The organism is Undibacterium sp. Ji83W (assembly GCF_049340385.1).
In the GTDB taxonomy this organism is placed as follows: domain Bacteria; phylum Pseudomonadota; class Gammaproteobacteria; order Burkholderiales; family Burkholderiaceae_D; genus Undibacterium.
In genome coordinates this window covers 1-57671 of the sequence record NZ_JBMPOZ010000018.1, presented here as the reverse complement: position 1 = coordinate 57671, position 57671 = coordinate 1, and the positions used below count along the sequence as shown (strand labels likewise).

At 51.1% G+C, this 57671-nt stretch carries 53 protein-coding genes (1 of these 53 running past the window's edge); 29 read left to right on the top strand and 24 right to left on the bottom strand.

The window, feature by feature from the left end:
* Window positions 1–298, top strand: partial view of an AraC family transcriptional regulator gene (locus ACO0LD_RS23650; RefSeq protein WP_423010632.1) — the end only. Its footprint begins 626 nt before the window's first position; 298 of the gene's 924 nt are visible here — the last part of the coding sequence; its start codon lies beyond the left edge, outside the window; the stop codon is at window positions 296–298.
* Between the two features lie 167 nt (window positions 299–465).
* Here ACO0LD_RS23650 and ACO0LD_RS23645 read toward each other — a convergent pair whose 3' ends face one another.
* Window positions 466–1329, bottom strand: a complete 864-nt coding sequence (locus ACO0LD_RS23645; protein WP_423010631.1) for a hypothetical protein — start codon at window positions 1327–1329, stop codon at window positions 466–468.
* Between the two features lie 326 nt (window positions 1330–1655).
* Here ACO0LD_RS23645 and ACO0LD_RS23640 point away from each other — a divergent pair, with 326 nt between their 5' ends.
* Both ACO0LD_RS23640 and ACO0LD_RS23635 read left to right on the top strand, forming a co-directional pair.
* Window positions 1656–2213, top strand: coding sequence for a hypothetical protein (locus ACO0LD_RS23640; RefSeq protein ID WP_423010630.1), 558 nt, complete (start codon window positions 1656–1658; stop codon window positions 2211–2213).
* Between the two features lie 59 nt (window positions 2214–2272).
* Window positions 2273–2707, top strand: a complete 435-nt coding sequence (locus ACO0LD_RS23635) for an EamA family transporter (protein WP_423010629.1) — start codon at window positions 2273–2275, stop codon at window positions 2705–2707.
* A gap of 258 nt (window positions 2708–2965) precedes the next feature.
* On the opposite strand, the gene ACO0LD_RS23630 is transcribed toward ACO0LD_RS23635, so the two are convergent.
* From ACO0LD_RS23630 to ACO0LD_RS23620, 3 genes are all read right to left on the bottom strand, one after another.
* Window positions 2966–3985 carry an alpha/beta hydrolase gene (locus tag ACO0LD_RS23630; protein ID WP_423010628.1) on the bottom strand — a complete coding sequence of 340 codons (1020 nt, stop codon included), beginning with the start codon at window positions 3983–3985 and terminating at the stop codon, window positions 2966–2968.
* 610 nt (window positions 3986–4595) lie between these two features.
* A complete protein-coding gene (locus ACO0LD_RS23625) occupies window positions 4596–5051 on the bottom strand; it encodes a MarR family winged helix-turn-helix transcriptional regulator (RefSeq protein ID WP_423010627.1) in 456 nt (151 codons plus the stop codon).
* 159 nt (window positions 5052–5210) lie between these two features.
* Window positions 5211–6851 (bottom strand): methyl-accepting chemotaxis protein, encoded by a 1641-nt coding sequence (locus tag ACO0LD_RS23620; protein ID WP_423010626.1) that lies wholly within the window; start codon window positions 6849–6851, stop codon window positions 5211–5213.
* Between the two features lie 485 nt (window positions 6852–7336).
* Here ACO0LD_RS23620 and ACO0LD_RS23615 point away from each other — a divergent pair, with 485 nt between their 5' ends.
* From ACO0LD_RS23615 to ACO0LD_RS23600, 4 genes are all read left to right on the top strand, one after another.
* Window positions 7337–7738, top strand: a complete 402-nt coding sequence (locus ACO0LD_RS23615) for a PRC-barrel domain-containing protein (RefSeq protein ID WP_423010625.1) — start codon at window positions 7337–7339, stop codon at window positions 7736–7738.
* 122 nt (window positions 7739–7860) lie between these two features.
* Window positions 7861–8253: a PRC-barrel domain-containing protein gene (locus ACO0LD_RS23610; protein WP_423010624.1), complete on the top strand. Its 393-nt coding sequence runs from the start codon at window positions 7861–7863 to the stop codon at window positions 8251–8253.
* A gap of 344 nt (window positions 8254–8597) precedes the next feature.
* Window positions 8598–9002 carry a PRC-barrel domain-containing protein gene (locus tag ACO0LD_RS23605; RefSeq protein ID WP_423010623.1) on the top strand — a complete coding sequence of 135 codons (405 nt, stop codon included), beginning with the start codon at window positions 8598–8600 and terminating at the stop codon, window positions 9000–9002.
* 140 nt (window positions 9003–9142) lie between these two features.
* Complete coding sequence (locus ACO0LD_RS23600) at window positions 9143–9337, top strand: hypothetical protein (protein ID WP_423010622.1); 195 nt, start codon at window positions 9143–9145, stop codon at window positions 9335–9337.
* 71 nt (window positions 9338–9408) lie between these two features.
* Here ACO0LD_RS23600 and ACO0LD_RS23595 read toward each other — a convergent pair whose 3' ends face one another.
* Complete coding sequence (locus ACO0LD_RS23595; RefSeq protein ID WP_423010621.1) at window positions 9409–11514, bottom strand: AsmA family protein; 2106 nt, start codon at window positions 11512–11514, stop codon at window positions 9409–9411.
* 176 nt (window positions 11515–11690) lie between these two features.
* On the opposite strand from ACO0LD_RS23595, the gene ACO0LD_RS23590 reads away from it, so the two are divergent.
* Together ACO0LD_RS23590 and ACO0LD_RS23585 are read left to right on the top strand one after the other, a co-directional pair.
* Window positions 11691–12227: a ferritin-like domain-containing protein gene (locus ACO0LD_RS23590; RefSeq protein WP_423010620.1), complete on the top strand. Its 537-nt coding sequence runs from the start codon at window positions 11691–11693 to the stop codon at window positions 12225–12227.
* Between the two features lie 111 nt (window positions 12228–12338).
* Window positions 12339–12641: a DUF883 family protein gene (locus ACO0LD_RS23585; protein WP_423010619.1), complete on the top strand. Its 303-nt coding sequence runs from the start codon at window positions 12339–12341 to the stop codon at window positions 12639–12641.
* Between the two features lie 115 nt (window positions 12642–12756).
* Here the strand turns inward: ACO0LD_RS23585 and ACO0LD_RS23580 are convergent, their stop codons facing one another.
* The 4 genes from ACO0LD_RS23580 to ACO0LD_RS23565 are packed head-to-tail and all read right to left on the bottom strand — an operon-like array spanning window position 12757 to window position 16425.
* Window positions 12757–13434 carry an ABC-type transport auxiliary lipoprotein family protein gene (locus ACO0LD_RS23580; RefSeq protein ID WP_423010618.1) on the bottom strand — a complete coding sequence of 226 codons (678 nt, stop codon included), beginning with the start codon at window positions 13432–13434 and terminating at the stop codon, window positions 12757–12759.
* A complete protein-coding gene (locus tag ACO0LD_RS23575) occupies window positions 13431–14375 on the bottom strand; it encodes an MlaD family protein (protein WP_423010617.1) in 945 nt (314 codons plus the stop codon). The genes ACO0LD_RS23580 and ACO0LD_RS23575 overlap by 4 nt, the downstream gene beginning before the upstream one ends.
* Entirely contained in the window at window positions 14360–15232 is an 873-nt protein-coding gene (locus ACO0LD_RS23570; protein WP_423010616.1) for an ABC transporter ATP-binding protein, read from the bottom strand. The genes ACO0LD_RS23575 and ACO0LD_RS23570 overlap by 16 nt, the downstream gene beginning before the upstream one ends.
* Entirely contained in the window at window positions 15232–16425 is a 1194-nt protein-coding gene (locus ACO0LD_RS23565) for an MlaE family lipid ABC transporter permease subunit (RefSeq protein ID WP_423010615.1), read from the bottom strand. Before ACO0LD_RS23565 ends, ACO0LD_RS23570 begins: the two co-directional genes overlap by 1 nt.
* Window positions 16426–17007: 582 nt before the next feature.
* Between ACO0LD_RS23565 and ACO0LD_RS23560 the strand changes: the two genes are divergently transcribed.
* A complete protein-coding gene (locus ACO0LD_RS23560) occupies window positions 17008–17154 on the top strand; it encodes a lmo0937 family membrane protein (RefSeq protein WP_423010614.1) in 147 nt (48 codons plus the stop codon).
* A 71-nt stretch (window positions 17155–17225) separates the two neighbouring features.
* Window positions 17226–18074 carry a YihY/virulence factor BrkB family protein gene (locus ACO0LD_RS23555; RefSeq protein WP_423010711.1) on the top strand — a complete coding sequence of 283 codons (849 nt, stop codon included), beginning with the start codon at window positions 17226–17228 and terminating at the stop codon, window positions 18072–18074.
* Between the two features lie 20 nt (window positions 18075–18094).
* Here the strand turns inward: ACO0LD_RS23555 and ACO0LD_RS23550 are convergent, their stop codons facing one another.
* Complete coding sequence (locus ACO0LD_RS23550; protein ID WP_423010613.1) at window positions 18095–19450, bottom strand: PQQ-dependent sugar dehydrogenase; 1356 nt, start codon at window positions 19448–19450, stop codon at window positions 18095–18097.
* Window positions 19451–19954: 504 nt separating this feature from the next.
* On the opposite strand from ACO0LD_RS23550, the gene ACO0LD_RS23545 reads away from it, so the two are divergent.
* The 4 genes from ACO0LD_RS23545 (at window position 19955) to ACO0LD_RS23530 (ending at window position 27324) form a co-directional block, all read left to right on the top strand.
* The gene (locus tag ACO0LD_RS23545; RefSeq protein WP_423010612.1) at window positions 19955–20617 is read left to right on the top strand and encodes a hypothetical protein; all 663 of its coding nucleotides are present in this window, start codon (window positions 19955–19957) and stop codon (window positions 20615–20617) included.
* A 354-nt stretch (window positions 20618–20971) separates the two neighbouring features.
* Window positions 20972–24460: an EAL domain-containing protein gene (locus tag ACO0LD_RS23540; RefSeq protein WP_423010611.1), complete on the top strand. Its 3489-nt coding sequence runs from the start codon at window positions 20972–20974 to the stop codon at window positions 24458–24460.
* A 144-nt stretch (window positions 24461–24604) separates the two neighbouring features.
* A complete protein-coding gene (locus ACO0LD_RS23535) occupies window positions 24605–26347 on the top strand; it encodes a redoxin domain-containing protein (RefSeq protein ID WP_423010610.1) in 1743 nt (580 codons plus the stop codon).
* Between the two features lie 197 nt (window positions 26348–26544).
* The gene (locus tag ACO0LD_RS23530) at window positions 26545–27324 is read left to right on the top strand and encodes a substrate-binding periplasmic protein (protein WP_423010609.1); all 780 of its coding nucleotides are present in this window, start codon (window positions 26545–26547) and stop codon (window positions 27322–27324) included.
* Window positions 27325–27327: 3 nt separating this feature from the next.
* Here the strand turns inward: ACO0LD_RS23530 and ACO0LD_RS23525 are convergent, their stop codons facing one another.
* A complete protein-coding gene (locus ACO0LD_RS23525) occupies window positions 27328–28158 on the bottom strand; it encodes a M50 family metallopeptidase (RefSeq protein WP_423010608.1) in 831 nt (276 codons plus the stop codon).
* A gap of 178 nt (window positions 28159–28336) precedes the next feature.
* On the opposite strand from ACO0LD_RS23525, the gene ACO0LD_RS23520 reads away from it, so the two are divergent.
* Window positions 28337–28750 carry a hypothetical protein gene (locus tag ACO0LD_RS23520; RefSeq protein WP_423010607.1) on the top strand — a complete coding sequence of 138 codons (414 nt, stop codon included), beginning with the start codon at window positions 28337–28339 and terminating at the stop codon, window positions 28748–28750.
* A gap of 191 nt (window positions 28751–28941) precedes the next feature.
* Window positions 28942–29472, top strand: a complete 531-nt coding sequence (locus ACO0LD_RS23515) for an REP-associated tyrosine transposase (RefSeq protein ID WP_423010606.1) — start codon at window positions 28942–28944, stop codon at window positions 29470–29472.
* Between the two features lie 522 nt (window positions 29473–29994).
* On the opposite strand, the gene ACO0LD_RS23510 is transcribed toward ACO0LD_RS23515, so the two are convergent.
* Together ACO0LD_RS23510 and ACO0LD_RS23505 are read right to left on the bottom strand one after the other, a co-directional pair.
* Window positions 29995–31494: an SEL1-like repeat protein gene (locus ACO0LD_RS23510; RefSeq protein ID WP_423010605.1), complete on the bottom strand. Its 1500-nt coding sequence runs from the start codon at window positions 31492–31494 to the stop codon at window positions 29995–29997.
* Window positions 31495–31952: 458 nt separating this feature from the next.
* Window positions 31953–35732, bottom strand: a complete 3780-nt coding sequence (locus ACO0LD_RS23505; RefSeq protein WP_423010604.1) for a TonB-dependent receptor — start codon at window positions 35730–35732, stop codon at window positions 31953–31955.
* 258 nt (window positions 35733–35990) lie between these two features.
* Between ACO0LD_RS23505 and ACO0LD_RS23500 the strand changes: the two genes are divergently transcribed.
* Window positions 35991–36557: an NIF family HAD-type phosphatase gene (locus ACO0LD_RS23500; protein ID WP_423010603.1), complete on the top strand. Its 567-nt coding sequence runs from the start codon at window positions 35991–35993 to the stop codon at window positions 36555–36557.
* A 180-nt stretch (window positions 36558–36737) separates the two neighbouring features.
* Here ACO0LD_RS23500 and ACO0LD_RS23495 read toward each other — a convergent pair whose 3' ends face one another.
* Both ACO0LD_RS23495 and ACO0LD_RS23490 read right to left on the bottom strand, forming a co-directional pair.
* Entirely contained in the window at window positions 36738–37820 is a 1083-nt protein-coding gene (locus ACO0LD_RS23495; RefSeq protein ID WP_423010602.1) for a calcium:proton antiporter, read from the bottom strand.
* A 22-nt stretch (window positions 37821–37842) separates the two neighbouring features.
* Window positions 37843–38340: a phosphoglycerate mutase family protein gene (locus ACO0LD_RS23490; RefSeq protein WP_423010601.1), complete on the bottom strand. Its 498-nt coding sequence runs from the start codon at window positions 38338–38340 to the stop codon at window positions 37843–37845.
* Window positions 38341–38503: 163 nt separating this feature from the next.
* Between ACO0LD_RS23490 and ACO0LD_RS23485 the strand changes: the two genes are divergently transcribed.
* The 8 genes from ACO0LD_RS23485 (at window position 38504) to ACO0LD_RS23450 (ending at window position 48256) form a co-directional block, all read left to right on the top strand.
* Window positions 38504–39082 carry a TIGR01244 family sulfur transferase gene (locus tag ACO0LD_RS23485; RefSeq protein ID WP_423010600.1) on the top strand — a complete coding sequence of 193 codons (579 nt, stop codon included), beginning with the start codon at window positions 38504–38506 and terminating at the stop codon, window positions 39080–39082.
* Complete coding sequence (locus ACO0LD_RS23480) at window positions 39079–39255, top strand: hypothetical protein (protein ID WP_423010599.1); 177 nt, start codon at window positions 39079–39081, stop codon at window positions 39253–39255. Before ACO0LD_RS23485 ends, ACO0LD_RS23480 begins: the two co-directional genes overlap by 4 nt.
* 163 nt (window positions 39256–39418) lie before the next feature.
* Complete coding sequence (locus tag ACO0LD_RS23475; protein ID WP_423010598.1) at window positions 39419–41350, top strand: ATP-dependent Clp protease proteolytic subunit; 1932 nt, start codon at window positions 39419–39421, stop codon at window positions 41348–41350.
* A 125-nt stretch (window positions 41351–41475) separates the two neighbouring features.
* A complete protein-coding gene (gene fumC / locus ACO0LD_RS23470; RefSeq protein ID WP_423010597.1) occupies window positions 41476–42873 on the top strand; it encodes a class II fumarate hydratase in 1398 nt (465 codons plus the stop codon).
* 142 nt (window positions 42874–43015) lie between these two features.
* Entirely contained in the window at window positions 43016–43315 is a 300-nt protein-coding gene (locus ACO0LD_RS23465) for a putative quinol monooxygenase (protein WP_423010596.1), read from the top strand.
* A 98-nt stretch (window positions 43316–43413) separates the two neighbouring features.
* Window positions 43414–44655 carry an ectonucleotide pyrophosphatase/phosphodiesterase gene (locus ACO0LD_RS23460; protein WP_423010595.1) on the top strand — a complete coding sequence of 414 codons (1242 nt, stop codon included), beginning with the start codon at window positions 43414–43416 and terminating at the stop codon, window positions 44653–44655.
* 702 nt (window positions 44656–45357) lie between these two features.
* A complete protein-coding gene (locus ACO0LD_RS23455; protein WP_423010594.1) occupies window positions 45358–46362 on the top strand; it encodes a ferritin-like domain-containing protein in 1005 nt (334 codons plus the stop codon).
* A gap of 16 nt (window positions 46363–46378) precedes the next feature.
* Window positions 46379–48256 carry a hypothetical protein gene (locus ACO0LD_RS23450; protein WP_423010593.1) on the top strand — a complete coding sequence of 626 codons (1878 nt, stop codon included), beginning with the start codon at window positions 46379–46381 and terminating at the stop codon, window positions 48254–48256.
* Window positions 48257–48330: 74 nt separating this feature from the next.
* Here ACO0LD_RS23450 and ACO0LD_RS23445 read toward each other — a convergent pair whose 3' ends face one another.
* Together ACO0LD_RS23445 and ACO0LD_RS23440 are read right to left on the bottom strand one after the other, a co-directional pair.
* Window positions 48331–48822: a DUF3060 domain-containing protein gene (locus tag ACO0LD_RS23445; protein ID WP_423010592.1), complete on the bottom strand. Its 492-nt coding sequence runs from the start codon at window positions 48820–48822 to the stop codon at window positions 48331–48333.
* 227 nt (window positions 48823–49049) lie between these two features.
* Entirely contained in the window at window positions 49050–49547 is a 498-nt protein-coding gene (locus ACO0LD_RS23440; RefSeq protein ID WP_423010591.1) for a GNAT family N-acetyltransferase, read from the bottom strand.
* Between the two features lie 90 nt (window positions 49548–49637).
* On the opposite strand from ACO0LD_RS23440, the gene ACO0LD_RS23435 reads away from it, so the two are divergent.
* The gene (locus ACO0LD_RS23435) at window positions 49638–50558 is read left to right on the top strand and encodes a LysR family transcriptional regulator (protein ID WP_423010710.1); all 921 of its coding nucleotides are present in this window, start codon (window positions 49638–49640) and stop codon (window positions 50556–50558) included.
* Window positions 50559–51371: 813 nt separating this feature from the next.
* Here ACO0LD_RS23435 and aroQ read toward each other — a convergent pair.
* The 4 genes from aroQ to ACO0LD_RS23415 all read right to left on the bottom strand — a co-directional run bounded on the left by aroQ (window position 51372) and on the right by ACO0LD_RS23415 (window position 53797).
* Entirely contained in the window at window positions 51372–52004 is a 633-nt protein-coding gene (gene aroQ, locus ACO0LD_RS23430; RefSeq protein ID WP_423010590.1) for a gamma subclass chorismate mutase AroQ, read from the bottom strand.
* Between the two features lie 210 nt (window positions 52005–52214).
* The gene (locus tag ACO0LD_RS23425) at window positions 52215–52805 is read right to left on the bottom strand and encodes a DUF2812 domain-containing protein (protein ID WP_423010589.1); all 591 of its coding nucleotides are present in this window, start codon (window positions 52803–52805) and stop codon (window positions 52215–52217) included.
* Between the two features lie 57 nt (window positions 52806–52862).
* Window positions 52863–53459 carry a DUF2812 domain-containing protein gene (locus ACO0LD_RS23420; protein WP_423010588.1) on the bottom strand — a complete coding sequence of 199 codons (597 nt, stop codon included), beginning with the start codon at window positions 53457–53459 and terminating at the stop codon, window positions 52863–52865.
* The gene (locus ACO0LD_RS23415; RefSeq protein WP_423010587.1) at window positions 53456–53797 is read right to left on the bottom strand and encodes a PadR family transcriptional regulator; all 342 of its coding nucleotides are present in this window, start codon (window positions 53795–53797) and stop codon (window positions 53456–53458) included. The genes ACO0LD_RS23420 and ACO0LD_RS23415 overlap by 4 nt, the downstream gene beginning before the upstream one ends.
* A gap of 432 nt (window positions 53798–54229) precedes the next feature.
* On the opposite strand from ACO0LD_RS23415, the gene ACO0LD_RS23410 reads away from it, so the two are divergent.
* Together ACO0LD_RS23410 and ACO0LD_RS23405 are read left to right on the top strand one after the other, a co-directional pair.
* Window positions 54230–54904: a hypothetical protein gene (locus ACO0LD_RS23410; RefSeq protein WP_423010586.1), complete on the top strand. Its 675-nt coding sequence runs from the start codon at window positions 54230–54232 to the stop codon at window positions 54902–54904.
* Window positions 54901–55464: a hypothetical protein gene (locus tag ACO0LD_RS23405; protein WP_423010585.1), complete on the top strand. Its 564-nt coding sequence runs from the start codon at window positions 54901–54903 to the stop codon at window positions 55462–55464. The genes ACO0LD_RS23410 and ACO0LD_RS23405 overlap by 4 nt, the downstream gene beginning before the upstream one ends.
* 128 nt (window positions 55465–55592) lie before the next feature.
* Here ACO0LD_RS23405 and ACO0LD_RS23400 read toward each other — a convergent pair whose 3' ends face one another.
* From ACO0LD_RS23400 to ACO0LD_RS23390, 3 genes are all read right to left on the bottom strand, one after another.
* Complete coding sequence (locus ACO0LD_RS23400) at window positions 55593–55931, bottom strand: hypothetical protein (protein WP_423010584.1); 339 nt, start codon at window positions 55929–55931, stop codon at window positions 55593–55595.
* A gap of 720 nt (window positions 55932–56651) precedes the next feature.
* Window positions 56652–56861 (bottom strand): hypothetical protein, encoded by a 210-nt coding sequence (locus ACO0LD_RS23395; RefSeq protein WP_423010583.1) that lies wholly within the window; start codon window positions 56859–56861, stop codon window positions 56652–56654.
* On the bottom strand, window positions 56861–57671 hold an 811-nt coding region (locus ACO0LD_RS23390; protein WP_423010582.1), incomplete at its 5' end, for an RHS repeat domain-containing protein. The genes ACO0LD_RS23390 and ACO0LD_RS23395, both read right to left, overlap by 1 nt.

Sequence of the window (57671 nt, the reverse complement as noted above, 5' to 3'; positions counted from 1 at the left end):
CGACAAGCTTGATGTCGATAGCCTGGCGCGTGAATCGGGTATGAGCCTGCCTTCCTTTCATCTGCATTTCAAGCAGGTGACCAGCACCACCCCTATCCAGTACATCAAGGCCATGCGCCTGCACAAGGCGCGCTTGCTGATGATACGTTCAGGCATGAATGCCTATACCGCATCAAACACCGTGGGATATGAAAGCAGCTCGCAATTCAGCCGCGAATTCAAACGCCTGTTTGGCCGCAGCCCCCTGGAAGAAGTCAGGCAAATGCGCACGGCTTTGTATATGCATGGGAGCGCCTAGCTGGGGGCGCCTAGCCGGGGGCGCCTAGCCGTGAGCACCTAGCCGGGGGGCCTGGCCAGGCGCACCCAGCCGGAAACGCCAGTGTGCATCAAGACTGCCCACATCTGTGCGCAAATGTCTAGGGCCACACTGCGCGACCGCAGACATCTTTTTTTCCTGATCAGGCACTACCAGGAACGTAAAGTCATGTTTTGCACATAGCAGTAATTGTCACCATAGTAGACAGGTGCAGACACCGTGTCATTGAGCCCACGCCGGTTGATCCGGCAGGCGCTCGCTTCCGGATTGGCGAACTGGATAAACGTGTTGGTGAATGTCACTTCGACGGCTGGCCTCAGGCCATACGACTCTATCATGAAAATATTGCGATTCTGCGATTGACCATGCAAGTCTATGTCATAGCTAACAGATTTTCCTGTCCGTACATTCTGGATGTATTGAGTCCATATCGTGCCGCGCAAATACATCCATATGTTCAATTGATCGCCGACATCGACTGCCATCGTTGAGCCACCCTGGCAACCTGTAAAGTTCGTCGCTTGCCCCACCGTGTTAACGTATTGTGCCGATATCCACCAGCTTGAATACGACACTGGCTGGTTTCCTGGCGCGCATGAACGACCCCAGGTGAGCACAGGCTGCAAAACGCCATTGTCGATAGGCATGTAGTTGGCTCCGCCTGGCTGCAGTCCGGGCCAGAGAAACAGTGTGCCTGTGGCTGGTGGCTTCGGCGGAACCGTCATTGAAGTGGACAAGTATACGACCCGGTTACTTGCACTGACATCGAGTTCGACAAAGCCGGTACCTAGCACCGTTTCGCGAGCAGTCGCCACAGCAGAACCAGCATTGGGTGGCGCAGGTGTATTGAGACTGGATGTACTGCCAGCCCCACCTCCACCACCGCAGGCGCTGAGCGCAAACAGGAGCGCCGAGCTTGCAAGATATCTATTTGAGCATTTTGCCAATTGCGCCACCAGATGCGCAACACTTGCTACGACTGCGTTTTTCTTCAACACTGTATGGTCCTTCATGTCTTCCTCCACAATTATGCTTATATTTTTTGATGTCAATTATTTCAAGCTTTACCGAAGATCTGTCGTATCGGTCTGCCGCAACTGACAAGTCGGCAGAGGATTACCTTAACAACGATGAAAAGGAGCGGTCTAGATGCATTTCAAGAGTGACCAATAGAAAATCGGCATAGTTAAATATTTGTAAATATGGGGGCAGTCCCTGGCGATGGAGACTGGCCAGTAAATCTCTCTCCCTTCAAGGGGAAGAAGCCAGTTCGCCTTGAATAATTTACAATGTAGAATAAAGCTTCCCCAGCCTGCCCATCTTCAGCAAGGAGTTTCCCATGACCATCACTGTCGTCAACAATACTGGCTACGAAGCTTTTTTTACCATCAGCAAAGGTGATCTCGTCATTGCCCACTGGACACGTCTGGGTGGAAACGGCAAGCTGGAAATCCAGACCGATATGATAGGTACCATCATCGCCAGGGCAAATTTTCTGAATACAGAATACGCCTCTGACAGGATGCAATTGAATGACACTGCTGCCTATGTCGCGCAGATAGACCAGGACCTGGAAAACAAATCCTATGTCTTGCGCCTGGTGGAAACAGGTAGCAGCAAACCGCCCTTCATGCAGCTATACAAGACCTGCACTCCGCCGGTCAGCTTTATCATACAAATGCATGGCTTGTTCGAGCAGGAAATCACCCAGGAGCGCGGCTTTACTGCATTGAATTTGCGAACCGGCCCCGGCTATACCGTGCAGGCTGTCATCAATGGCATCACCCTGGAACCAGTCGCATTCAGCGATGAGAGTACGACGATTACCGCGGCAACCGTGCAAAATGATCCGGTGGCTGGTTTTTATAAACTGGATGTTGTTGAATCAAAGACTTGATTGGCTTGATTGGCTTGATTGGAATGATTGTTGGCAAGAACAAAAACCAAGGATAATAAATGACGACATCAAACGCCTGGTTTTATTGGGCTGCACTGTCAGCCGTGTTTGCCGCCATGACGGCGATTTTTGCCAAGATAGGCATACAGGGGGTCGACTCTGACCTGGCCACGCTGATCCGTACTGCCATCATCATCGTGGTCCTGGCCTTGTTTGTAGCCTACACCGGCAAGTGGGCCAACCCGCTGGCGTTATCTGGCAAGACCTGGCTGTTTCTGACTTTATCTGGCCTGGCGACAGGGGCATCGTGGGTATGTTATTTTCGCGCCTTGAAGCTGGGGGATGCGTCCAAGGTCGCGCCTGTCGATAAATTCAGCCTGGTGCTGGTGGCGGTGTTTGCTTTTGCGTTTTTGGACGAACGGCCATCCTTGCGAGAATGGGCGGGCATAGGAATGGTGGCAGGCGGGGTTTTGTTGTTGGCGTTTAAGCGGTGATTAAGCGGTGATTAAGCGGTGAGTTTGTTGGTGTTTTTAAGAAAACCAAAAATCTCACCACAGAGGCACAGAGACACAGAGGAATCACCGAGGTTTTAAGGGGACGCTAGCAGCTTGTAGGTTGGGCTACGGGTTATCAGCCCAACACTGGGCCTATGATAAACGTATACGTTAGTCAACCGCCCAGTGTTGGACTGGTGAAGCGTAGCCTGGCGAGGCCCGGCCCAACCTACAGAATTACCGACGTTCAAATATCCCTTACTTCAAACTCGCCTTCAACTCCCCACCGGCCTGCGACATCGCCGAGCGCACTGCTGGTACCTTCGCCAGCACATTCAATAAACCAAAATCATGGATCATGCCCTTGTAGCGTACGGTCGTCACTTTAACGCCTGCGGCATCAAGTTTGCGGCCATAGGCTTCGCCTTCGTCGCGCAGGACGTCGAACTCTGCGGTTTGTATCAGGGTTGCTGGCAAGCCTGTCAGTTGCCCGGTCGTGGCGCGCAGAGGGGATGCGTAGATCTCCTGGCGTTTGGCAGCGTCTGTCGTGTAATTATCCCAGAACCATTTCATCATATTGCGGGTCAGGAAGTGGCCGTCGGCAAATTGCTGGTAGGAGTCATTATTGAAATCCGCATCCGTCACTGGCCACAGCAGGATTTGTGAACGCAGTTTGGGGCCGCCCTTGTCCTTGGCCATCAGGCTGACCACTGCAGCCATATTGCCGCCTACGCTATTACCTGCAACCGCCAGGCGGCTGCCATCGACCTGGATTTCCTTGCCGTGTTCGGCCACCCATTTAGTCGCGGCGTAAGCTTGTTTGATGGCGACGCCGTAGCCAGCTTCTGGTGATGGTGTGTAGTTGACGAAGATGGCGACAGCACCGGATTCTGCCACCAGGTCACGTACCAGTCTTTCATGCGTAGGATAGTCACCCAGCACCCAGCCACCACCATGGAAGAACATAAAACCCGGCAAAGTTTTTTTGACACCAGCGGGACGTACGATAGTCAGCTTGATGTCACCACCATCGACCTTGATGGTTTTTTCAGATACGTCGGCAGCAGGCAATATGAGCTTGACGCCAGCTTGCGCACCCACCAGTACGCTACGTGCATCGGCCACCGATAATTGTTCCAGCGGTTTGCCGCCACCGGCTTCCAGCGCCTGCAAGAAGGCTTGCGTAGTGGGTTCGACACCGGGGCTGCCTGCCGCAAAAGCATTGCTGACGGACAGGCTGATGGCAGTTGTAGCGAGGAGCGATTTCAAGTGTGACATGGTCATTTCCTTTTCATGTGATGGCAGCGTGATTACTGCCTTTAGGGGTGCTACAAAACAGGTTTTACTTCTGATCGCCGGATGGTTTTCTCCTGGCCGCTTATTGCATTTAAATATCTAACAATTAAATAGTGCGCTATATATTTACGACATTTCCTGAACGCAAAACGATGCACTGGACTAGTGTATGCTGTCTGTCTCCGCAGTTCATATGTAAATCCTTTTACGGCTTTACTTACCTTGGATTGCAAGATGAAGCATGGCCTGCGCCTGGTAGGGTGCGCCATGCGCACCATTTTCCGATGCATGTACCTGCTGCTATGTACGAAGCCTTTATCTCTTGAGCGCTTTAGAAAATCAGGGAGGTGCGCACAGTGCACCCTACCATTTTTAACGAAAATAAATACACCATTAAATAGCGCACTATATATTTCACAAAACTAAAAATACTAAAACTGCTCTCCTGCATGAATACACTTATACCAATTCCGACCTGGAATTTATGCCAGCCTGAGCTCGTAAGCTGCAGAGCAAAATTCATTACTCAAGACATATTGCTTAAGACATATTGTTCAAGAAAATAAGTAACTTAAGCACTCAGTCGTTCATCTCAAACATTCTTCATCAAAGCTGCACGCAGGGCCAATATCTCTTGCTTCAGATCGCGTGCCTCGTCGGCAGAACACTCTGTCGCACACAATACCGAAGTAGGCAAAGTCGCTGCCTGCTTGCGTAAATCACTACCAGTTTTGGTCAGCGAAATAATCACCTGGCGTTCATCTGCTGCTGACCTGATCCTGGTGACCAACTCCTGTGCCTCCATGCGTTTGAGCAAAGGCGTCAGTGTGGCCGAGTCGAGTATCAGGCGCTCGCCTATGTCGTTGACGGTCTGTTCATCCTGCTCCCACAAGACCATCAGCACCAGATACTGTGAATAGGTAATCCCCATTTGCTTGAGCAACTTGCGGTACAGCTTGTTCATCGCCAGTGAAGTCGAATACAGGGCAAAACAAAGCTGGTCACCCAGTTGCGGCGTTGGTGCAGTTTTATTGGTTGCGGTCTTCATGCTTTGCATTTTAAATAGCGCACTATTTATTTGCAAGCTATTTTTAAAATTAATTAATAACGCAGTAGGGTGCGTCGCGCGCACCGTCTCGCGTTTTCAGGGACATATACGTTTTGACACGATGGTGCGCACGGCGCACCCTACAGATTGTATCTAGAGTTACGGACGCACAAGACGCAAGTTGGGACGTTTGGGTAGCGCATTCTCAGGTGCAACTTTGCCGACAACTTGCAATTGCGTCTGCGGCCTATGTGTAGTACCCAGTTTGAAGCCACTACCGATTTGCGCCAGATGAGTTGCCTGCTGTTCCAGCAACTTGGTGGCGGTGGTGGCTACCCCCAGCAGGACTGCATCTTTACGGTTTGCATAGTCCATGTCACTGACGGCATGCTTGATTTGCCTGATGCTGGCTTCCTGTTTTTTGGCGGAGGTATTAATTTCTTCCATCAAGCTGTTGATGTCCTGCATGGCAGCGAGCATTTGCTCGGTGCCCACATTGCTCTGGCTGATCAGCTTGCTGCCGTCATCCAGTTTTTCACGAGATTCATTGAGCAGTTTTTTTACTTCCTTGACTGCACAGGCAACGCATAGTGCCAGGTCGCGCACTTCGGGTGCAATTGCGGTAAAGCGCTGCCCTGCATCAGATGCATTCGCGTCTTCTAACGTGGCCTTCAAGGTCAGGGTATCGATCTGGAAGACCAGCTCATCAATCACATGGATGTTGTCGAAAATTTTATCCGATGCCTGCCGGATTTGCGTCATGGCTGTCACTGCCCCACTGGCTGCCTGCCCGCTCTTTACGGCAAAGTCGCTGGCATCATCAACATGCTGCATGGCCTGACGTGCTTGCTCACCATTGTGACGCATCGCTGATGTCAGCTCTTTGGTGGCTAGCGTTATTTGTTTGTGCAAGCCAGTCTGCTGCTGTATGCGTGAAGACAAAACTATATTGTTACTCAGTATCTGGCCAGATGTCCTGGCGATGTTGCCGCTGTTCAGGCGCATGTCCTTGACGGCTTTTATCAGTCCGGTTTGCAGTTGCTGCAGGGAGGCTAGCAGACTGGCTTCTTCATGCACCACTGGCGTGATGCTGACATCGAGATCACCGTCAGCAATTTGCATGGCTAGCTGTGCCGCATAAGCTGGCTCGCCACCCAGTTGACGATACATGATATGGACAAGAAAATAAGCCAGCGCTGCCGCCAGTACAAGACCCAGGGCGATAGCTGCCAACATCAGATTACGCAATGCAGCATATCCGGCTTGAGCACTTTCATACTCTTTTTTTGCCAGGTCCAATTGCATGGAGCGCAAGCTATTCATGGCGCTGATGACGGGGTCTTTGAGCTGTTCTGCCAGCAGGCTGATTTCTTTGGCTTTTCTTGTGTCAGCGTCATGTAGAGCCTGGATGGCAGGCAGGGTCACGGCATGATCAAAACTGGCACGCAAATGTGTCAATTCATCCGCTTTTTTTCTCGTTTCTGTAGACATGGGCATAGCCACAAATTCTGTCCACAATTGATCTATCGCACGTTTGTCACGCTCTATCTCGTCTGCGCTTATCTGCAATTTCGCTGGTATGGGATCAGCTAATGCGGCCAGAATAGCGTAGCGATTGCTCGACAATAATTTGTCTATGCTGGTGATTTTTTCCAGGCCCTGAGTGTGCTCTTCATGGTGGTTTTTAAAACTCTGCTGTGAGGCCCTCATCGCATACAGCCCTGTCAGGCCGACCAATATCATGAATGCGCTCATGATGCCCATTACGAGCATGAATTTGGTTTTCAGCATTGTCTTCATCGCCCTGCCCCAATCATCAATCTTTGCAAATTAGGACTTACTCAAAACCGCCCCAGCTGCGTTGCAGCTCCTAGCCGTACTTAAAGTACTGTCTTCGTCGCTGCGCCTTGCTGGGACAATTTTGCGTAACTCCTATAAATAAATAAAATAGCAAAAACGCATCAGGACACAACACCTGCCGCGTTTCTTTCGCCTTGATAGATATGAAGGTATAGGATAATTGCCGGATGGAAAACCAAATTTAGCAATGTTTGACGGTCAGTAATATGAATTCACATTCATATTGAAATGACATTGGCTTGCTAAGTAACTCAAACGCGTAACTCAAACGCGTGGCGCAAACGGCAGGCGCAATCTCCCCGGACAGGCAAGCTGCTTTCATATGCGCGCTATCTTCTAAAAATTTCTTGCTATGTGTGTTATCTAACTGTTCAGGTCAAGTTGAACGCGCATGCTATATCCTCCATTCACTCTGAGGATGCATCATGATTGATAATACTTACGACACTTACGTCCCTGATCCTTCCAATAATCATCACAAAGGCCCCGGTCCTGATTTGATAGGCGCAAGCACTCTTACTGGTGACCAGCTTGTCAACCATGCTGGTGAGCATCTTGGCAACATCAAAGAAATCATGTTGAACACGCGCACAGGCAGTATTGCCTATGCCGTTGTCGCGCATGGCGGCGTTCTGGGTATAGGCGAAAAACTGTTTGCCGTACCATGGTCATTATTGAGCCTGGACACAGTAAACAAATGCCTTGTTCTAGGCATAGCAAAATCATATTTTGAAAATGCCCCGGGTTTTGACAGCGAAAATTGGCCGGATATGGCAGATCAGGCATGGAGAGATTCCGTACACAGTTATTACACAAAAAACCTGTGAATACCGTGAATGCGTGGGAAAAATGATGGCAAAAATAAATCCTTGTTATGTGTGTTATCGAACTGTTCATATCAGTTTGAGCGCGCATGCTCAGGCCTCCACTCACCCAGAAGGACAAGATTATGTTAGATACTACTTATATCCCTATTGAACCAGGCAATGGTCACAAAGGCCCAGGCCCTGAACTGATGGGTGCCAACACTCTCACTGGCGACAGTGTTGTCAACCAGGCTGATGAAAGTCTGGGTGACATCAAAGAAATCATGCTTGACATGCGCACAGGTCGCGTTGCCTATGCTGTCGTGGCGTTTGGCGGCATCCTGACCATAGGTGAAAAACTGTTTGCAGTACCATGGTCAGCACTGACGCTGGATACTACTAACAAACGCTTTGTGTTGAATATAGAAAAAAGCCGTTTTGAAAATGCTCCCGGCTTTGACGCTGATCAATGGCCAGATATGGCAAACCAGGCCTGGGCAGATTCCATACACAGCTACTACGGTCTGACAGTATGAAGGCATGACGAAGCGCTGCAACAGCAGATTACGAGCGTCAGGATGACGACCCTGATCTATGAACAGCAGCATTTCGTTTTTGTAGATGATGAGTAGAACACATTGGCGTTGCAAGCTCAGTCTTTCGCAGCGCCATTTTTTTGAAAAATTAAGACCTGCATTACTTCATCACAAGAGATAACAACTGGGATAAATATCCTCCCCTCCAGTTCCCACCAGAACCCTATGTTCTGTTCTCTACCCCATTCCAGCCCGTGCGAAGTTTACTTCATGTGTACGCTATCGAACTGATCAGCTTGATTACGGCGCACATACTGAAGCCTCCAACTCTATTGAAGGAAAAGATGATGATTGATATTAATTCCAACATTTATGATACGGGCCCGGGCAACAATGCTCACCAGGGGCCAGGCCCTGAGGTGATGGGTGCACGCACTCTGACGGGTGACAATGTCGTCAACCATCTGGATGAACACTTGGGTGAAATCAAGGAAATCATGCTCGACATGGGCACAGGAAAAATAGCCTATGCGGTTGTTGCTCATGGTGGATTGTTGAGCATAGGCGAAAAATTATTTGCCATACCCTGGTCAGCCCTGACGCTGGATACAGTCAATAAACGTTTCATCCTGAATATAGAGAAAAGCCATTTTGAAAGTGCCCCGGGCTTTGATCCTGATCAATGGCCAGACATGGCAGATGAAATCTGGGTAGATTCTGTACTTACCCATTACGGCACAAAAACATGAACAACTGTGGCCAAGAATTAATGGACTGCAAATAGACAGTATCATTTTAAAAAATTAATCGGCGCTGCAAAAACACATACACGGTGCCAGTTTCAAAGCAAGATTTCAGACAATATTTACAGAGAGCAAGGAGAAATATCATGGACTACACAGAAATGCAATTTGCCTTCAAGGTATATGAAAAGGCCCTCAACAAACGCAGCCGTCATTTGTTCCGCACACCAGAACCAGTACGTGAAGCGGAAGAAGCAAAGTACACGCTGCAAATGGCAGTCAATGAAGTGCTTGCCGAGACACGTGAAGTAGCGACCATGATCAGGACCAGTCGATATTGATGGCAATACCTGTCATCAAAAATATCAGGAAATTTCAGGAATATCAAAAATAGCAGTCTTTAAAAAGGCTGCTATTTTTTTCCGGCTTTCAACAAGTTGCCACAACCACTAGGTTGATCAGGCCCGGTATTCACCAATGGCAGCAAAGCCGCGAATGGGCTCAGCAGTGCCAGGCCTATCGCACCACCGGCACGCAAGGCCATCACGCCTTTATCGATTGATATCTGGGGATGTAAGAATGTCCCGCGCACATACAGTGGCGCACGCAAGGACAGTACGCGCAAGCCTTTGCTATTGGGCTTGATGGTCAGGTTCAAATCTTCCTTCTGCATATTGATACTGCCTGTGATGTCTATCAGCGCTTCGTCAGTATCAATCAAAAAACTGCGTGCATTCATTTGCCCGTTGGTAACCGCAAAATCTGCCAGCATGCAATTCAGTTTGACCTGTTTATCGCCGGACAAACGGGTCAGGATGACATTGCCGATATTCAGTCCCATTTCTTCCAGCAAGAGCTTGCTGACTGAACCATGGTCTATCATGCTGCTCAATTCACCATTGGATGAACCCAGCAGGACAGCCACAGAATTACCGGTAGCGGTGAGGTTTGCATCTGCATTGATCTCGCCCACGGTCAACTTTGATGCGGCAAGTGTGGGTATGAATTTTTGCAATTGTACATGTCTTGCAGTAACCCGCATTTTTGCATGGATGGCTTGTGCCTGGACTGCATCACTATCTTTATCCTTGCTGTTATCCTTGTCTTTATCCTTGCTACTGCCTCCACCATTACCATCCAGTGTGATATGTGCCTGCAGTTGACCACCAGCCAGCTCGAAACTCAATGGCAACATGGTGATCACGCCATCTTTCAAAATCAGCCTGGTTTGCAGCTTATGTATGGGCAGTACTTTTTCACGTATCAGTTTGGCGGCACTTAAATTCACGTCTGCATCGATGCTGCGCCAGCGCTCGGTACGAAAGGCTTCTACTGGCAAGAGTTTGTCACCTGGTTGTACCGCAGTTGTACCGCGTTTGAGTTTGTTGGCATTGGAATCGGCACCGACCAGCGGGGCCAGATCGGCAGATTGCAATACTTCAGAACTCATATTGCCTTGCAACAGAGGGCGCAACTTGTCCGCTTTTCTGGTTTTATAATCCAGGCTGCCAGACAGGTCGCTGGAGCCGACCTTGCCGGTAAATTTTTCATACTTCCAGTGATTGTCTATCTTGCCGAGAGTGGCACTAAGATGGCCTGCGGTGCTAAAGGCGGGCGTTTCAGGCAAGACTATGCCGGTTAAGGGATACAGCCGCGCCATGCTGTTACCTGATATTTGCAAACGCATGTCTACTGCAGCCAGCTCGCTGGGCTTGGTGACACTGCCTTCAACGCTCACTTTGGTTTGCCCCATTTGCAATTGCGCCATGATGGGGAAAGGCTGGATCTGGTTTTGCAAGCTCAGGATGGCTCCGGCCTTGCCGCTGCCAGTAATGGCTTCACCATGCAGTTTCCCCTTGAGCTTCCAGCTGATGCCGTAACTGGCTTCGGTAGTCAGGCTTTCTATATCTGCCGTGATGTCGGCATGCCGGATGGCGTCAATATAATGCACTTGCCCCTGGCTGAGTACCAATCTTCGCAATTCCAGCCGCCAGGGTGAAGACGAAGTGCTTTTCTTGAAGGTCCAGTTATTTGTGCCATCAGCAAAGCGCTGCAAAGACAGGCTGCTGTCCTGGAAACGCAACAAGGGTATCTCCAGCCTTTTTTCCAGCAGGGCCAGCGGGTTCAGCGAAAAAGACACTTCATTGATATGTGCCATGTCTTCTGGTGGTGTCACTGTCTGGACGGAGGCGGAAGCAGGTACAGAGGCAGGTTTTGTTTCTGGCATGCCCGCTGGCTGGCCGATATGGATATCCTGCGCCAGCAGATGTGGCCACGGAATTTGGCCGCGCCAGCCAGTTGCCGTTTCTGGACCACTGAGCGGTTTTTCCCAACTCAGCGCCAGATTGCCACGTATGCTGAATGGCCGCCCCAGGGCTTCGCTAGTGCGTTCGTTAAGCCAGGGCTTGGCGCGGTTCCAGTCCATATTGAGCAAGATCACCGCACAAATGGCTGTCAGGCTGATGATGCCAAGCACCAGCCAGAGACTGATGCGCAATATTTTATTGTTGGGTTTCATGAATATTGATTTGCTTTTTATTGCCAGCCTATAGCCTACTGCAAAACTATATTGCTCTATGTACGCCAGCGTACTGACGTCATTTTTGGCCAGGCATATAAAGGAGGCTGAGAAGCCTGGATGAATAAAATCGTCCTTCTGAATTCTCTCTATTTTAATTTAACCGGAATATCATCATGCATGAAGTCAATAGCAATCTCCGCAATGGCATGGACACTGCTGCCATCCGCGAAGCAGCCAAAAATCTTGATGACGGTGCTGTCACCGCAGGTTATCAAGGCAACCGCGAAGAAGTCATCGATATGCTGAACGGCGCCCTGGCCACCGAACTGGTCTGCGTCTTGCGCTACAAGCGTCATTATTACACAGTGTCTGGCGTGCACAACGGTCCTATCAAGGCAGAATTCCTGGAACATGCGATGGAAGAGCAGGCACATGCCGATTTGCTGGCAGAGCGCATCGTCCAGTTGAATGGCAAACCAGACTTCAACCCGGCTTCACTGACTGCGCGCAGCCATGCTGAATATGATGATGCAGAAGATGTACGTGCGATGCTGAAAGCCAATTTGATAGCTGAACGTGTGGCCATAGAATCGTACAGGCAGATGCTGGCAAAAATCGGCGACAGTGATCCGACCACACGGCATATGCTGGTGGGGATCATGGCGAAGGAAGAGGAACATGCGGATGATATGAGGGATTTGCTGGCTTAAGAACAAAGGCAACACCAACGCAGTAATCAGTTTCAAAAACAGTTCTAAATGCAGCTTCAAAAACAGCTTCAAAATTTGTAATACCCACCCCTACACTGAAAGGTAACGATCATGCTCGAATCTGATTTCAAATCTGTCAATAAAGACATCAAAGTATTACTCAAAGATGCGCAGGCATTGTTTAATGCAGCCGCTGCCCTCACTGGTGAAAAAGCCGATGACATGCGTGCCCGCGGGATGAAGATGGTCGACTCAGCCATGCAGATGACGCAGGATGCACAGGCATCAGTGGTCGCCACTGGCAAGCAGGTCGCAGAATCTACCGATGCTTATGTCAAGGATCATCCCTGGAGCACCCTGGGCGCTGCAGCAACTGTAGGCTTGCTGGTGGGCTTGTTGTGCTGCCGTAAATAAGTAAACTACCAAGCAAACTACGAAGCAAACCACGAAGAAAACGATGCAAACTATCGTAGTAAGCCATGAGGCTTGCTACGATAGGGATAGAAAGAAAACTGAAGCAGCCCTGATATCAGGGCTGCTTTTTTCTTGCCTGCGCTGCTAGTGTCACTTGCTCTACACAAAAAACCCGCAATTGCTGCAAGATCTGGGCCACTGCCTGGTTGCTGGCAAGAACGCCGCCATAGGCATCTTCACTGGTGGCAGGAATGCTGATGCTGAATTCGCGCCAGGCGATGATCTGCTGGTTTTGCCTGTCTGATAAATGGGCGCGCAGTTTGAAGTGAATACGGCTGGGGATGCTGCTGAAGTCTTGTTGCAGGCTGAGTATTTCCAGATCCAGCCTGTATGTAGTCAATACAGCGCTGGGAGCCTGCAAGACGACCTTGAAGACGCCACTGGATTCCAGTGCAGTGGCAACCAGGGGCATGAGCATGGCAGCGGGTGGTTTTTGCCACTGGCTTTGCTGGAATTCTTCAATCTGGTATGGCTGGCGCATGAAGAGCATGCGGCTGGTGTCAAAACCGGCAGCAGCACGGATATTGCCAACCAGGATGCTGGCCGTGGCAGTAGCAGGTGCTGGCGAACTGCCGGGTGCGACTGCATCCAGTCGGTAGACTGCCATTGGTGGCACATTGGCAGGTTGCAGGGCTGAACAGCCAGTGAGTGTTGTTGTAGTTGCAATTACCAGTGCGGATATCAAACTGGCCGCGCTCAGTTGCGTTGAAGACTGTTTCAATAACTGCTTCATGGTGTGACTCCTTTAGTTTCACCCGGCCCTGCCGGTGGGGTTTGTCGCCCTCTGATCAGGCTGCTGGGATTGTGCTCTGTCTGTTCTATGAGACGGGTCATGGAGGCTGACAAGGTCGTCAGTTCTGCCATCAGCCTTTGCAGTTCTGGCAGGGTATCACTGCTCAACTGGCGCACGCCGCCACCCAGTTCATCAGCAGTTTTTCTGGTGCTGTCACTGGCCTTTCCAGCCTTTTCTGCCATGCTTGCCACTGCGTCGGCGCTCTTGCCTATACGCTGGAATAAAACATCAATTTTGGCACTGGCCTGGGCAGTATTCGTAGTAGTGATCGCGGCATTGCTGATGGCCACGCGCATGGCATTTTTCTGCGAGGCCAGCGTGTCCATGACGGTGGAGGTGTCACGTAAAATCTTGCTGAAGGCGGCACGGTTTTCATCATTCAGGATGGCATTCACATTGGCGGCAGTACGATCGAGATTAGCCAGCACTGCGCTCAGCACATTTTCCAGCCTGGCACTTAAAGATGGTTTGGTCGGTATCTGTGGATAAGGCTGGCCTTCTGTCGCTTGCAAGAGTGGCGCGGTCGGTGACCCACCGCTTAACTCGACATAGGCGATGCCAGTCAGCCCCTGGGTTTTCAATACTGCCTGGGTATCAGTCTTGATGGGTGTGCCAGTGATAATGGAAAATACCAGCCGCACCTGTTGCGGATTGCTGGGGTCCAGACTGATGGTGCGGACCTTGCCGACATTCACCCCCTGGTATTTGACTGGCGCGTCCAGATTCAGGCCCGCCACGGATTCATTGACGACAGATTGATACAAAGTCGTTTGCTGGCGCTTGCCCAGACCGACTGACAGCCACAATACCGCAGCTACCAGCAACGCGCCCAAGGCCAGCACAAAGGCACCGACAGCAGCATAATTTACTTTGGTTTCCATGGATTTTCCTGTGTTGCTTTGATTTCATGTTTTTCATTTGCTTCATTTTCTTGATTTTGCCCGGCTTGTTGCTGCGCGGCCCTGCCGCGTGCACCATCAAAATAAGTACGGATGACGGGGTGCTGCAGCTTCGACAATTCTTCCATGCTACCCACCGCCAGCACCTTGCCCTCGCCCAGCACTGCCACCCTGTGGGTGACTTGCCATAACAAATCCAGGTCATGGGTGATCATCACGATGGTGGGCTGGTATAACGTATGCAGGTGACGCAACAAGGTATCCAGGCCGGTGGCACTGGCTGGATCAAGCCCGGCAGTCGGCTCATCAAGAAACAGGAGTTCCGGGTCCAGTGCCAGCGCTCTTGCCAGTGCAGCGCGTTTCAACATGCCGCCGCTTAACTCTGCCGGATACAACCCAGCTGATTCTGGCTTGAGGCCACTGAGCGACAATTTCCAGGCGGCGATGTCATTAATACTGGCTTCATCCAGGTCACTGTGCTCGCGTAATGGCAAGCCTATGTTTTCTGTTACTGTCAGCGTGCCAAACAAGCCGCCTTTTTGAAACATCACGCCGCAACGCTGCCGTAAGGAACTGGCCTGCTCATCGCTGATGCCTGCCAGATCACAACCGAGTACCTTGACCGTACCGGAATCCGGCGTATGCAACAAAATCATTTCGCGCAGCAAGGTCGATTTGCCAGAACCACTGCCGCCGACGATCGCAAAAATCTCGCCACGGCGTATCTGCAAGTCCAGCCCCTCATGCACCACCTTGTCGCCAAAGCGGGTGCAGACTTGCTGCATTTCGATAGCATAATCGTAGCTCGCAGCCTGTGGTGTGGACTGAGTTTCTGTCATTACAATCCCAGCAAATTGAAGATGACAGAGAACACCGCATCCAGCACGATCACGATAAATATCGCCTGCACTACACTGCGCGTGGTTTGGCGGCCTACACTGTCGGCATTGCCCTTGGTTCGAAAACCCTGGTAACAGCCGATGATGACAATCACAGCAGCAAACACCAGCGATTTACCCAAGCCTATAAGCAGGGTCTTGACAGGGATTTCTGTGGCAAAGCGAGTCATGAATTCATGTGTACCCACGTCCAACTGGCTACTGGCCATCAGCATGCCACCCGTGACACCAACCAGGTCAGCAAACAAAGTCAGTAGCGGCAGAGCCAGCATCAGCGCCACCAGTTTGGGCAGCACCAGCAATTCTATGGGCTTGATGCCTATGGTTTGCAGGGCATCGATTTCTTCTGTCACCACCATGGTGCCTATCTGTGCCGCATAGGCAGAACCGGAACGACCGGCGATGATGATGGCGGTGATCAGCGGTGCAAATTCGCGCAACATGGCATAGCCAACCAGTTCGACGACAAAGATGTTCGCGCCGTAATGCTTGAGCTGGTCTGCGCCCTGATAAGCGATCACGATACCCAGCAAGAATGAGGTGACACCGACGATGGGCAGCGCTTCAAAACCGGCCACCTGGATATTGTGCAAGATAGTGCGGCCACGCCAGCGGCGCGGATGTGTAAACAAACCCAGCAGACTGACGGCAGTTTCACCTATGAAGCTCAACAGCGCCAGATTGTCTTTGACTACGGCTACACTGGCCTTGCCGATTTTTTCCAGCATGCCCGGGGTTTTAATGAGCGGGGCCGCATCATGCGGCAATTCACCAAGTCCATCCAGCATTTGCTGATATTGCGCAGGCCAGCCTTGCATCTTCAGTTGCACACCGCTGTCACGCAATTTCTTCAGGCGCGACTGCAAGACCCAGGCGGTGATACTGTCAATCTTTTGTATTTGCTGGCCATCCAGTTCCACTGCAGCTGGATGCCGCATCAGCAGGGAATCCAGCTGACGCATGACATTGCCTAGCTGGCAGACTGTCCATGTACCTGAAAATTGTAATACACCCGGCGTAGTCTGTTTAATGCTGGCAGGCATGGGGGCTGCATCATTGGCAGCCTTGGGACTGGTAACTTTGCTTGCTACATGAGCGACAGGTTTGATGGGGCTGGCGGGGACGACGGGCATGATGATTTATTATTGGATGCACATGCTGACTAGCTTGCCGCTTTATTGGGGCTTGATCTGTACGCTGGCGTACCAAGTTTTGATGACACTGTCTGGTGCAAGCGCGGTTTCATGAGGCTGGTTCGAACTTGTCGAACAGGTATCAGTTTGTCCGTACATCGCATAGGCCGGGATTAAACAAAGCACTTACACAAAACCGCTCCAGCGACCCGGTACTGCATATTCATGCAAGTACCTTGTGGGCCACCGTATTGTGCCGGAGCGATTTTGCGTAAGTGCTCTGTTGTTGCGTAAAGTTACAGACAATTCCAGGGTAAAAATGTGCCAGTAAGATTTGGCTTACATTTATTTTGGCCGTTTTCCTGCCCGACTTCCGTGCGGTGGCGAACAGACGCTTATTTGCCGCTCCATCAGGATACAAGCGTACTTTAGATAAAGCGCATTTGTTGATACGGCTTACTGACCAAGGTAATAATTGCAAGACAATAATTGCAAGGTCATCAGAGTAAATCTGAGCTTGTCAGCATCTCTTAAACCCTGAGCGCAACTCTAATGATTGCGCATTTTAAAGAAAGAAAAATCATGCTCTATACCATCGCTGTAATCTTACTTGTCATGTGGCTGCTGGGTATGGTGTCGGCTTACACCATCGGTGGCTTTATTCATATCCTTTTGGTGATCGCTATCGTCATGATACTGGTCCGCGTGATACGCGGCGAACGACTCTGAAGCCTTTGCTGTCTACACTCGGGGCGCTGCTGAAACGTGGCATCGCCTTGCCTTTGCTGCTGCCGGAAATCATCCGCATTTTGCAGCGCACCCTGAGTGAATGGCTACGCCACCGTGCTGCCAGCAAGGGCGCGGCGCTGGCCTTTTACACACTGTTTTCCATGGCACCCATCCTGGTGCTGGTATTGGCTATCGCCGGTTTTTTTTATGGCAAGCAAGCCGCACAGGGACAGTTATTCCATCAATTGCAAAGTCTGGTCGGGCACACCAGTGCCGAGGCCATACAGGCCATGCTGGCGGGTGCGCGTAATGAAGATGAAGGCCGCCTGGCCACCATCATTGCCAGTGTGCTGTTACTGGTTGGTGCCACCAGTGTTTTTGCTGAACTCAAGGAAAGCCTGGACGAAATCTGGCAAGTGCCGCATCAGACCGATAGCAGCATCTGGCATTTGCTGCGCACCCGTCTTTTATCCTTTGGCCTGATCCTGGTGCTGGCATTTTTAATGCTGGTGTCACTGGTGATCAATGCCGTGCTGGCCGCACTGGAACATTACTGGAGCGGCAGCCAGCTTGCCGTTTCCCTGGTATTTCTGCCTTTGTCCGCCATGGTCGGCTTTGCGGTGATTGCTTGCCTGTTTGCCGTCATCTTCAAGATGCTGCCGAAAGTGCGGCTGTCATGGAATGATGTCTGGGTGGGCGCGCTGGGTACGGCCGGCCTGTTCCATGCCGGTAAATTTGCGATTGGTTTATATATAGGCAATAGCGGCGTGGCCAGCAGTTTTGGTGCGGCAGGATCAATGATCGCCATTTTGCTGTGGGTGTATTACTCAGCCCAGATATTTTTGCTGGGAGCAGAATTTACCCGTCAGTATGCTTATAGTCTGGGCAGCCTGCAAAATGAAAGCAGGATGCCACCTTGATTCCATGGTTGGTCGCCAGGCTATTTTGCCGTTACCCGCCAGATGATATTGCCTACATCATCTGCCACCAATACCGCACCAGCAGTATCTACTGCAACACCAACGGGACGCCCCCTGGCTTTACCGTCTGCAGTTAAAAATCCTGTCAATACATCTTGTGGCGCACCGCTGGGCTTGCCATTGGCAAACGGGACAAAGATGACTTTATAGCCGCTATGCGGTTGCCGGTTCCAGGAGCCGTGCTGTCCGATAAATGCGCCGCCAGCATAGCGCTCGGGCAGTAGTTTTGCGCTATAAAATGTCAGGCCCAGCGATGCCGTATGCGCACCCAATGCATAGTCGGGGGCGATGGCATTGGCGACCAGATCAGGTCTTTGTGGTTTGACGCGCACGTCCACATGCTGGCCAAAATAGCTATAGGGCCAGCCATAAAATGCACCATCCACGACTGAAGTCATGTAGTCGGGGACCAGGTCATTGCCGAGTTCATCCCTTTCATTGACTGCTGCCCACAAGGCACCGCTTTGTGGCTGCCAGGCCAGGCCATTGGCATTGCGCAAGCCGCTGGCAAATACGCGCATGCGGCCAGTGGCGATCTCTATCTCATGGATGGCGGCACGCCCCACTTCTTTATCCATGCCATTTTCACCGACATTACTGTTAGAGCCGACCGAGACATACAGACGCAAACCATCGGGGCTGGCGACCAGATCCTTGGTCCAGTGATGATTGATTTTACCGGCGGGCAAATCAACCAGCTTGATACCGGGCGCGGTGATCTGGGTTTGCCCGCGCTGGTAGGGGTAACGCATGATGGCATCGGTATTGGCGACATACAGATAATCACCTACCAGCGCCATGCCAAAGGGTGAATGCAAACCTTGCAGGAACACCGAGCGCGTTGTGGCCTTGCCCTGGCTATCCATGCCACGCAATAGCGTGATGCGGTCAGCACTTTTTACCTGGGCACCGGCAGATCCCTTGACCATGGACTCTACCCATTTCTTGACGCGCTTGATGCCACTGACGGTGTCATGCACCGCAGGTGCGTTGCTTTCTGCCACCAGCACATCGCCATTTGGCAAGACATTCAACATGCGCGGATGATCCAGACCTTGTACATAGGCAGAGATGGCCAGACCATCGGCGGCAACTGGTTTTTCCCCTTCGGCCCAGCCTATGGCCTTGGCGATATTCACGGTCGGCAATAGTTTTTTTTCTGGCTCAGGCAAAGCTGGCTGGCTGCCAAAGCCAGGTGTGCCTGTGGGTGGACTTGTCGGTGCGTCTGTAGGTGCGTCTGACAGCGCAGGTGCCAGCATGCAGGCCTGCAAACTTAAAAACATGCAGCCTTGGATGAGGTGTTTGCTGGCTTTCATTTTGCTGGCACCTCCATAAGGATATAAAGAGCGCCAGCGGCTGGTAATGCGTCAGCGTCCCGACTGTGCAATTCGGCAAGGTGGACTATGGTTTCAATTTCATCAGGTTTCATCTATCTCTCCTTGGCTGGACTATCAAAGCACTCACGGTGAATAGAGATACACCTGTCCAGGCAGAAAATATGTACGACAACCCACATTGATAACATTTTTACAAAATTTATTGAAAATTGCAGATGCGGAAAATTGATATGCGGCAAGCTTCTGGCAGTCCAAAAACCTATCTAAATAGCAATTGTTTTACACTAAATTCTAGGGTGGTACTGAATATCAGTACGCAAACTTATAACTAGTCTCATTCCGAAATATTTACTTACAAATGATCTTGCTCTATCACTTGATTGATATTGTTAAAAAATGTGAACTTGGTAATATTGCTGTTGGTTAATAGATTCACAGATGGTGACGCACCTGCATTGGTGTTGTCGTACCCATTCTTGGCAAATGAACACAGCATTTCTACAAGTAGTAAAAGACGCGGACCTGGCCAGAGATTTGAGCCGGATTGCGGATGATTTTGACATACTCGGATTTTTCCATCATTTTGGCAGCTCCTGTTTTGCCATGTCAGCCTTGCTGGCGCAGATACTGACGGCCAAAGGTTATAAAGCCAGGGTGCAAGGCTGTTATGCGGAGATAAGGCAAGGCAATGGGGTTTTCTATATAGGCTATCAAGGCTTTGCCCATCAAGGGCAAAAAGAAGGTCATGTGGTTTGCCTGGTAGAAGATAAATATCTCATCGATTTTGGCCTTGGCACACTCAAAAAACATTATGCCGCCGACTTCAAACCTGCGCTGGCCTGCCCGCTGGTCAGCAATGCTGATGGTACAGGTGTCATAGCCCACCTGCCACTCAATGATGGCATTGACATGGTCTGGCGTACTGACTGGATTTCGCCCATGGTGGAAGCAGAATTGCGTACCCAGACGCCGACCGTCCAGCGAGTTTTTGCTGTGTTTGACGATTTTCAAAAAAATCGCGTCGCCCACCTGGTGAAGAAACTGTTCACTGACCAACACACATCCAAAGCAGAAGATGCCTTGCTGGTCTTGCGTCAGCCTGCTGATCTCAATGAGTCGCAGACAGAACAACACAGGGCAGCTTAAAGCCCTCGCTGTATAGTCATAGCCAGCCAAGTTCATCTGTGAGTAATCACACGGGCCATACGCACCATACGCCAATAGCAAGCGCCCATTATCTTTCATGACAGCAATGCGAATCTTGCCAACGCAGGATTTGCTGCGTCGCATTCGCAGTTTACAGCTCGCAACCCACAGCCCGCACTCAAGCAACTGGTCAAATCAGGCAATGGCGATTAAAATTAACTGGATGCCAACACCACTCCATAAAGTTAAATCTTGCTGCAAGTCACCTTTTGAAAAGAATATACTTCCAGGAACATGTTAAATTATTGATCTCAAACGGTTTTTCATTCCGGCCCTGCACTGTGGGAAAGCAAGATGACAGAAACGCGTGAAGACTTATCGACATCAGCGCAGCCAGCGCCAGCGAGGTCTATACGCAGTTATTTGCTGATACTGGTTCTGGCAATATCGCTGCCACTGATGGCGGCTGTGGCATTTGGCATTTATTACGACTTCCAGCGATCTACCAACTACACCAAGACCACCCTCAAGACCATGACTAAGGTCATGATCAAAAACACCCATAGCAAACTGGATCAGGCACACAAGATCATGGTCGGTGTTGCCAGCTTGCCGCTGGTCAGGCAATTACAGTTACAGGATTGTCCTGAAAAAATGACTAACCTGGCCAGCCTTGATCCCGCCTATGCACGCCTGGCGATTACTGATTTACAAGGCAATATCCTGTGCAGTGCCCGCAATGGTTCTGCTGCAGTCAAGGACATGATCAATATCAGCGAGATTGCAGAAAGCGTGAAGACCGGACGTTTGACAATTTCGCCACCGCAGCGCATACAAGCCTCCGCCCCCTGGAGTACGATCATGAGCCTGCCGGTGCGTGATAAAGAAAACACTATCATTGCTGTGGTGGTGTTGTCGCTGGACGTGAATTTCTATGACCCTGCCATTCCTGCCGAGGTTTTGCCTGAATCCAGCCGTTTTGGGTATTTCCGCAACGATGGCATCATGGTGTGGCGCAATCTTGATCCCGACCATGTGATAGGCACGCGTCCCAATGCTGATGCTGCCAGGCGTATCGTCGCTACCAAAAAAGGTGAATTCGAAAGCCTGGCAGTGGATGGTGTAACCCGCTTCTTCTCTGTCATGCCCATGCCTGAATATGGCATGGTGGCCTTTGTCGGTGTTCCGGCAGACACTATTTTTGCCCAAGCCAGGAAACGTGCTGCCGAGGCCATCATCCTGGCATTGCTGATGATCACCATGATGTGGATAGTGGCACGCACAATTGGACTGCGCATCACCAGACCCATGACAGCACTGGAAAGCGTCGCCCGCTCAGTGCAAAAAGGGGACCTGGGTGCCAGAGCCAGGCTGGATGGGCCGGGTGAATTGCAAGCCGTGGCCAATGAATTCAACCGCATGCTGGCGGCACAGCAGCATAGCGATGAATTGTTCCGCGCATTTCTCGATAATAGCGCCATCGTCGCCTGGATCAAGGATGAAGATGGTCGTTACCAGTTTGTCAGTGATAATTTCTTGCGGCGTTTTTCTTTCCAGACTGACCAGGTCATAGGTAAAACTGACCATGATATTTTGCCAGCAGAGATTGCCGACAGCTATCGCAGCAGTGACCTGGCCTTGCTGGCAAGCGGTGAGCAAAACGAAGCCATCTGGCCATCTGACAACCCCGATGAAAGCGTCAACTGGTGGCTGGTCAACAAGTTTGTATTTACTGGTTCAGATGGCAAGCGCCAGCTTGGCGGCCTGGCAGTGGATATCACTGAACGCAAGCGCATGACCGATCTGGATGAACTGATCCTGCAAACCGCCATGGATGCTTTTTGGCTGGTGGACAAGACGGGTAATCTGCGTGCAGTCAATGAAACTGCCTGCAGTATGATGGGTTATAGCCGCGAAGAAATGCTGACCCTGAATATCGATGATGTCGATGTAATGGATGAGTACGACGGCAAACAGGTACAGGAAAGACTGGACAGCGTGCGTCAGGCCGGTGCCCAGCAGTTTGAAGCCAGGCACAAGCGTAAGGATGGACGTATCATCGATGTCGAAGTCTCGGTACGTTACCTGCCCGGCCAGGAATTGTTTCCAGCCTTTGTGCGTGATATCACGGCACGCAAACAGGCAGAACAAAGCCTGCATCTGGCAGCTACCGTGTTTGAATCGCATGAAGGCATGTTTGTGACAAGCGCCAACAAAATCATCCAGCAAGTTAACCGTGCCTTTACCGAAATCACTGGCTATAGCCGTGAAGATGCAATAGGGCAAAGCCCCAAGATCCTGAACTCTGGCCGGCATGACCAGGAATTTTTTGCTGATATGGATGTGCATCTGGGCATGAGTGGTTCATGGCAGGGTGAAATCTGGAACCGTCACAAGGATGGCCATATCAGCCCGCAGTGGCTGGCCATCACCGCCGTGTATGGCCGCAACAAGGAGTTGTTGCATTATGTCGGGACCCTGGTTGACATCTCCATGCGCAAGGCGGCAGAAGATGAAATCAAGACCCTGGCTTTTTTTGACCCATTGACCCGTCTGCCCAACCGCCGCCTGCTGACTGACCGTCTGCAGCAAGCTCTGCTGGCTTGTGCCCGCAGTGGCCGCAAGGGCGCGCTGATGTATATTGACCTCGACAATTTCAAGACCCTCAACGATACCCAGGGCCACTACAAAGGTGACCTGCTGTTGCAGCAAGTGTCAGAGCGCCTGACGCATTGCGTACGTGAAGGCGATACCGTGGCCCGCATAGGCGGTGATGAGTTTGTGCTCTTGCTGGAAAACCTCAGTGAATCTTCTCATGAAGCAGCCAGCCAGATAGAAATGGTGGGCAAGAAAATCCTTGCCGCACTGAACCAACCCTACGATCTTGAAGGCTATGAATGCCATAGCACCCCCAGCATAGGCGCAACCCTGATCGCTGACCATGATAGCGGCTATGAAGAGCTCATGAAACAGGCTGACCTGGCCATGTACGCAGCCAAGACTGCCGGTCGCAATACCCTGCGCTTTTTTGATCCAGCCATGCAAGCCGTGGTCAGCTCACGCGCGCAGATGGAAAAAGAATTGCGCGACGCCTTGCGTGAACAGCAATTACGCCTGTTTTACCAACCCCAGGTTGGCCGTGACGGTGAATTGCTGGGTGCCGAAGCACTGGTACGCTGGCTGCATCCGCAACGCGGGATGATCTCTCCTGCTGAATTCATCCCACTGGCAGAAGCCACTGGCCTGATCCTGCCTCTGGGGCAATGGGTCTTGCGTACTGCCTGCCAGCAATTGCTGAGCTGGGCTGGCGATGCGGTCAGTGCGCAGTTGACTATTGCGGTGAATGTCAGCGCACGCCAGTTCAGGCAACTGGACATCGTCGAACAGATACTGGGCATCTTGCAGGAAACCGGGGCTAATCCGCAATTACTGAAACTGGAATTGACAGAAAGCCTGCTGGTTGATGATGTAGAAGACACCATCATCAAGATGGAACAACTGAAGGCCGCTGGCCTGTGTTTTTCTCTTGATGATTTTGGTACCGGCTATTCGTCCCTGACTTACCTGAAACGCCTGCCGCTGGACCAGTTGAAGATAGACCAGTCCTTTGTACGCGATGTTTTGACTGACCCCAACGATGCCGCCATCGCCAGAACCATAGTCGCCCTCAGCCAGAGCATGGGCTTGTCCGTCATTGCTGAAGGCGTGGAAAGCGCCGAACAAAGAGATTACCTGGCCAGCCAGGGTTGCTTTGCCTACCAGGGCTACCACTTTGGCAAACCCGTACCTATCGCGGATTTTATTGCGGCACATCTGGCACCATCTGGCAGTACTATCAAATGAAACTCTTGCCTTGCTGACAAAACTTGAGAACTGCAGTAAATTAGCTGGCCGCAGTGCCATTGCACCTTGCTCATTCTCATTGAAAGCGTCACTTACAAAATGAAGCCTGGATTAAAAATCTCCTTCTCAGTTCTGTTTTTTCAAATGCTTTCTTATGCTGCCGTCAGCAATGTGGCTGTCGCTGCAAACACCCAGGCAAACACTGCAGTTATATATAGCTTTGGCCATCATGTAGGTGAGCGCCTGGTCGATGTCAAATTCAAGGACGTGGATGGTCGCGCAGGCAGCCTGGCGCAACTGGCTGGCAAGCGCGGTGCCATCATCGTCATGCGTGATGCAGAATGCCCGGTGTCGCAGCGCTATGCACCGCGTCTGGCGGAATTCGAAAAAGAATATACCGCGCAGGGTTTCAATTTCGTGTATATCGATGTCAACCCGCATACCGCTGCAGCTGCCAGACAGAGTGCATCCAGCAGCCAGTTGCAGGGTCGCGTAGTGCTGGACGCCGACCGCAGCCTCAGCAATGCGCTGCGGGCTACCTCGACCTCTGAAGTCTTTGTCGCCGACAGGCAAGGTACGCTGCTATATCGCGGTGCCATTGATGACCAATACGCGATCGGTGTACACAAGGACGCTGTCAGCAAACCCTGGCTGCACAAGGCCTTGAAAGAATACCTGACGGACAAGGACATCAGCACAGTGCAGACTACCGCAACTGGCTGCCTGTTGCCCGACCATGCAGGTGAAGTCGCGCAGAATCGCCCTGTCACCTATCACAACCGCATCAGCCGCCTGCTCGCACAGAAATGCGAAATGTGTCACCGCGATGGCGGCGTTGCACCCATGCCTTTGCAAACCTATCAGCAAGTCGCCGCCCGCAAGACCATCATCGCCCATATGACAGAAAACCGGCTGATGCCGCCCTGGGGCGCAGACCGTAGCGTCGGTCACTGGGCCAATGACAGGAGCCTGTCGGATCAGGAACTGGCTGATTTGTCAGCCTGGATAAAAACCGGCACACCCGCTGGCAATGCTACCGAAGCCCCTGCCCCACGCGCCTATGCGCCCGGCTGGGAAATGCTCAAACCAGATGCAGTCTTGCAAGTGGCAGAACCACATAAAGTGCCAGCCCAGGGTGTTATCGAATATCAGTACAGCTACCTGAAAACCAATTTTGACAGCGACAAGTGGGTCACGGCGATGGAAATACGCCCGACTGCACCCAAGGTGGTACACCATATACTGGTCTTCCTGGAAGAACCGGGGGCCAAGCGGCAGGCTGGTGGTATCGATGGTTTCTTTGCCGCGCTGGTGCCTGGTACGCCCCTGACCACCTTCCCTGAGGGGGCAGCCAAGAAAATTCCCAAGGGTGCCTGGCTGAAATTCCAGATTCATTACCAGCCCAATGGCAGCGAGCAAACTGATCAGGCTAAAATCGCCTTCCAGTTTGCTGAAGATGCCGCCAATACCGGCGGCAAGTTGAAGGAAGTCAAAAGTGAATCCGCCTTCAATGCCAAGTTTGAGATACCGCCAGGTGCAGCAAATCACCAGATCGAAGCCAGCTACCTGTTCCGCCGTCCCGGCCAACTGACAGCGCTGATGCCGCATGCCCACTTGCGCGGCAAAGCCTGGAAAATGGAACTGGTCGATGCCATGGGCAAGCGCACTTTATTGCTGAACATCCCCAAGTATGATTTCAGTTGGCAAAGCAGCTATCAACTGCAAGAGCCTGTCACCGTTACGCCAGGCATGCGCATTGCGGCCACTGCCTGGTATGACAATTCCAGCGCAAATCCTGCCAACCCCAACCCCAAGCTGGCCGTGCGTTTTGGTGAACAGACTTTTGAAGAAATGATGATAGGGTATTTTGACTGGATACCTGATTGAGCCAGGCAAGACATCAATATTGCAGGGCTTGCTGCTCTGCAGTGAAATTCGACCAAATCTGGCGCGTTTCCCCTTGTTGCAAATCCGCCTGTAAAACTTGCCTGCTGTGGCGATAAATCGCTATTATGAATATATAAGCTGCAGCAGCAGACTGTAGCCAGATCAGCTTGTGGGCAACACAGGCAAGGAGGCATACAATGAAAAGCGCTGGCGCATATGCCTGCTTTATGTTGGCACTATTCACACACGGGGCTGCATTTGCCCAGGCAAGCAATCCTGCGCAAAACATTGCAGCAAGTGTTGCAGCTACCGCCACACCAGCCCTGATTCTGAATTCTGAAGACTTCCCGCCTTTTAATTATCCAGATACCGATGGCAAAACAGCGAAAGGCCTGGCGACGGAAAAAATCATAGAACTCATGGCGCGTGCTGAAGAAAATTACAGTATCCATTTCTACCCCTGGGTGCGCTCTTTCCAGGCTGCCAGACAACACGCCAGTACTTGCATCTATGTGGTCACCCGCACACCTGAGCGTGAAGCCATGTTCCAGTGGGTGGGCCCGCTGGTAAAAAACACCTGGACCGTCTTTGCCCGCGCTGACGATGCTCGCCGTCCCATCAGCATGGATGAGCTGCGCCCCTATCTGCTGGGTGCTTACCGTCAGGGTGCAGTGTCTGAATATCTGCTGGCAAAAGGCTATCAGGCAGAACTGGCAAATGCCGACCGCGATAACCCCAAAAAATTACTGGCAAAACGTTTTGATTTCTGGATCACTGGCGAGCTGGTCGGCCATGCCTTTATCAAAGACCTGGGCCTGAAGGATAAGATCATCGCCATCCTGCCCCTGCAAACCAAGGAACTTTATCTGGCTTGCAACCATGGCGTCGCCAAAGAACGCATAGAACGCCTGAACATGATCTTGAAGAATATGGAAAACGATGGCACCAATGCCAGCATAGAGAAAAAATTTCGCTAGATGCTACTGTCCGCGCGGCTGACGCAAAGCACGCAGTACACCCAGGCCCAGCAAGGCAAAATTCAACACAGCGATCAAGGCAGCAAAAAATACGAATACCAGCCAGGGCAAGCCCTGCACGCTGAATGGTGAAAACAACGCTGCAAACTCCCGCGCATCTGAATACATGCCATTACGCAAAGCTTCATACTGGAAGATATAGCTGGTGTCACTAAATGCCGAATAACACATGACTATGCCCAGGCACTGCAATACCAGCCGCTGCCAGGCATCCGATGCCCGCATCACGAATATACTCGCCAATATCAGCGTCACCGGCAAGGCCAGGCCCAGCAAATGCGCAGCATGCCATTGCGCCAGCAAGGGATAAGTATTGCTGCTCATGAAGACGGGTTTGAGCATGTAATAGCCACCACAGGCAAAGAACAGCAGGAGGACCAGGTAGGCGAACAGCAATTTTTCTGCCCTGGTCGAGATCATCAGCAAGATACTGCCAAACACTGCTGGCCCCAGCAAACCACCCAGCAAGACCAGGCTTTGCCAGCCACCGCTGGTGATGGCCGCGCCACCGTTGGCATCCATCTGGAACCAGTAAAACGAGCCACCACTGATCAGGCTGGCGAGGCCATGTCCCATCTCATGCACAAACACGCCCAGATAACGCAGCGGCGCTGTCAGCCAGTACAGCAGGTAAGCCTGTGCAGGCAATAGCAAGGGCAAGACTATCCACAACAGGAAAAACACTGCCATCAGCGACAGCAACATGCGCCTGTGCCCCAGGCCACGGTTATTGGCGCTATATCCGGGATAAAACGGCGTCTGCTGGGTTGCCATGGACATTCCTGATGAAAATTATTGGCAATAGTGTAACCCAGGATGTAGATGATCCCTGCGCATCCCGGCAACGCCATGCATGGAGATGGCAGTTGCACAGGTCAGACATACTGCAAGGCAATAGAAAAAGCCGCTGAACATAGTAAAATTGCGTAATACATCTTCACTGGAAATTTGCATGTCCAAGAAAAACGAACTTACCCTGCTGATGGCAAAAGTTCTTTTAAAACTCACTTCCGAGTCCCCGCAAGCCTGGGACCAGTCGTATTGCCGTTTTTTAGCCCAGGATAAAACCCAACCCAGCTTTGAGTTCGTGATCCGCTGGGGCAGAACCATCTACGCCTTGCCAGTGCAGCCTGAATACACAGATTTGCTCGGCCCCCTGATGCAATCCCTGTTTGATGAAATGCAGGCAGAAACGACACACAGACCCGTCCTCGCCGTATTGACTGTAGATTCAGCAAAAGCTTATAAACTCAAGCTTGAGTACCACAATCCGCTAGCCCATGAGATCAGCCTGCTGGCACTCGGGACAGTCGCTTCGTATTTTGCGCATGATGAGATTGATGTGCCACCGCGCGCGCAGGCATAGCCCCCTTTGTTGAGCATCGCCGTAACGTAGGGCGCATTGCAATCCGCCGTATGAGGTTGTCGCATCCTGGGAAAATACCTGCGCCGTGCACCACACACGCATGCGGCGCATTACAATGCACCTCGTGTTACGGCTACGATTATCCTTTTACGACCATCGCGGTGAGACTTAAAATCTGCTAAATTATTGCCATGCCTAATTACCGACGCGCCTGGCATCCAGGCGGTACTTATTTTTTTACCGTCAATTTACTACGACGCGCCGGCAATGATTTGCTTGTTCGCCACATTTCAGAATTGCGTGAAGCTGTGCGTGTCATTCGTCTGCAATATCCATTTCACATCCATGCCTGGGTAGTTTTACCGGATCATCTTCATTGCGTGATTGAATTGCCTGAAGAGGATATTGATTTCGCATTACGCTGGCGTCTGATTAAAAGTTATTTTTCCAAATCCCTGCCCAAAACCGAATGGCTGACTGATATCCGCGCAAGCCGCAAAGAACGGGGCATCTGGCAAAGGCGCTATTGGGAACATTTGATACGTGATGAAGCGGACTTTGCAGCACATATGGATTATGTACACATCAATCCACAAAAACATGGCTTAGTTCGGAAAGTGTCCGACTGGCCGTATTCGACTTTTCATCAACTGGTAGAACAAGGCATATATCCGGCCAATTGGGCAGGTGGTGATGATGTATTTTTGGGTTATGAAGATTAATACCTTACGACTACCCTTTTACGACCATAGCGGTGCAATTCAAAACCTGCTAATTTGCTCTATGCCAAACTACCAAGACACCTTAATCATTGCCGTAATGTAGGGCGGATTGCAATCCGCCGTATGAGGTCGTGGCATTCCAGGGAAAATATCTGTGCCGTACACCACGCATTCATGCGGCGCATTACAATGCGCCCTACGATTACCCTTTTACAACCATCGCGGTGAAGTTAAAAACCTGCTAATTTTCTTCATATCAAATTACCGAAGTGCTTTAAGCATCGCCGTATGAGGTCATCGCATCCTCGGGGAAAATATCTGTGCCGTGAACCACGCACGCATGCGGCGCATTGCAATGCACCTCCCGTTACGGCTACGAGTATCCATTTGCCATCATCGCGGCATCTCAAACAATCCCACAAATAAAAAACGGCTTGTGTATCACAAGCCGTAGCAAGGAGGATATGGAGGGAGGAGGTCGCCATATCACCTAAAAATCAAACATATTGCGCATCGAATGGCTCAGATTTTAAGTATGCGTTTTGCCTGGGCTTTTTGTACGTCTGTCAAATGTGTTTCAAGCTTGTTTGCCGCTGTAGCTGCCTGCTCGCGGCCTAATCTGGCGGCCAGTTTTAGCCAGACATAAGCCTTGAGCTTATCTTCATCGGTATTCCTGCTCGCGCCTGCTTCAAGGCCTTCGCCATTCAAAAGCATGGCGGCAAAATTCACCATGGCATCTGGCTGGCTTTGCATGGCGGCGCTTTGAAACAGTTTGCGGGCAGTTGCCAGGTCTTTGCTGACTATCTGGCCAGTATAAAAATAGGTAGCCAAAGCGTTTTGCGCATCCGGGTGTCCGGCGACTGCGGCATCTTTGTAAAAGGCCAGGGCTTTTTGCGGATCAGCGGTAGTGCCCTGCCCCTGCTCAAGCATCATGGCCAGTGCATATTGCGCCTGTGGTTTCTTTTGTTTGGCGGCTTGCTGGAACCAGGCAAAAGCACGCGGAAAATCTTGCGAAATCTCAATGCCGTAGTAATACAAATCACCCAGCGAGAGTTGTGCAGGGGCATAGCCATATTCAGCCGCATTGGTATATAGCTTCAGCGCTTCCTTGATATCTTTGCTGCCTCCATAGCCGGTCTGGTTAAAGCGCGCGAGCACATAACGTGCAGGCACAAAATTCAGTTCTGCCGCCTGTTTATACCAATACCGTGCTTTGACGGGGTCTTTAGGTATTTGATACCCTGCCATGTAAATGCGGGCCAGACGCAATTGCGCCTGCACGCGCAAGGATGCACGTTCCGGGTCTCTGGCATCGAAGGGACTGTATTGTCCGGCGTTGAAGCGTGAATCAGCGAGTTTGTCATACCATTCCATGGCCAGGCGCACATCGCGCTGCACACCCTGCCCGTAGAAATACATATTACCCAGCATCAGCGCGGCTTCGTCATAGCCAATTTTTTTATACGATATTTTGAAAGTTTCCAGCGCCTTGGCATAATCGCCTGCATCATAGGCGGCAAATGCCTGATCCAGGGTTTTGTCCTTGCGGGCAAGATAATTGCGCCCGGCCGCAAAATTGCGGTCTGCCTGCGAGCAAGAGGCACTGGTTGATGCACTGTTTTCGGCAGGAGTTGGTAAACGCTCACCACCGGCTGCATTGCCGTAAGGGCTGCTATCGCGAAAACCTTCGCTACGATCGCCTAAGCCTTGCGGTCCTTCCAGACCCATATTGGTATTATCAGTGTCGCGCCCGCGACCTTCAAAATGGTCGAGGTAATCATTAATAATTTCATCCTGAAAAGAGGTGAAACTAAATGCACAGGAACTGGCCGAACTACGGTCCAGATACCTGACCGTGGCGGTAGGCCGTTTGGTCAGATTACCCGTGATGGTTACTGCCGCCGCAGTTGCCTCGCTTGCAGCAGGCGCAGCGGCAGCCTGCTGTGCCTGTGCGGGCAGCAAGGCTATGCCTGGCAAGCTCAGGGTAAGTGCGGTGAACAGCAAGGTGATTTTTGATTTCATATTATCTGGTAACCCCCACCTGACAAACAATTCTTGGATCAACGTTTTTAGTAATCGATAGTCACTCATTCCAACTTGTGAAATGAGTGACTATCCAAAGTTAAAAAGTGGGCAATGCAAGTTGACCGATTTCCTGCGCCGTCCTCGGCCAGACAGGGATTGCCCATAAAGCTGTGACCATAAAACTCATTTCATCAATAGGAGTGAGATGCGTTTGCCTCATAACGTGGGCTGGCAAGGCGGACGAGGCTGTCAATAGCGGTGCTATAGATAACGAGTCCAACGCAGTCCAGCATGCGTTATGAGGCAAACCCTCCGGGAACTGACGATTTGGGCGCATTGCTGCGTTGCGCCGCTTGCTAAGGCGGGAGCCTTAGCAGCGCAGGGTACACACCTTAGGCCTTGCACTGCATCCCAAATCGTCTTGTTCGCACTCACTCCTATTGATGAAACGAGTTCTAGTTACGCATATTGAGACCCACCATGATCCTGCGTCCGGCATAGGCATAATCATTCAGGCTGGGTATGCCATTGGCAAATGCGGCATATTGTCCCTGGCTGCTGCTGGTAGTTGCCAGACCCAGATTGCGGGCTTCAGCAAAAATCTCCAGGCCATTCTTGAAGCGATAGGCAATCTTGGCATCGATATAGGCAGTAGCATCCTTGAAGTTGGGCGCACCAGGGTTATAGGGCACACGGTAAAAACCGCCAGCATCATTCGGGTAAATATAAGTAGTGGCAATATTATTGCCGCAACCTGCGATACAGGTGAAGTAACTGGCACGCGCCTGATAGGCAATCCTTGCACTTAACGCGCCATCGTCATACCAGATCGAGGCATTGGTGGTATAGCTTGATTCCAGCGTTGGCGGCAGCGAGTCGCCAGTGATCAGGTCACGTACGGTCACAGAATCGGAAGATTTCAATTTTGAATAATTGAAATCAATACCGGTATATTTGAAGTACCAGGGCAAGAAAGTGAAGGCCATCTTGCCACCAATTTCTATACCTTTGCGTGTAGTAGCCGGTCCATTTTCCCAGGTTGAATAACCAAACTCAAAGTCAGACAATTTCTTGCCAGTGACGGGGTCTACATCATTAGAGCCAGCGAACAGGGCAACATTCGATTTTCCTACCGCAATGGCAGGCCCCACCTTGCCAGTCTGCCTGAAAGTACCTATGCTCAACATGGTGTCTTTATTGGGATACCATTCTGCACTCAGGTTTTGATTGATGCTGGATTGTGCCTTCAGGTTAGGGTTACCCATGGTGCCACTACACCCCATATCGACACTACTACCATCGGTATCCACCTGACCAACGCGGCGCTCATCATAGGTGCATGTACCAGATGGCAACAGGCGTGAGATAGGAGGCCGCGCAATCGTCTTGGCATGGCTGTAACGCAAGATGAATTTTTCAGGTATCACCCACAAACCGACATTGGAGATTGGCAAAATGTCCGTGGTATTGCTGTCCAGCGAAGTATTCTTCATCAAGGTGCTGCTTTGTACGCCGGCTGCAGCATTGGGGTTAAGGGGATCAAAAGCGGCGGTCTTGGTCGTCGATGTAAAGAACATCTGCCCGGTCGCATGTATTTCAGTGTTGACATAGCGCACACCGATATTGCCTGTCAGCTCCATACCGAAGGGCAGCTCATCCTTGTCAAACTCAACCATGAAATAACCAGCCTTGGTTTTCTCACTATTCAGACTGACGGGCTGGGCATACACTTTGCCATCACTGCCTACGCATGACTTCATACAGTTGAAATTCATGTTAGGAACACCCAGCAGGTCGAAGGCCTTGGCCACATCTATCTGGTTCCAGCCATTGATCAGATTAGCCGGACGATCAGGTAAGCCCGCCATGAATTGAGATGATGCTGGCATCATGGATTGTGCGATCACATTCTGGAACTGCGACTGGGTCAGTGTGGTGGTACCGAATTGAGTATTACTTAAATTGGTATTTGCTACATAGCCGTAATTACATGGCGCACCACCAGCACCCAGAGAACCCGGTGTATTTTCGCAACCCACAAAACTGCCACGTAAATTATTGGTTGGCAACACGACTGGCGGGATGTAACCGGCAGTACCAAAGGTACCGGACGCAGATTTAATTGTCGCCCCGCCAGCTCCCCATTGTGCTGCGTTGGCATCACGCAAATTAAAACCGGTCTTGAACAGGGTCAGCCAGGGCAATTTGTCTGTCAGGTTATAACTCAGGTCAAGCTTGGCTGTTTTTTCGCCGGTTTCAATCAACTTGGGCGAATACGAGATTTGTGGTGCCTGGGTCAACAGCGGTTGTTGGGCTATCGTATATGCTGGCGAAGCCGGATTATTGACACCTGCCGCGACCGCAGCACGGGCGCTAGTGGCTGCATTGACAGTAGAATACTGCGCAGGATTAGCCTGATCAAAGGTGGAATTAGCAGGAAAAGCATAGGTCCACAAACCATTTGGCAACACACTCAGGGTGGCCTCACCATATGGAGTAGACCAACTGGTGCGCTTGTCGGCACGAGAAAAATCAGACCTGCCATCGGCAATAAAAAACTCTGCTTTAAAACGATCTTTTTTGTAGGTACCACCGCCTTGCAGGTAAGTCGATTTTGTTTCCATCGTGTTCTGGATCTGGTCGGTACTTGCAGAACCATCTGTGATGGTGAACTTGGTCACATGGTGGTTTGCATCCATCACCACAGAGCCAGGTACCACATTGGCCGTCGCCCCCACGGCAGGGTCAAGCCCGGCACGGCTGCTGATATTGTCGTACACATAGTAACCAGAACCTGGCACGGCAGTACGCACGCCGGTGGCTGAGTCAACAAAGCTGGTTCCACGGAAAGTGGGTGAAATCACATCCGTGGAATTGATGCGTAGACCACCCAGGCCATAGGTCAGGAAATGGTCCTGCACCTTGCGTGAGTTGCCACTGCCTTTCACGTACATGGTGAGCTCATCGTTGACCTTGAAATCAAAACGCAGATCAAACGACTTGCGGTCTTCTTTCTGGCGCTTTTCTATAAAGCGTACCAGCGAAGGTGTGTAGTCATTCCATTGATTGAGACAGGTTTCCAGCTCGGAAGTGCGTTGTGAAATGGCAGCGTTTCTGGCTGTCGCACCATTCACGGCAGCCGACTGTACGCTGGTCAGTGCAGGGAAAGCCGCATAACAGTCTGCCTTGGTTTTGGCAGCAGCAGATTTGCTGACAAGGCTCATCGGTGTTTCTGAATTAAAGACCCCACCGGCTGTCAATGGCGATGCGACTATGGGCGCAGTTGCAGTGGGGTCGCTGGTGGATACTGTACTGGGGTTGAAGGTAAAGGTTTTATTAGGGGAATTATCAAAATCCAGAGAGCGTGCATAACCCGCCAGACCTGAAGTCGTCGGCTGGAAAGAATGGCCATCATTGGTAACCTTGCCCGCAGAGACATTCAGCAAGACACCCAGGCGATTATCCAGGAATTTATTCGCCAGCACCAGATTCATGTCCGGCGTCCATTCCTTGTTGATGGAATTTTGCGTCCCGGCCAGACGCAGGGAAATATAAGGTTTGGCAAAATCCAGGCCGGTGCGGGTAGTGATGATGATGCCGCCGCCCAGTGCCCCCTCGGTCATGTCTGCCGTCGAGCCTTTCACCACATCGACGCTCTTGATCAGGTCGGACGACAACTGCCGAAACTCTACCGCACGGCCAAAGCCGCCGCCATTCATGTCAGAACCACCGGCAGACTGTACGGACTGCCCGTCTATCTCTACCCTGGTCAGGTCTGGCCCATTACCGCGCACGGTGACGCTGACGCCCTCGCCGAAATCACCACGATCGAGTGAAATGCCGGATATACGGGAAATCGCTTCACCTATGTTCCTGTCGGGGAAAGCGCCGACGTCTTCTGCCACGATGGAATCCTTGGCAGTAGTCGCATGTTTTTTCCTGTCGATGGCAGATTGTTGTGAAGCCCGCGTACCGACCACCACGATGGTGGAAAGGTCTTCGTCCTTGCCCGCCGTTTTTGCTGCTGGCTTATCGGCTGCAGTTGATTCTGCGGGTTTGCTGGCAGGTTTGCCATCTTGCGCCATGGCGAAATCATGCGCCATCATGGATGTCAAAGCCAGTGCAATGGCATAGCTCAGGCGCTTGAGTTTCAAGCCTTCACTTGCTGCAATATTTATCTCGCCCAACTCGCGCGACAAGTCCTGCCCCCTATTATTTAGGCATCGTTTGTTCATGCTGTCTCCTGATTGGTTTTATTGCGGCCTTGCTGTGCAGGCCGCTTTTATTGCACTCAATGCTGAATGCTTATATTGATATTATTTGATTTGCAAATTTGATTTATATAGATTTTCTCGCTAAACGTATGTTGTTTTCATATAGCTTGCGTAGACAGGATTTGCCGGAACTTGGTCCGGCCAGCAGCACAATCGAGACGCGTTCATAGTGCATAATAGGATTACAAGCAGCTTGCTTTATCGATATTGACCGAAACCATGCATAAGAAATTACTGATACTGGATCTGGATGAAACCCTCATCTTTGCGACAGAAAAACAACTCCCGCATGAAGCCGATTTTTGCTTCTTTTCGTATCACGTCTACCTGCGCCCGCATGTCCGTGAATTTATTGCATTCTGTCTGGAACATTTCGATTGTGCCGTCTGGACATCCGCATCAGAGAGCTACGCCGCCATCATCGTCAAGCATCTGTTTGGTGAGGACCCGCCCTTGAAGTTTGTCTGGGCAAGACAACGCTGCACACGCGTATTCAATCCTGAATACCAGGATTTTGACTGGGTCAAGGACTTGAATAAGGTCAAGCGACGTGGCTACATGTTGGAGCACGTCATCATGCTGGACGACACGCCCAAGAAGCTGCGCCGTAATTATGGCAATCTGGTGCGCATGAACATGTTTGAAGGTGATACCAGCGACAAAGAGCTCAAGCTTGCCATGGCGTATCTGCAGGAATTGAAGCAGGCAGAGAATATCCGCGCAGTAGAAAAGCGCGGGTGGCGGACACGGTTTGTAGAAGGTGATGTGAATACCATCTCAGGATAGCAAAGGCAATCATCATCGCCGTGACGTAGGGCGGATTGTAATCCGCCGCATGAGATCATCACTATCCTTGGGAAAGCATCTGCGCCGTACACCACGCACACATGCGGCGCATTGCAATGCACCTCCCCTTACGGCTACGGCTATCTTCTTGCCATCATCACGGTAAATCGCAAGGCCAGTCTACGGCACTATCGTCGTAAACAAATACACCGCAAAGATCACGCAATGGATGGTTCCCTGCATGATGGTGGTGCGTCCAGTACCCAGGGACAAGGAAGTAATCATCAGCGACAACAACAGCAACACCGTCGATTTGGCATCTATACCCAGATTCAATGACCAGCCCGTCGTCAGCGAGATCACCGCCACCACCGGTATGGTCAAGCCTGTGCTGGCGAGGGCAGAACCCAGCGCCAGGTTGATACTGGTTTGCAGCCGGTTGGCGCGGGCAGCGCGAAAGGCAGCAACCCCTTCAGGCAACAAGACCACCATGGCAATAATAATGCCGACCAGAGCCTGTGGTGCCCCCGCAGCAGCGACGGCATTTTCCAGTGTTGGTGCCAGGGATTTGGCCAGCAACACTACTGCCCCCAGGCATAGCATGAGCAGGCCGGCGCTGGTCCAGGCTACGCCATTGCTGGGTGGTTCTGCATGGGCTTCTTCGTCACCAGTGGCCACTGCGGGCAAAAAATAATCCCGGTGACGCACGGTTTGCACCAGCACAAAGGTGCCATACAACACCAGTGAGACAATGGCGATAAAGGCCAGTTGGCTGGCGCTGTACACAGGCCCCTGTGCAGTCGAGGTGAAATTCGGCAAGACCAGGGTCAGTATCGCCAGGGCAGCCAGTGTCGCCAGCGAAGTACTGGCACCCCGCAGGCTGAAGCTTTGTTCTTTATGCAGGCTGGCTCCGGCCAACAGGCACAGGCCTATGATGCCATTTAAAATAATCATGATGGCGGCAAATACGGTGTCGCGCGCCAGGCCAGCCGTCACTTCGCCCCCGGCCAGCATCAGCGAGACGATCAGCGCCACTTCGATCAGGGTCACGGCCAATGCCAGCAAGAGCGTACCAAAGGGTTCGCCGATTTTATGTGCCACTACTTCAGCGTGATAAACCGCAGTCAACACACCACCAAACAAGGCAATGGTCAGCAAGATGGCATATAAGGGTGTACCGATCAGGATGCCACCACCGAGAATAATCCAGGCAACGAAGGGGATGATGATGGACCAGCGTGGCAAGGTGTTGGATATGGTCATGCTTTTCCCTTTGACGAATGATTTACTGGCAGTCTAACCCAGGTTTGACCGTATCTGCTTCGCCATAGCGCGATTGCACCAGGTACACACCTGCTCCTGTCTTGCTGGTAGGACGCAAGATCAGCATATGACTGAAACTGCTTTCACAAAATTCTTTCATGGCTGGTGCACCCAATGCAGTGGCAATAGCCGGGACAGTATTACCATGCCCCACCACCAGCACGGTGCCGCTACTGGCACGCACGGCATCGACCACTTCCTTGATATGCTCGGCACCACGCTTGGCAGACAAGGCCTGCGGCGTGATACCTCTGGCCTGCGCCAAGGGCTGCGCAGTTTCGCGTGTGCGTTTGAATTGCGTGGTGTAGATACTGCTGACCGCCGCATTTTGCAATGCCAGCGCCAATGCCTGCGCCCGCGCCCGGCCTGCTTCTGACAAACCGGGGTCTGCAGGATTGTCAGCCGCTTTTTCTGCATGGCGCACCAGGATGATAAGTTCAGGTTCAGCCTGGGCTAACATAGAGAATAGCATCGTGCAGCAGACAAAAACGGTAATAAGAGATTTAGGCATAGATGGCATCATGGATATAAGAGTTAAGGTCCGTGCAGGATTCAGCTAAAACATGGGAATTCTACTACGTCGCTATGGTATTCTTGCATATCGGTCTTGCAGGAGCATGTTCATGAAATTACCAGGAAACAAAACACTATTTGTCCTCGCCGTACTGGCTGGCGCATTATTCATTGTCGGTGCCGCGCTCAATTCGCGCTACAGTAAAGAGAACGTTAAAACCTCTTCTGCAGCACCGCTTACCCATCATCTGCATGGGCAAATTCGTGTATCCGAACAAATTAATCCACAAGATGTTGCTACCCTGAGGCAGCAAGGCATACAAACCATCATCGCCATGCGCCCGGATGGCGAAGTACCCGGCCAGCCTACAGCAGCGGCCATGGAAAAAGAAGCGCGCAAAGTGGGCATAAAATTTTCTTATGTTCCGGTACCACATGGCGAGATACCTGATGCTACTGTCAAGGACCTGCAAAATGCACTGGCCAATAGTGAAGGACCAGTATTGATGTATTGCCGCAGCGGTAGCCGCGCTGCCCGCACCTGGAGCCTGGCAGAGGCATCGCGGCCTGGAGGTTTGGACTTGACGACCATTTTAGCTGCCGTCAAATCCGCAGGTCTGAAAGCTGAAGACTTGCAGGCGTTGATAGAAAAACGCATTGCAGCCAGGGATGCAGGAGGAAAATCATGAGTGAGCCTACAATTGAACCGCCCCCGGTTGACCAGCAGCCGGGTAGCAATAAAGTTTTATTGGTCGAGCAGGTAGTGTACAAAATTCTGCTCATCGCCATAGGCTTGGGGGTGGGCACTGTTGTGGGCTTCATAATTTGCCTGATGACCGATTTGATTGAGTTTACTTGCTAAATATCTGGCCACAGACATCACAATCCGTCGTTCGCCATCTTACTTGCCTGTGCTGCGTAAATGCGGGTAAATCTGTCAAACAGAATCTTGCCATCTGCTTGCAAGATATGCGATGCTCTTGCTTTATCTTGCCTGCCCGGCCTTAACAAGGCCAGTATCACTAATGATCAAGTTCACGCGCCTTACCAATCTTTTGCTGATGATGTTGCTGGGTCTGGTCGCGCTGTTGCAGATCACGGGTAAATCCTCCGACAAGCTGGATGCATTCTTCCCTTCCTTGCCTGGCTTGTTGATGCTGCTGTCGGTATACATAATCCCATGGTATGCGCTGGGCAGTAATGCCACCCCGCGACTACTGCGTTTTGCCAGAGGCTATATGGCATTCACGTTGATATTCTCCATCGGTGTTCCTGTTGGCATGACATTTAGTGCCAACGTCGGCAATATGTCCGGCATCCTGATGACAATATTGCTGGCAGGCCTGCCAGGACTGTTGAGCTTCAAGGTACTGAGTCAAAAGATGACACAGCTTCATGCATCGTTCTCTTCCGAAGCTGCCCTGACTGAGCCGCCCCTCCAACCTGGTTTGGGTAATTACTTCAAGGCACACTGGCGCGGGCAACTGTCTCTGGGCAAATCGTTCTGGGTCAATGGCGTGGGCATTGGTAATTTGCTGGCCGCCTTCATGATCACTGGATTAACCAGATTGGTTGAGGCTAGCGATGTCAGTTTGCGCATGCTGGCTAGTATCAGTACATTGGGCTTTGGACTTGCTTTTTTGCTATGGCTATGGGCTGTCATCGGTATCATACGTTCAGCCAGTAAGCATAGTTCACGTGGTGGTTCAGGAATCATCGCTGGTTTGGCAATGTTGATGGCATTATTCAACATCTTGGGCGTACTGGTGAATGCATCTTCATCCTTTGTGCCGCAAATAAAAGAATTTGCCCAGATAGCAAGCGGTCACGACAAGATGAAGCATGTTGAAATCAGCAGCTTATCCAAAGGTGACACCCTGCAACTGCGAGGCACCATCGGTGAAGGCAGCGTGGCCAGCTTTGTCGATGCTTTGAAAAAATACCCGCAAGTCAAAACCATCTCGCTGAACTCTCCCGGCGGGCGCTTGCGCGAAGCCCAGCAGATAGCCACATTAATCAAAGCACGGCAACTTAATACCTATGTTGAAGGTGAATGTAGCAGTGCCTGCACTTATATTTTTCTAGCGGGCCATGACCGCGCTGCCACACCAAATGCCCACATCGGTTTTCATCAGCCAAGCTTTCCTGGCATGGATGGTGCGATGCTGGCTATCGCCACCGACAGTATGGCGAAACACTATCGTGCAGCAAATTTGCCGGAAGATTTTATCCGGATCGCCATCAACACCAAGGCGGAGGGTATGTGGTACCCCAGCCGTGAAGAAATGGTCAAGGCCAGAGTGATTACCCGCGTCTCGCTGGGTGGTGAAGCCAATGCATTGTTTGACATGCAGTCACGTGAAGAAGTCTTTAAAGACTTGAGTAACAGCACTGTCTGGCGCAATTACGAACGGCGTGCACCTGGCAAAATTGAACAAGTCACTAACCTGATCTGGAGCATGAAACTTGCCGGTAAAGATTCGCAAACGATACAAGATGCCGTCAAACTGGCGTCCAGGGATGTCTATCTGCTTGCCCTCAAAAGCGCGCCAGATGATTTACTGGACGAGTATGCGCAATTACTCTCTGAACAGCTGGAAGCTGCCAGGCAAATCGGCCCGCAAGCCTGCGCGCTGCTAATCAAAGGTACACTGAATACACAACGCACCATGCCCGAAAACCTGATCAAACGCGATAGTGTCTTGCTGGAAAAGATAATGGCAAGTGAACCACGCAGCCGCAGCTACATCATGGCGTCAAAAGAATTTGCCAGGAGCGCAAAAAAACTGCAAGACCTGATGAGCCCGCTGCAACGGCAAATCACCGCCAACCTGGATGCCTATGCAAACCAGCCCATCTTGCAATGCGAAGGTGTCATTGGCCTGTACAGAAATATCCTGCATATGCAAGATGTGGACAGGCATATCATTTTGAGTGCCTTGGTGCAGGCGAAGTGAGACGTGTGCACTAGTCCTCAGCAAACCCTGTAAGTGGCCGGGCTAGCGTGGCAGACTTCCCGCTTCAGGGCTACAATGCTGGCAGCCATCGCCAAATCTTAGAACTCATTCAGGAGCAGGTGTAAATGAAAACCGATACTTCCGTCGCGCAAAGAACAGAACGCGATACCTTTGGCGAGATCGCCGTCCCCGCCACCGCCTTGTGGGGCGCGCAAACCCAGCGTTCGCTGCATCACTTTGCCATCTCCACAGAAACCATGCCGCCAGAACTGATGCTGGCGCTGGCGCGTGTCAAGCGCAGCAGCGCGCAGGTGAATAGCGACCTGGGCCTGCTGGATGTCAAGGTGGCAGAAGCAATTGCCAAGGCGGTTGAAGAAGTGCTGGCAGGCACCCACGCTGCGGCTTTCCCGCTGTCAGTATGGCAAACTGGTTCTGGCACGCAAAGCAATATGAACATGAATGAAGTGCTGGCCAACCGCGCTTCTGAATTTCTGGGTGGCACGCGCGGCATGAGCCGGGTCGTGCATCCGAATGACCATGTGAATATGGGCCAGTCATCGAATGATGTCTTCCCCACTGCCATGCATGTGGCGGCCTGCATCGCCGTCATCAGCCATGTCTTGCCATCACTCGCCAAATTACGCGCCACGCTGGATGCCAAGGCCAGGGAATTTGCTGACATCATCAAGATAGGCCGCACCCATTTGCAGGATGCCACACCGCTGACGCTGGGCCAGGAAATTTCTGGCTGGGTGGCACAACTTGATTATGCAGAGCGTGCCATACGTCACACCCTGCCCGCCCTGCAAGAACTGGCAATCGGCGGCACGGCGGTAGGCACCGGCCTCAACACCCATGCAGATTTTGGCAAGCTGGTGGCCGCCAGCCTGACGCTGGATACCGGCATTGCCTTTGACGCAGCCCCCAACCGCTTTGCGGCGCTGGCGGGGCATGATGCCATGGTCAGCAGCCACGGTGCACTCAAGACCCTTGCCACCGCACTGATGAAGATCGCCAATGACATACGCTGGCTGGCATCCGGCCCACGTTCTGGTCTCGGTGAACTGCAGATACCGGAAAACGAACCGGGTTCATCCATCATGCCGGGCAAGGTCAACCCCACCCAGTGCGAAGCCGTGACTATGTTGTGTTGCCAGGTCATGGGCAATGATGTGGCACTCAGCATAGGCGGTGCATCCGGCAATTTTGAACTGAATGTCTTCAAGCCGCTGATTGTCCACAACTTCCTGCAAAGCTGCCGTCTGCTGGCGGACGGCATGGCCAGCCTGGAAGAACACTGCGCCCGTGGCATGCAGGCGAACCGCCCACGCATCAAGGAATTGCTCGACAATTCGCTGATGCTGGTGACCGCGCTCAACCCTTACATAGGTTATGACCGTGCCGCCGCCATTGCCAAACATGCCCATGCCAAAGGCACGACCCTGCGTGAAGCAGCACTGGCTTTGGGTTATGTGACCGCAGAAGAATTTGATGGCTGGGTCAGGCCTGAGGATATGGTGTAAGCCAATATTTTACCTGGCGTGGGACGTTGAATCCCATGCCCGCTTTTGTAGGGTGCGCCATGCGCACCACATCGATCTATGTGTGCTGGTGCGCACGGCGCACCCTACTTCCCCCAACACAAAAACATAGAACGGAAACCACATGTCGGAACAACTCAAGCTCGTCATCCTTATCCAAACCAAACCTGGCCGCGCTGCTGAACAAATCGCCGCCTTCACCAGGCTGGCACCACTGGTGCGAGCCGAAGCTGGCTGTCTGCAATACGAGATGCATCCCGTCGCTGGTGATGAAGACAAATTCGTCCTGATTGAAACCTGGACATCCAAAGCAGCACTGGATGTCCACGATGCCATGCCTTATATGATAGAAGCCGATGCTAACAGCCCAAGCTTCCGCGCCGGGCCAGCGACTGTACTGTTTTTAGGGCCAGTCATCGCGTAGTAAACTACTTAGGCCACTTAAAGTAGCGTGCGTTCTCACGCGCCAGGTGCAATGTATTGCGCCCTGCGATTAAATATTGCTCACACCAAGAGTTACCCATGATGAAACCATCTTACACAAAAGCCCTGAGCTGCGGCTTGCTGGGCCTGGCAATTGCTGGCTGCTCGTCCACGCAATTGCAATCCACTAGCACTGATAATTATCGCCCCGTCATCCTGATATCGATAGATGGCTTCAAGCCTGAATACCTGGCGCGCGGTGTGACTCCCACGCTGAATGCACTGGCGGCTGACGGTGTGCGTACCGATGCCATGCGCCCTTCATTCCCCTCCATCACCTTCCCCAATCACTACACCCTGGTAACAGGCCTACGCCCCGATCATCACGGCATCGTTGGCAACACCATGGAAGACAGCAAGATACCGGGCGTGCGCTTCAAACTCAGCAATAAAGAAGCCGTGCTCGACAGGCGCTGGTGGGATGGGGCTGAACCAGTCTGGGTCACAGCAGAAAAAAACAAGGTAAAAACCGGCATCATGTTCTGGCCCGGCTCAGAAGCGGCCATACAAGGCATACGCCCCACCGAATACCGTACTTTTGATGACAAGCTGGCACCCGCAGTGCGGGTCGACACCATGCTGGGCTGGCTGGATAAACCCGCAGCAGACCGCCCCGGATTTTTGACTGTGTATTTTGACCAGGTAGATCACGCAGGCCATGACTTTGGCCCGGACAACAAAGAAGTCACCGATGCCGCCGCCGGTGTGGATGCGGCCATCGCCCGTCTGACCGATGGTTTGCGCGCACGCAATATCAAGGCCAATGTGGTCATTGTCTCTGACCACGGCATGGCCGCAACCAGCCCTGAGCGGACCATACTACTCGACCAGATTGCCGACCCGGCCAGCTATGAAGTCGTCAACTATGGCAGCTATGCGGGCATCAATCCAAAAGCCGGGCAAGAGGAGGTAGTCGCCAAAGCATTGCTGAAACCCCACGAACATATGCAGTGCTGGAAAAAAGAAAACATACCAGAACGTTTTCATTTCGGGCAAAACGCCCGCGTCCAGCGCTTCGTCTGCTCAGCCAGTGTAGGCTGGCTGGTGGTGCCAGATGCCAAGGCCGCAGCCAAGGCAAACAAGGGTTCACATGGTTACGATAACCTGTCCAAAGAAATGCAGGCCCTGTTCATCGCCAATGGCCCTGCCTTCAAGAAGGCAACCGTGTTGCCACCGTTTGACAATGTAAATGTGTACCCACTGCTGATGAAGCTGATCAAGGTGCCCGCCTTGGCATCGGATGGGAAAATTGATGCTACACAGGCGGCATTGGCTGAATAAGCTTATGATGTCCATTACACTTGCCAGTCAATACTGAGTAAGCTGGGGTACAAGGAACCGGATAAGAATTCTTGTCCGGTTCCCGTCGCGGTGCGCATTACAGCGCACCACCTTCACGCCATAGAGTACATATGCCAGTCAGGGTAATTAGCGTCTGCTTCCAGATGGTTTGTCGTCTGCAACAAATAATTCACCGAAATCTTCCCTCACTGCTTTTCCCTTCTCACATGGCCAACTCAGGCCAACTCAAGCCAACTCAAATAAATCTCGCCACATGTCTCATTAATGCAAATTTGACAAAATACTCACTCCTAAACTATTATCATATAGTAAATTCAAATTATTAATTCATTTGACTTCTGTAGCCGCCGCAAACAGGGGAACACTTCCAATTGAACAACATGGTGATGCAATCTGGCACTGTTCGACACTGCCCCCATGTCCCGTTCACACTGTTTGCAAATATCATTCCGCCCTCTTTCACAGGTAAGGCGGAGTCATTTCTGGCTATAAGTGCGGCTAGTACGGCTTCAGTATTACCTGCAACCTGATTCACCGGTTGCAGGACAAACCAGGGATTGCCAGCAGGCACTCTTTCCTTACGTCAATGTCTCAATGCAGCAATTCACTTCTTATTGAGGAGAACGGCAATATGAATACGCAATTGACTCTTGCTCACCACACTGCCTGCGGAGGGCAAGCATGATACGCTTACAACTATCCCCCATCACCACCGTGCAACAGGCACAAGCCATGCTGCAAACAGCGATCAATGTTGAATTTGGTACGCTGCCGCCGTATCTGTATGCGCAACTGACGATACTGCCAGGTACCAATGCACCTGCTGCTGCGCGTCTGCGGTCCATCACGCACCAGGAAATGATCCATCTATGCCTGGCGGCCAATATCCTCAATGCCCTGGGTGGCAGCCCCAAGCTGCAGCCGCCCAAATACCCTGGCCCGCTGCCTGGCGATATCGGCCACGACGGCAAGGTGCTGACCCTGCATATACTGCCATTTGGCAAACCTGCGATGCAGCAAGGCATGAATATAGAAATTCCGGTAGACCCAATAGAATTCCCACAACTGGAACTGGCGGCATCACCAACCAAGGCCGTCACCATAGGCCAGTTTTATGATGCTCTGGATGCGTATTTAAAAACCCTGCCCGCCACAGCCTGGCAGGCAAATCGCAACCAGATTGACGACAAACAATTCTTCCCTGGTCAGTTATTTGCGGTGAACAATTATGCAGATGCGCACAAGGCCATACAAGTCATCGTCTCAGAAGGTGAAGGTGCCAGTACCAGCCCGCTGGACTTCAGCAATGAACTCGCTCACTTCTACCGCTTTGAAGAAATCTTCCGCAACCAGGTACTGACCGCCAGTGATTCGCCACAAGGTTTTTCCTGGGGGGCGCCGTTGGGTGTGGATTATGCCAAGGTCTTTCCGGCGATTGCCGATCCGCAAGTACATGATTTTTCCAAAGAACCCGCCGCCGCCAGAATGGCACAGGATGCCTGTAACAAGGCCTATAGCGCCATGGTCGATGCACTGAACCTGGCCCTGAATGGTGATGCGGCACAACTAGGCATCGCCGTGCGCAAGATGTTTGATTTGCGCATGGCGGCCATCGAGGCTTTGCACGCGCCGCTAAACGACAAGCACAAAGTCGCCGGGCCAGCCTTTATCTACAAAAAAATCTGAATCGGGAGAGAACAGCATGAGTATCCTGCAAACGCCACGCATCCACTTCAAGGGGCAAATTTCATGGGACCCCATCGTTACCAACAACTACGCCAATTTTTATAATGAAGATAATGCACAAACCGCATTGACACCAACTGAGACCATGCAACAATTTCGCGAGAGTGCGATTGAATCTGTCAAGAGCCCCGGTGGTGGTAACTGGAACCCGCATGGCACGCACCGGGTTCAATTTTTCAATACCTCTGTCTCCAGCGTTGACCTGGGCAAAGGCCCGGTAACGACAGACAAGCTCTGCGGTGCACCCGCCAAGCTGAGTGCCATGCTGGTAGACCTGGAACCCTATGGGGCTTGCACTTCGCAATTATTCTTTGACGGCATCAGCTTTGGCATAGATGGCGGCTGCCGCATTGCTGCACCATGCAAACAGCGCTTTACAGCGCGCTATATCAACTTCCAGCGCAACGCAGAAGGCATCATTGCCGGTGTCGCCTCAGTCAACTGGCAGACTTCTTTCCCCAAACAGGGCTTACACATAGACGCCCATAAGAGCGCAGCACTGGCCGCCTTACAGCTAGCCCTGCAGGACAGTGATGCACAAGGTCTCGTCGTCAGCTTCAATGCCTACTGTACTGTTTATTTTGATGACCCCGGCCTGGCCACTGCAGATGACGCAGCAACGGACGCTCAATTCCAGTTATTGCGTGACAAACTGATCAAAGGCGGCTTCCAGCCCAACCCTGCCCGCAGCCAGGTAGTAGGCACCATCGGCGTCTGGCGCAAGGACGAGCCCATGCATGAACCGGGTGACCGCGCCCTCTTGCCAGTTAATGGCGCCAAAACCTTCGTCGCTGCCGCTCAAGCACGTCAGGGCAAGGGCATCATGAGTGTGGACTTATCCAATAGCGTCAGCGAAACCGGGATGGACCTGAAGAAAGAAGACCTGGGCACATTGCAGCTCTTCCTCACCGGCAAGAAAGACGCTATTGCCAGCATCAACTATGACAAATATGACCGTGCCGCCTATGAGGCAGGGGCTGGCATAGTCACTTTCGACATTAGCAAGACCAACCCGGCTGACATAGAAAAAGGCCAGCTCGAATTGCACAGCTCCAAATATGGTTTGCTACTGCAGGAAAGCGTGTTGCGCCTGATACCGCAAACGCCAAACATGTATCTCGACCAGGGCCCTGCGGGCAATGTTAAATTCCAGCTATATGCACGCGGCAAACCCTTGCATCAGGTGAGCGATGTCACCCTGTTTCAGTTATATGTCCGTGCCAGAGGAGCCCCTGTCAAAAAGGATCCTGCCCCAAAAAACCTGAAAACCGATGCACAAGGCGTGCTGAACGTCAGCGCCGATGCCAGCGTGGGTAACGTTTATGCCTATGTCCCTGTCCCCGGCAAGAATGCACCAGCACTGACTCAGGGGCTGGACACCCAAACCAATACCTATGCCTATGTGCGCGTACTTCCCGCAGACACAGCCATCGCAGCCATGGCACCGAGCTGGGCAAATGTCTATAAATACGTACTGATCAACTGGAATGCCATGGCACCCTGCATGGACAACTGGCTGGACCTGGCCAACCCGGCACAGGTACATCAATACGCCAACATCCTGCGCCGCCTGACTGCACCTGCCGCATTTGAAACTTATTTATTCATGCCAGTGACCCGCGACATGACGGCAGGACAGCGTAGTTTGCTGTACAAGTTTTTGGATAAACCTTTGACAGCCCTCACTGCTGCGGAACAAGCCGATCTGGCAGAGAAAGCGCCAGCCATGGCATTCAAAGCAGTGCAAAAACCAGAAGCAGCCGATACTGAAGAAGTTGTCTTACCGCACTTTACCCAGCTCAGTCGTTCATTACGTAGTCTGGATAACGAGTAAAAAAAAAGGGTGTGGATAGAACCTGCATTATCCACACCCTCCCACACCCTTTCATGCACAATCAACGACATTAACTAGTTTGCAGAATTTTGCTTGCTGATCTGGTTATCATTACCCGAACTCTGCACTTGCGGTTTTTGCCCATGCAAAGCCTGCGCCCATCTGACCTGATTGTCATTGCCCATGACCTGCACTTTACCCAGTTGTTCTATCGTGACCTGGTTCTCGTTGCCATTCACATTCACTTGCGGGCAAGCCCCACCAAGACTAATTTGATTACCATTGCCTTGTATGCTCACTGGCTGCCCATTGCATTGCGTGCTCGTGCTCATATCATTACCAACGATGCGGCCACCATCTGCGCGTGCGACTGGCTTGCCACCGGTATTGCCCTGCGTCGCATTCACGCTCACACCCGGTGTCTTGACACTCACGTTCGCATTGGAACCGGTATCCTGGTTGGTCTTGACGCTAATACCCGGTAAATTGACCGACACATCCCCCGCATAAGCGCTGGTGCCTGCCAACAAAAAGACCGTCAATAAATGCTTTTGAATTTTCATCATCCTGCCTTTATTCATCTCAAAAATTGATCAACCAATTTTGCTCTGCCATACATATCGCTACTATTTGCCGCTATTCGTGACTATTCGTGACTATTCGCGAATACTCACTTTGCAGAGAAAATGGATTCAGGCCCTGCAACGAAACACCATCACTGCATATATTCAACCCGAACAAGGCAGGATGCTACCATAATGACAATGGCACCCTGGAAAACCAGGCATGAAGCTCAGGCCGCAGCAGCGTCATTGCCTGCCGCAAATGCCTGCAAACCCTCACCCGCCAGGCGATAACGCACCCACTCATCCTGCGGTTGCGCACCTATCGATAAATAAAACTGTATCGCCGGCTCATTCCAGTCCAGCACGCTCCACTCCAGACGGCCACAACCACTCTCGACCGCAAGCTGCGCCAGATGCCGCAACAGCGCCTTGCCAGCCCCACTGCCTCGTTGGACCGGCGAGATATACAAGTCTTCCAGATACATGCCCTTGCGCCCCAGCCAGGTTGAATAGCTGAGAAAGTAAATTGCATAACCGACTGGCACGTCATCCATGCTGCAAATCAAACCACGTGCCGGACTGTCAGCCGCAAACAGGCTTTGTTTTACATCATCCACACTGGCAATGACTTCATGCTCTGCCCTCTCATAAATTGCCAGCTCGGTGATATAGGCATGGATCAGGGCTGCATCGTCAGTGCGAGCGGAGCGAATTTGTATGCTCATGGTATTCCTTTAAAACACATTATTTGCCACATCCTAACAAGCCAGCCTACAATGCGGCAAGTGCAATTACTTCAGACTATCATGCAAGATATGCATCTTGACCTGCGCAAGCTTGATTTTAATCTCTTGCTGGTATTTAACGCCCTGTATCAACAACGTTCAGTCACCGCCGCCGCGCATGAGCTGGCACTCAGCCCGTCTGCTCTCAGCCACGCACTGGCAAGACTGCGCCAGGCGCTCAGTGATGAATTATTTGTGCGGCTTGACAACCAGATGCAACCCACCCTGCGGGCAGACCAGATCGCCGTCCCCATCAGCACGGCGCTAGCGCAATTAGCTACCGGGCTCAGTCTCAGGCAATGCTTTGATCCAGCCACCAGTCAACGCAATTTCGTCATCTCCGCCAGCGACTATACCGCCTTCGCCATCTTGCCACGCCTGATCAGCAGGCTGCAGCAAGTCGCGCCCCATATCACCCTGCGCATCATCAGCACCAGCCAAAAAATCGCCATCGCCGAGCTGGCCGCAGGCCACATCGACTTCGCCCTCGGCTACGATGAAGAACGCACTCCCCTGCCCGCAGGCCTGGAAGAATTTGACTGGCTGCAAGACGACTACGTCGCCATCGCCAGCCAGCACCATCCACTGATCAAACGCAAGCTGACGCTCAAGACTTATCTGCAAGCACGCCATGTCGTCGTCACCCCCTGGAACGAAAGTCGCGGCGTCATCGACTACGTCCTCGACGGCATGGCCCTGCAAAGACAGGTGGCAGTACAACTACCCAATGTACTGGTCGCCCCCTTCATCATCGCCAGCAGCGAACTCATCATGACCCTGCCCCGCCATGCCGCCACCACCCTGGCACAAGCCGCAGGCATCGCCATCTACCCCGCACCCTTTGCGATACCACCCTATACTTTGAAAGTCTATAGCCACAGCAAGTATGCGCGTAGCGACGCGCATTTGTGGTTGAGAGGGGTGATGATGGAAGTGGCGGCGGATGCGTGATAGTCATAGCTGTTTTCAATGCCACAATTCAGCTACGCCAATTCAATCTGTGCAAAGTAAATATTCAAGCATCGCCGTGACGTAGGACGCATTGCAATGCGTCGCAAGTTTTTCGGAAAAATAATTTTTTCTAACATAAGGCAAGCAGATGTGAGCAACAATATGGAACTTGATTGGCGTGGCAAATATATCAGTAACTATCCGTTCACCGCAGGTATTCTGAACGGAAACACTCCTGAAAAGTAATACGCTGTCAACGAACAGGCAATCGAAAAAAACAAAGAAAAAAGAACAAACTTTTTAAGCACATCTACTTTATTTGATTTCAAAAGTAGATAAATAGCAAAAATTTGCAGTGGGGTAAAAATTAAAAAGAACATCAGAAATATCATTGCATTCTGCGTTTTTTTGTAAAACTCAGAATCTGGAGTCATTTCATTTAAAATTGTTTTCGCGCTTTCAGGATTAAAAGAAGCGAAAACAAAGAAGCAGAATATAAAATAAAGAAATAATCCAATTGCTTTAGCAAATTTATGCATTGCGTCCTTTTTTGTTACCGTCTCTGCTGAAAATAAGATTCATTTTATATTTCCATGAGCTCATGCTCGCGGCCCTTAAAAAACAGTGAAGTAGGGCGCATTGCAATGCGCCGCATGAAAGGTCAACTTTCCGAGCGTTATATTTGTACCGTGCATCACATACATACGGCGCAATATATTGCACCCTACGATTATCCCTTTGCCAAATTCGCCGTGATCGAAAAATCTGACGCACGCTTGCATTTGATACAGCAAGAGTACGAATACCTGCACATTACTCTGCCACATTACTCAACATCTTAATAGCATGCTGCCACGCCGTCGCGTATCCTGGTACATTAGGCGGCACCCCCGCTCGCAAGCTCGCATCAGTCGCAGTCAATTCAACAGCCTGTCGACCATCTTTTCCTTGCAACACAGCTTGTGCCTCAGCCAGTGCCATCAATAACTCTACCGTCAGCTTATCCAGCGCCGGGCGGATTGCTGTCTTCAGGTCAGGTGGATTGTCAAACGGGGCCTGCGACCTGCTTGCCCATCCATCGAACAAAGCCGTCTGTATCATTTTGCCAGCTACAATCTGGGCATTAAAAAAATCTTGAGCAAGTTTGGGTGCCAGGCCATATTGAGGTGCCTGCTTCGCCAGTGCATCCAGTATCTGCTGTTCACGCACGGGGTCATCAATAGCCGCTTTGGCATTCCACTTATACATGGCCACATCTTGCGCCAGGCTCAGGCGTTGCTGCATCAGGCTGAGCAAGCGAAGCAACCGGGGGTCGCTGGCATTCTGCGCCTGGGCGGGATGTGATAGCGACAAGGCAGCACATGCCAAAATCACATACAGCAAGTATTGCAGCATGGTTTTTTGGACAGTATGCAGTGATACAGCAGTAAAAGAATGACGTGTCATCAGTAATCGCAGGTTTATTTTTGAAGATATATACCGCCATTGTAATGCGACTGGCTTTGTGCCAAGGATCAAGGTTCGCCTGGCCTTAAACAACACTTCACAGTTCGAACATCCCATACGACGCAAGACCTGTTAATTTGCAGAACAAGGATGTGGCAATTGCATATGGCTCAAATCGAACAATTATTTCATTCTCATTCACTATTTTCTTTAGCCTTTCCAGGCTTGGAAAAATTGCCCAACTCTTAACAAACGCCGCATGCGCAAATAAATCCGTATGGACGCATAAGAAAAGTAGAGGCAAGTAGGCATGACAATACCGCACAAATAAATATACGCCAGCGCACCATGATCCCAGAGATTAAGCATGCTTTGAGGATAGATTGCAGTGGGCAGAAACATCAAATTCCAAATACACATGACCAGCAAGAGTCGCTGGTATTTACTTCTTTTAGAACTGGAATCGGTATAAATTTCTGGCACTTTTCCATTGCGTACAGGCATGCGCCAATATTGCCAGCCTGACGCCTGAAGCACATGCTCCCAACCGGCATCGCTAATGAGCTGTTGATAGTTAACATCTGGCTCCAGAGTCTTTACGTAGCTCCAATTGAAATTGGACACATAGTCAAGGCGATAAACAATATCAGCAGGCTCACCCTGCACAAAACTATAGATACCGAAGAAGCTGCGCGCTTTCAAATGCAAGCCCTGGCTAGCCATTTCTTGCAACCATTGCTGCTCCTCTTCATCTTCCCAAGACCAGAAGCATTTGAATTTTTTGATCAGTTGCCCGTCCATTGTTTCTCCATCACTCTGTTATATGCGATGATTGCGATCACCACGTCGTTGACACCATTAGTGCCGCAACTGCCTGATGCGCAAATAGATGCGCGCCATGGCATACGCCATGTACAAAGCTGCAGGCACAGCTATTCCATAGACGATGGTATAAGCCAGGCTACCATCGCCCAAGGTGTGCAGCATGGATCGCGGGTTACTGAGAAGAGTAATACAAATGCAAATCCAAAAAGTCAGACCCAGCATGCGTCGCTTGTATTTCATTTGTTTTGAAGCTGCATCCGTATAAATTTCTGGCTGCCTGCCCTGTTTGCCCTGTTTGCCCTGTTTGCCATGTTTGCCATTAGTCGCCGCCATGCGCCAATACTGCCAGCCAGATGCCGCCAGCACATGCTCCCATCCTGCGTCGATCAGCAACTGACGGTAGCTGCCATCTGGTTCGACGACGTTTGCTGCACCCCATCTGGTATCAGAGACATAATCAAGGCGATAGGTAATATCAGCAGGCACACCCTGTACAAAACTGTAGAGGCCAAACAGATTGCGCCCATGCAAATGCAAACCCTGACGGGCCATTTCTTGCAGCCACTGCTGCTCCTTCTCATCCTCCCATGACCAGAAACATTTGAATTTTTTGATCAAAATCTCGCTCACTTTGCCTCTCCCGTTTTTAATTTTGGCAGTGCCAATCGCGCGTTACGGAACATGATTTCCAGACGACGGATATGCTCGGCCAGCACCAACCGCCCCTTGTCGCTGAGTTGATAATACTTGCGCCGCTCTTCTTCCTTTACCTTGCTGATCAAACCCTGTTTTTCCAAAGTCGCAAACGCGCCATACAGAGTGCCAGGGCCAATGACGACATTGCCCTCGCTGATGTCATCCACCTTTTGCATGATGGCATAGCCGTGCAAAGGCTCAGTCAGCACCAGCAGCACGTAGAAGGTCGCCTCTGACAGTGGCAAGTATTTTGAATAATTAATTTCTTCCATCCGCGCCTTTCAGGCTTGCTGATTTGTTGATGTCGCTCAGCCTATATCGGGCGATGCTACATCGCTTAACGATATATCGACTATCGATATAGTATCAGACGAAATTTGAATGTCAATAAAATTATTTTCAGTGACATGAGTCGTTTGATGTCATGAATAGGCACGCAGTATTTCTGGGACGGCTGGCCATTTTCTGAACCAAAGAAGTTTGCCCAAACGCTCTCGCTGCAAAGTTTCTTTACAGCGAAATTTGCCGCAATGTACAGCTACCTTACAGCCGCCTGTTCATTCGAAAAAATAATATTCTTTAAAAACAGCAACTTAGAATATTTATTGAATTGGCATGCCCATTGCATAGTTCAGGGCACGAGTCTGGATTGCGAATTCCTTTCAGGCATCCGGGTCCCGACCATCTATTTATAAGAGACAAGCATGATGAGCACCATTACCAGCAGAACGACCGATGACGGGGTTCGCATATACAGCAGGCTTTTGCTCCAGTGCTATGACATCCTGATTTACCGCCTGTTGGCACCTTATGTCTGGCGCTGCAAGAGCAGGTATTTTGCCGACCTCTATCACCTCATGATGTCGCGCAATCACGCGGATATTGGCGTTGGTACTGGCTATTTTCTGGACCGCTGTCACTACCAGCCAGGTGAGGTGCGCATAGGTTTGTTCGATTTGCAGCAAAACTGCCTGAATTTTACCGCCGCAAGAATTGCGCGCTTCCAGCCAGAAACTTATCTCTGCAATGCACTGGAACCAATGCCAACCTCTGCCGCCCGCTTCGACTCAATTGCGCTGGGTGGAATTCTGCACTGCATCCCTGGTGACATGCTTCAAAAAGGCGCGGTGTTTGATGCCATCAGGCCGCTGATGCATGCCGGCACTCAGGTGTTCGGTTACACCATTCTGAATCAGGACATTACAAAAACCATGCTCAGCCGCTGCGTTTATGCAGTGTTGCACAGGCTCAAAGTGATCAATGGTGATCAGGGTTCGGCGGGTCAATTGAAGTCAGCATTAGAAAAGCGATTCCAGAACGTTGAAGTCAGCACCGTCGGATGCATAGCATTGTTTAGCGCAAGTACCCCGTTTAAATGAAGCAGGCATTTTCAAATAACATAAATCAACAAGCGAGAAAAATCATGAAACAGCAAACTACCAGCAGCGCAGTGACCAGCAGCATCATTAAGGCGAATAAAGCCGATGTCTGGCAAAAAGTGGGCTTTTATGAGCATGTCAAAAAACCGGCATCGTGGTTGTTAAAATTAAGCCTGCCGGTGCCGCAGGAAGTCGAAGGCAAGTATGCGGCAGTAGGCGATACCTGCCGCTGCAAATATAGTGATGGTGGATACCTGACCAAAAGAATTACCAATATTGTCGATCAAAGCCGTATCGAGTTTGAGATTATCGAGCAGAGTATCCGTTATAAAGACACGATCAAACTATTGGGCGGGTATATAGAAGTGGAACAGATTGACGGTGGGCAGAGTATCGTTCGCATGCTTACCTACTATGACAACCGCATTGCCCCAAGGCTGATTTCATCTTACTTTATTGAAAAAGTGATCAAGACCATGCATGAGTTTGTTATCGCGGATATGCAATTGCAATTGGAAAATACGGCTCACGGCAGCAGCTCTGCTTATGCAAAAGTATAAACCTGGTCTCTGCTATCGACCAGCTTCCATGAGATGGACTGGTCAATAGTCAGAGTAGCCTGAAAAGCGTTGCTGAATAAGGCGCGAGTATCCACACGCCCCGGTTTTTTCAGATTAGTTTTCACAGATTAAATATGATTATTTGCAAGCAGCTTAGTAGCTTCTTCAATTGCCCAATTTAATTCTTCCTGCAGGTTTGCCTCTTTGGCGATGTCGTTTAACATGAGCAGGACGGTGTCATCTGGCATGCGCGGTTCTGGTCTATCGCCTATGCCACGCAAGCACTGGAAGATACGGTGGAAACATTCGTTGATGGCGCGGTATTCGTGGTCTTCATGCTGGGCATGCAAGTCATGCAAGCTATATTTGCCACGAATCTGCATCGAAAAATAAAAACCAGTATTGATAAAAAACTGCAGGCGTTCTGCGATGTTAAGACGGGAAAGGAGATTACCCATGATGTTCATGTCTTATTTTGTGCATTCCAATTACCTGAGCATATCATCAGCGTTTCCTGGGTCTGCGCTTTTTCGAGCGTGAATCATTTGCGAGCAGGGGTTTGCAAACGGGGGATTGGATCACAGGCTATCAGAATTGATTGGACACACAGTATTTGCCATCACCAGCCTTGTTTTACAATGAGTCGTCTGCAATGCGAGCCACAAGGGGTTGGAACCGGAACCGGTAGCCACAGATCTGCCCATCACTTGGACGCAACGCGGTACTGAGATGCTTCTGGAGTAGCTGTGCTAATGGGCGAAATCCAGGTTTATGTTTCGCTAGATCCACATGGGTGACTGGTGCGATTCACGCAACCACACGTTGAAGCAAAAGGCACGACGGCATTTTGAAACAAGCATGTGGTGGCGTTATAAATCTGATCGCGGTGTGTTGCGAGTATGTTGTTCGACTACTTGACTACCGGGGGCTAATGGGTGACCCCGGCTTTGTGACCCCGGCTTTGCATGGGTGACTGGTGCGATTCACGCCACCACACGTTGAAGCAAAAGGCACGACGGCATTTTGAAACAAGCGTGTGGTGGCGTGGTAAATATGATCGCGGTGTGTTGCGATGACTACAGGGAGCGGTACACCCAAGCCATGTCTCCGATTACACTTCGTTAATCGGAGCTACGCGGGCTAATGGTTGACCTCATCTTTCCCGCAGACATCTTTTATTTTCATGATTATAAATCATCTTTATCAATCAAATCATCATTAGCTTTTTTCTCATCTCCTGAACGTACTTGTTCTGACCTAGAAAACAGAAACACTAAAACCGCGATCCCTATGACAGACAAATCCACCCAAAATGGAGTCCAAGGAAATAATAATTTGTAGGCCCCAACAAGGATCACTCCAACCCATAGAAGCGCAATTTTTACGTTAGGATTCATTATTTCTTACATTCACATGTGTGAAATAAATGTTCAATTGCAGTAGGCAAGAATGCGGCTGTGGTAAGTGGACTTTTCCATATTTTTGCTACAACGCCAGCTGATTGAGCAGCCACCCTGCCGAAAGTACTTGTTGCAGTAGCGGCACCTGCACTCGCTGCTGATTCAACTCCACCAGCAATAAAGTTACCTCCTTTAACACCGCCTACTTTACCGCCAATCCCCATCGCAAGAAGGCACGGCCAACTATAAGTTTTATATTGAATTATATACGGTCCTTGCAATCCAGCAGCAGTCATAGCCATAACACATGAAGTATCCCCTGGCTGACAATATCCCCCCCCAACAGCTAAAGTGATCGGATACTTACATTGATCTTTGGGGCAAGGCTCAGATTTTTCAAAAGGATCAAAATTCGATCCAGTTGTTGCACTGATCAGATCCGAGGCCCAATCTAAACCTTTAGGGTCAGTCCTTACAATTGGATTATTCTCCGTATATGTGTAAGTATTCATCCCGCCTCTTAGACCGATCGGATCAGACTCCACATACCTTCCAATGGTCGGATCGTAATCCCTGAAGTAGTTATAGTGCAGATTTGTCTCTACATCAAAGTACTGCCCCGGAAACCGCTGATTAAACACGAACTTTGTTTGTTGACTGGCTGGCTGCTCATTCGGCAGCGTCTCCCCAAACGGCGCACTATCCCAACGCCAGACTTCTGTTCCTGTCGCGTCCGTAATCACCCTCGGTGTATTGAGATGATCCGCATGAATATCATACGCCTTCGGTGTATTGGCCGTCACTGCG

Bases quoted from the DNA above. Each gene is read 5' to 3' on its own strand.
- ACO0LD_RS23645 (WP_423010631.1), bottom strand. From the start codon at position 1,329: ATGAAGGACCATACAGTGTTGAAGAAAAACGCAGTCGTAGCAAGTGTT.
- ACO0LD_RS23625 (WP_423010627.1), bottom strand. From the start codon at position 5,051: ATGAAGACCGCAACCAATAAAACTGCACCAACGCCGCAACTGGGTGAC.
- ACO0LD_RS23525 (WP_423010608.1), bottom strand. From the start codon at position 28,158: ATGGCAACCCAGCAGACGCCGTTTTATCCCGGATATAGCGCCAATAAC.
- ACO0LD_RS23615 (WP_423010625.1), top strand. From the start codon at position 7,337: ATGATTGATAATACTTACGACACTTACGTCCCTGATCCTTCCAATAAT.
- ACO0LD_RS23415 (WP_423010587.1), bottom strand. From the start codon at position 53,797: ATGGAAGAAATTAATTATTCAAAATACTTGCCACTGTCAGAGGCGACC.
- ACO0LD_RS23540 (WP_423010611.1), top strand. From the start codon at position 20,972: ATGACAGAAACGCGTGAAGACTTATCGACATCAGCGCAGCCAGCGCCA.
- ACO0LD_RS23450 (WP_423010593.1), top strand. From the start codon at position 46,379: ATGAGTATCCTGCAAACGCCACGCATCCACTTCAAGGGGCAAATTTCA.
- ACO0LD_RS23550 (WP_423010613.1), bottom strand. From the start codon at position 19,450: ATGAAAGCCAGCAAACACCTCATCCAAGGCTGCATGTTTTTAAGTTTG.
- ACO0LD_RS23405 (WP_423010585.1), top strand. From the start codon at position 54,901: ATGAAGCAGGCATTTTCAAATAACATAAATCAACAAGCGAGAAAAATC.
- ACO0LD_RS23580 (WP_423010618.1), bottom strand. From the start codon at position 13,434: ATGAAGCAGTTATTGAAACAGTCTTCAACGCAACTGAGCGCGGCCAGT.
- ACO0LD_RS23480 (WP_423010599.1), top strand. From the start codon at position 39,079: ATGAGTGAGCCTACAATTGAACCGCCCCCGGTTGACCAGCAGCCGGGT.
- ACO0LD_RS23520 (WP_423010607.1), top strand. From the start codon at position 28,337: ATGTCCAAGAAAAACGAACTTACCCTGCTGATGGCAAAAGTTCTTTTA.
- ACO0LD_RS23545 (WP_423010612.1), top strand. From the start codon at position 19,955: ATGAACACAGCATTTCTACAAGTAGTAAAAGACGCGGACCTGGCCAGA.
- ACO0LD_RS23590 (WP_423010620.1), top strand. From the start codon at position 11,691: ATGCATGAAGTCAATAGCAATCTCCGCAATGGCATGGACACTGCTGCC.
- ACO0LD_RS23460 (WP_423010595.1), top strand. From the start codon at position 43,414: ATGATGAAACCATCTTACACAAAAGCCCTGAGCTGCGGCTTGCTGGGC.
- ACO0LD_RS23500 (WP_423010603.1), top strand. From the start codon at position 35,991: ATGCATAAGAAATTACTGATACTGGATCTGGATGAAACCCTCATCTTT.
- ACO0LD_RS23410 (WP_423010586.1), top strand. From the start codon at position 54,230: ATGATGAGCACCATTACCAGCAGAACGACCGATGACGGGGTTCGCATA.
- ACO0LD_RS23640 (WP_423010630.1), top strand. From the start codon at position 1,656: ATGACCATCACTGTCGTCAACAATACTGGCTACGAAGCTTTTTTTACC.
- ACO0LD_RS23605 (WP_423010623.1), top strand. From the start codon at position 8,598: ATGATGATTGATATTAATTCCAACATTTATGATACGGGCCCGGGCAAC.
- ACO0LD_RS23400 (WP_423010584.1), bottom strand. From the start codon at position 55,931: ATGAACATCATGGGTAATCTCCTTTCCCGTCTTAACATCGCAGAACGC.
- ACO0LD_RS23435 (WP_423010710.1), top strand. From the start codon at position 49,638: ATGCATCTTGACCTGCGCAAGCTTGATTTTAATCTCTTGCTGGTATTT.
- ACO0LD_RS23455 (WP_423010594.1), top strand. From the start codon at position 45,358: ATGATACGCTTACAACTATCCCCCATCACCACCGTGCAACAGGCACAA.
- ACO0LD_RS23595 (WP_423010621.1), bottom strand. From the start codon at position 11,514: ATGAAACCCAACAATAAAATATTGCGCATCAGTCTCTGGCTGGTGCTT.
- ACO0LD_RS23465 (WP_423010596.1), top strand. From the start codon at position 43,016: ATGTCGGAACAACTCAAGCTCGTCATCCTTATCCAAACCAAACCTGGC.
- ACO0LD_RS23630 (WP_423010628.1), bottom strand. From the start codon at position 3,985: ATGTCACACTTGAAATCGCTCCTCGCTACAACTGCCATCAGCCTGTCC.
- ACO0LD_RS23635 (WP_423010629.1), top strand. From the start codon at position 2,273: ATGACGACATCAAACGCCTGGTTTTATTGGGCTGCACTGTCAGCCGTG.
- ACO0LD_RS23530 (WP_423010609.1), top strand. From the start codon at position 26,545: ATGAAAAGCGCTGGCGCATATGCCTGCTTTATGTTGGCACTATTCACA.
- ACO0LD_RS23560 (WP_423010614.1), top strand. From the start codon at position 17,008: ATGCTCTATACCATCGCTGTAATCTTACTTGTCATGTGGCTGCTGGGT.
- ACO0LD_RS23445 (WP_423010592.1), bottom strand. From the start codon at position 48,822: ATGATGAAAATTCAAAAGCATTTATTGACGGTCTTTTTGTTGGCAGGC.
- ACO0LD_RS23535 (WP_423010610.1), top strand. From the start codon at position 24,605: ATGCTTTCTTATGCTGCCGTCAGCAATGTGGCTGTCGCTGCAAACACC.
- ACO0LD_RS23490 (WP_423010601.1), bottom strand. From the start codon at position 38,340: ATGTTAGCCCAGGCTGAACCTGAACTTATCATCCTGGTGCGCCATGCA.
- ACO0LD_RS23515 (WP_423010606.1), top strand. From the start codon at position 28,942: ATGCCTAATTACCGACGCGCCTGGCATCCAGGCGGTACTTATTTTTTT.
- ACO0LD_RS23495 (WP_423010602.1), bottom strand. From the start codon at position 37,820: ATGACCATATCCAACACCTTGCCACGCTGGTCCATCATCATCCCCTTC.
- ACO0LD_RS23440 (WP_423010591.1), bottom strand. From the start codon at position 49,547: ATGAGCATACAAATTCGCTCCGCTCGCACTGACGATGCAGCCCTGATC.
- ACO0LD_RS23570 (WP_423010616.1), bottom strand. From the start codon at position 15,232: ATGACAGAAACTCAGTCCACACCACAGGCTGCGAGCTACGATTATGCT.
- ACO0LD_RS23485 (WP_423010600.1), top strand. From the start codon at position 38,504: ATGAAATTACCAGGAAACAAAACACTATTTGTCCTCGCCGTACTGGCT.
- ACO0LD_RS23620 (WP_423010626.1), bottom strand. From the start codon at position 6,851: ATGAAGACAATGCTGAAAACCAAATTCATGCTCGTAATGGGCATCATG.
- ACO0LD_RS23475 (WP_423010598.1), top strand. From the start codon at position 39,419: ATGATCAAGTTCACGCGCCTTACCAATCTTTTGCTGATGATGTTGCTG.
- ACO0LD_RS23585 (WP_423010619.1), top strand. From the start codon at position 12,339: ATGCTCGAATCTGATTTCAAATCTGTCAATAAAGACATCAAAGTATTA.
- aroQ (WP_423010590.1), bottom strand. From the start codon at position 52,004: ATGACACGTCATTCTTTTACTGCTGTATCACTGCATACTGTCCAAAAA.
- ACO0LD_RS23395 (WP_423010583.1), bottom strand. From the start codon at position 56,861: ATGAATCCTAACGTAAAAATTGCGCTTCTATGGGTTGGAGTGATCCTT.
- ACO0LD_RS23610 (WP_423010624.1), top strand. From the start codon at position 7,861: ATGTTAGATACTACTTATATCCCTATTGAACCAGGCAATGGTCACAAA.
- ACO0LD_RS23600 (WP_423010622.1), top strand. From the start codon at position 9,143: ATGGACTACACAGAAATGCAATTTGCCTTCAAGGTATATGAAAAGGCC.
- ACO0LD_RS23565 (WP_423010615.1), bottom strand. From the start codon at position 16,425: ATGCCCGTCGTCCCCGCCAGCCCCATCAAACCTGTCGCTCATGTAGCA.
- ACO0LD_RS23505 (WP_423010604.1), bottom strand. From the start codon at position 35,732: ATGAACAAACGATGCCTAAATAATAGGGGGCAGGACTTGTCGCGCGAG.
- fumC (WP_423010597.1), top strand. From the start codon at position 41,476: ATGAAAACCGATACTTCCGTCGCGCAAAGAACAGAACGCGATACCTTT.
- ACO0LD_RS23575 (WP_423010617.1), bottom strand. From the start codon at position 14,375: ATGGAAACCAAAGTAAATTATGCTGCTGTCGGTGCCTTTGTGCTGGCC.
- ACO0LD_RS23510 (WP_423010605.1), bottom strand. From the start codon at position 31,494: ATGAAATCAAAAATCACCTTGCTGTTCACCGCACTTACCCTGAGCTTG.
- ACO0LD_RS23425 (WP_423010589.1), bottom strand. From the start codon at position 52,805: ATGGACGGGCAACTGATCAAAAAATTCAAATGCTTCTGGTCTTGGGAA.